The following is a 56,246-nucleotide window of genomic DNA, read 5'->3' on the forward strand; positions in this document are numbered from 1 at the left end:
CAACCGCCTTAAAATGCCCTAGATTTTCGGCAATTAAAATAAAGGCAACCGGCGCAATCAGCACAATGGCACTCATGTTAAAGCTTGGGCTATGAAACGTGGGTAGCCCAAACCAAGCGGCATTACTTACGCCACTAAAATCAATCGGCGCGCCAAGTCCAAGCACGTTGGTCATCACAAAATAAACCATATAGGACAAAATTAAGCCCACCAGTAGCAACAACCGGCGCAGCATACCACGGGTAAAGACCGCCACACCACTAATCAAAAGCACGGTCAGCACCGCCATCCAAGCATCAAATTGATTTGCCGAAACGCCTTGAATGGTTACAGGAGCAAGATTTAACCCGATAATCATCACGATAGCGCCCGTCACAATCGGCGGCATCAAGCGCTCAATCCAGCCCGTTCCGGTTTTCATGACCAACAGCCCAACAGCCGCGTAAATCAGTCCGCAAACCATAATCCCGCCAAGCGCGATATTTAAATTGGCGTTAAATCTCGAGCCTGCATAAGCCGTTGCCGCAATTACCGGACCAATAAAGGCAAAGCTTGATCCCAAGTAACTTGGCATGCGACCGCCGGTAATCATAAAAAACATCACCGTGCAAAACCCTGACATCAAAATTGCCAAATTAGGGTCAAACCCCATCAACAGCGGCGCAAGAACCGTTGAGCCAAACATCGCAAAGGTGTGCTGAAAGCCAAGCAACACGCTTTTGCTTGGCGGCAAATACTCATTAATGCCAACCGGATTTTTATCCAAGTCACCAAAAAAAGGCCGCCAAGTCGGAAACCAGCGGCCATTGTCAAAATCAGGATTGTGGTTTGTTAGCGCTTGCGGGGCAAGGTCTTGCGCCACTGGGTCAGCATTTGAGGAAGATTGGGGGGGCGTCATAATAAAATCCTATGCAAGTTGGGGTTAACGCGATTATCACCCTGCTGCCAATACTTACAGGATGTTACACAGGCATCAACGCTGAGCATCTTAACGGAAATTATCCGCAAACTAAAGCGTTTCTTCTTAAGTCAAGTTGACTGCCAAAGTCAAATTTGCGTCGTCAACTGACTTTGAAAAAACAATCCGCTCGGAAAAAATAAATCGCTACTTTGGCATAGGTTTAATTGGTCGTATCGTTTATACTTTCTATAATTACTAAAAGTTTAGTCTTAACTAACTTATAATTTAACTCATAGTTATGACCGTTTAAGCAGCATTTTATCTTGGTACAATTCGGCGTTATAATAGCGCTATGATATTGATTTTTAGGACAAAATAATGATTAGTGTTTTTGATTTATTTAAAATTGGCATTGGACCCTCAAGCTCGCATACGGTAGGCCCTATGGTTGCGGCAAATTTATTTTTACAAGCGCTTAGCGAGCAGGCAAAACTTGATGACGTTAACCACATTGAAATTGAGCTGTTCGGCTCCCTTGCCGCCACCGGAAAAGGTCACGCCACCGACACGGCTATTTTGCTTGGGCTATTAGGTCACAAGCCTGCCACCATTGACACGCAGTTGACCGAGCATTATTTAGCGCCGATTTTTGCTGACCATCGCCTTAATTTAGCCGGCAAGCACGATATTGATTTTAATGCCGACAACGACATTCATTGGTATGGCGATACCGTAATGCCGTATCACCCAAACGCCTTGACGCTGCATGCTCGTTTTAATGACGGCTCAAGCTATCAGCAAACCTATTATTCAGTTGGCGGTGGTTTTGTCATTAATGAAAGTGACGCGACCACGCCTGAAGAAGACCACGCCGCGCCAACGATTGCCTCCATCCCCTACCCATTTAACACCGGTGCTGAACTGCTTGAACAATGCCAAAAACACCAACTGAACATCAGCGAATTGGTGCTTGCCAATGAGTGCCATTACCGCGATGAAAAAGACGTTTTGGACTATTTGGATTCCATTTGGCAGGCCATGCAAGATTGCGTTCGCCGTGGCTGTGAAAATGATGGCACGCTGCCCGGTGGTCTTGAGGTCAAACGCCGCGCTCAAGGGTTATACTTACAGCTTTGCGCTGAAAAAGAGCAACATCTGAATAAAAACGACAAGCTTGCGGCGATGGATTGGGTCGATTTGTACGCCTTAGCCGTCAATGAAGAAAATGCCAACGGCGGCAACGTGGTCACCGCCCCAACCAACGGCGCGGCAGGGATTATTCCGGCGGTGATGCATTATTACCGCGACTTTTTACCGGCTTATAGTCTTGAGGGCGCTCGTAAGTTTTTGTTAAATGCCACCGCCATTGGCAGCTTAATTAAAGAAAATGCCTCGATTTCTGGCGCTGAAGTTGGCTGTCAAGGTGAGGTTGGTTCAGCTTGTGCGATGGCGGCATCGGCACTGGCTGAAATCATGAATGGTGACGCGGCAAAATGTTTGAATGCCGCTGAAATTGGCATTGAGCATAATCTTGGCTTAACTTGTGACCCTGTTGGCGGCTTGGTTCAAGTGCCGTGTATCGAGCGCAACGCCATGGGCGCGGTCAAAGCCATCAACGCCGCCCGCCTTGCCTGCCGCGGCAATGGTCAGCATTTTGTCTCCTTTGATAAAGTCGTTGAAACCATGAAAAAAACTGGCGAGGACATGAACGACAAATATAAAGAAACCTCGCGCGGCGGTCTGGCAGTCTTTGCCGACAATCGCATTTTGACGGCAAATCAAGGCGTTTCAGTGAAATACAGTCAATGTTAGCGCTATTATTATTTACCCCTTAATTTTTGCAAAAAAAAGACCTTTAACTCAGTTAAAGGTCTTTTTTTCAATCATTTAAATGCTTAAAAACAGATTATTCAGCCGTTTTGGAAATCACTTTGTTTAATAACCAAACGGGTTTTACCACTCCTGAAACAGGGTCAGCAACCGCTTCTTGACGAACGTCTAACACATAACGGTAGTTTGGCTCATAAGTAAAGCCTTGAATGTCGCCATTTAACGTATTGAAGTTTTTTTGATGGGTTTGGCGGTACTGCAAACATTCAGATTCAATCATTCTGCCGTTTTTGTCCGTAAACTCACAAATGGCTTTTCGCGGCGCAATCTCAACGTTAAAGCTTGGGATATTCACCACCTTGACGCTCACCGGTTTACCATCGACAACCATAGCACGTTCATCGTTCAAATTCATGGTCGAACAGCCTGCTAGGGTCAAGGTTGCTGCTAAGGCTGCCATCACTAATGTTTTCATTATTTTATCCTTATATTATTATCGTTACGCTCAAAAAGCGCTTATTGATGTTTTTTTATACTTTTTATGATGTTAAAAAGCGGTAGCCAGTGCAAGACTGCGAAAGGCTAACCGTGAGTTAGGACAATTTTGCTGCCTACTCACTTATTACCTCATTTTGCCGTGGTACGATAATTAGTATAAGGGTCGAAAATGACTGGGCTCTATAACTGCTTTGTAACGTAACGTCAAGGTTTGCAACCTAAAGCCCAATCATGTTATAAACAATTTTGGCTTAACATTTAGCTTAACGTTAGTTAACTGCGATAATCAGCATTAATTTTGACGTAATCGTAAGACAAATCACAAGTATAAACCGTATCTGACGCCTCCCCGCGACCCAAATCAATGTGAATGGTGATTTCAGGTCGGCTCATGACGAGGTCGCCTTGGCTCTCAGAATAGTCGGAAGCAAGACCACCATTTTGACAAATCATCACCTCATCCAAGCAGACATTGACCTGTTCGGTATCCAAATCCTCAAGCCCTGCATAACCAACCGCCGCCAAAATCCGACCCCAATTGGCGTCACTGGCAAAAAAAGCCGTTTTTACCAGTGGTGAATGCGCCACCGAATACGCCACATCGCAGCACTCTTGCGAGGTTTTGCCACCCGTAACTTTCACGGTGATAAACTTGGTTGCGCCCTCGCCATCACGGACGATTAATTGCGCCAATCTTAAAAATACCGATTGCAAGGCATCAAATAGCGCGTTGAAGTGCGGATGGTCTTGACTGTCAATCGTTCCTGAAGCACTTTTCACCGCTTTGGTGGCGATGAGCACGCAGCAATCATTGGTTGAGGTGTCGCCATCAACGGTGATGCGGTTAAAGGTTTGCTCATTAATGGCGGTGAGCATGGCTTGAAGCGTTTCAGGGGCAATATCGGCGTCCGTGGCAACGAAGCCAAGCATCGTTGCCATATTGGGGCGAATCATTCCTGAGCCTTTAGAAATGCCGGAAATATGATACGTGGTGCCGTCAATTTCAACTTGCCCGCTTGCAGCTTTGGGAATGGTGTCGGTGGTTCGGATACCGTTTGCCGCTGCAAGCCAGCCATCCGTGCTTAGGCTTGCAAGCGCCTTATCCAAACCATTGACAATCGCTTCACTGTTGAGCGGCTCACCAATCACCCCCGTTGAAAATGGCAAAATAGCCGCGCTAGTCACGCCTGCTTTTTGTGCTAAAGCCTGACAAACCGCTTCGGCGCGAGCAAGACCGTCAGCGCCTGTTCCGGCGTTGGCATTTCCCGTATTAATCACCAAATAGCGCGGCGCTGCCTTTGCAATATGCTCACGTAAAAGACGAACCGGTGCGGCGCAAAAGGCATTTTTGGTGGTAACCGCTGCCGTTGAGCTGCCTTCTGCAATCTCAATAACGACCAAATCATCACGATTTTGGTAGCGAACCCCTGCCGCTGTGGTGCTTAATTTTACGCCATCGATGGCAAACATGGTTTTGGGAGTTGAAATATCACCGACCGCCATAAACATTCCTTCCTTAAAATAAAAAAATTAGAAAATTAGAAAGTTAAAGTTAAAGTTATTGATAAAAACGAGTGGTTAAAACTTAGTTGCTAAACGCCTATTTGCTAAAGTCAAAAGCTGACCAAATCGGCGCGTGGTCGGACGGCTTTTCCATTGCCCGCAGCGGATAGCTGATACCAGCGTCAATACATTTATCACTTAAATCATCACTGCATAAAATATGGTCAATTCGCAATCCGCGCTTTGGGTCATCATTAAAACCGCGACTGCGATAATCAAACCAACTAAAATAATCGCTACTGTTTGGATAATGCAAACGGTAGGTGTCGGTAAGCTGCCTTGACAGCAAATCTGCGTACCACTCGCGCTCCTCCGGCAAAAATGAGCATTTATTATTTTTAAGCCAACGCTTGGCATTCACCTCACCGATGCCCACATCAATATCTTCAGGAGCCACGTTCATATCGCCCATCACCACAAGCGAGCGCCCCTCATTTTTAAGCTCATCAATATAACGCATCAAATCGGCATAATAAGCGCGCTTCATCGGAAACTTGATGGGGTGCTCCAAGCTTTCACCTTGCGGAAAATAGCCGTTTAATACGTCGATTTCGCGGTTTTGCAGCTCATATCTTGCATGGATAAAGCGCTTTTGGGCGTCATCGCCCTCCCAAGGAAAGCCTTTTTGCACAAAAATAGGCGCAGTTTTTGACAAGAGCGCCACCCCATAGTGCGCTTTTTGACCAAAATATTCCACATGATAACCAAGACCTGCGACATCGGCTAGCGGAAACTGCTCATCATGAACCTTGGTTTCTTGAAGCCCTATCACATCAGGGTCGATGATGTCGCGAACCGCCTCAAGCTGATGCTGGCGCGCGCGAATACCGTTAATATTAAAACTCATAAATCGGGTCATGAAACATCCTATTTTAAAGTGCTGTATTGCTGTTGACAGGTCGCGGTGATTAATTTTAGCCCGCGCTGTATTTTTGTGCTAAGTTAATTTATCTTAATCCGCAGCATGATTTAATTTTACCCCATCAACCTTATTTTAAGAGAAACCAACCGATGAGCAACGCAACTTCTGCCCCTGTTTTTGCTACAGAATATCAAATTTATATCAACCATACTGACGCCGGTGGCATCGTTTATCATGCCAACCATTTGGTGTTTTTTGAAAACTGCCGCCGCGATTATTTGACCAAAATTGGGCTAAACACCTATTTTTTAACCAGTGAAGAGGGCAATTTACAACACTTTGTCGTCAGCCAAATCGACATCAAATATCAAAAAGCCATTTTACTTGATGAGCGGATAACGGTTCAAATTGACCACATCGACATTAAACCTGCAAGCTTAATTTTTCATCAAAGCATTCATCGAAAAGAGGCTAAAAAAGGCGCATCAACGTTATTAAGCCGCGCCAAAATCGTTATTGCTTGCGTTGAAAATCAAGCCAACACAGACGCAAATTCTGCAAGCGGCAATATTCGCCCCATTCGCGTACCAAAAGTGCTTCATGATACCATTCAAAACACGCTCAATCAGCACTGATTTAATTATTAAATGCCCATCAAGCAAAAAGCCTGAGCGAAATTGTCGTCAGGCTTAGTAGGCAAAATCAATGAAAACACTGAGCAGTTAGCTGATTCTATTCACGATATTGAGCGGTAAGCGCTTCATAATTTGACCCACAAGCGACCATGGCAGACTTGGAACGCAAGCTTCATCAACTTCAGCTTCAATAGCCGCAACAATGGCATTGGTTCCGGTTTCAGCATCCACCTGAAACGGTAGCGGTTTGGCATTGGTATTGATTTCGGTTCGGATGTAACCTGGATAAATGGTGGAGACTTTAATCGGCAAGTCATTTAAAAGCATATCAGCGCGAATACCCTCTGCTAAGTACGCAAGTCCGGCTTTCGTTGCCCCGTAAGTGGTCATGTGTTTAGGAAGACCGCGCATTGCTGACATGCTTGAAATCACCACCAATTGCCCTGCATTTTTGGCGCGAAAATGTTGCATTGCCGCCTCGCATTGAGCAAGGGCGCCAATGAAGTTCACCTCAGCGGTCTTGCGGTTGGTTTCAAAGCGACCTTTGCCAATTTGGCGACTCTCGCCAATTCCGGCATTGACAATCACTTTATCGATTTGCCCAAACTTATCGGCAAACTCTTTAAACACCCGAAACACCGCATTGTAGTCGCTGACATCAAGCGCCAAATATTCAATTTTAATATCAGGAAACTGCGCTAACAGCTCAGCTTTTAGCTGCTCAAGCCGGTCAGTTCGGCGCGCACAAATCGCCAAATTATAACCAAGCTTAGCAAAAACTCGTGCCATGCCCTCACCGATTCCTGAGCTGGCACCAGTAATCAATACCGTCTTGCCGCGACCTACTTTGGCAATTTCCAGCCCCTTTAGGTAGCGCTCCGGCAAAATGGCGCCAAAAGCTTGCTCGCGACCATGCTGCGCGGTATGGGTCAGCTTACGGAGTAATTTTTGTTGCATAGCAGTTCTTTTTCATCCTCAACTTTATTATCTTTAATCTGATGCGCTGACAACAGCAGCATAAAAAAGTATAGTTTTATCTAAGATTGCTAGACTATTGTAAATACGCTTGCTTGTAAATACTGATATTGTTTCAAGATACTTTAAGGAAAAATAAAAAGCGTCGACCGTTGCGCCAACGCTTTAAAACCATAAAAAATGAACCATGGTTTATCATTAATCAGTAAAAAATCCTATTTTAGCAAGCGCTGAGCACTCTCAATTTTACCCATCAATTCAGGAATTTTATCAATCGCAATATTAATTCCCGCTTCCGCAGCTTGCGCTAGTCCTAATTTTTCAGCAAGCGTGGGCTTTTGCCGTGATTGCAGCGCATAAACCTCATGCTCTGCCATTCGCTCTAAGATATAGCTGTCGGACGTTTGTAGCCGGTCAACCAAATTTAAATGCAGCGCGTCCTCACCGTACCAATGCTCGCCGGTGGCTACTTTGTCCAAATCAAGCATGTTGCGATAACGATTGACAAAGTCTTTAAATAACAAGTGCGTTTGCTCAAGTTCTTCTTGGTATTTGGCGCGGTCTTTATCATCATTTTCGCCAAACACAGTCACCGTCCGCTTATAGTCGCCTGCGGTGAACATTTCATAATCAACATCATGATTTTTAAGCCATTTATGAAAGTTTGGTAGCTGAGATACCACCCCAATTGAACCAATGACCGCAAACGGCGCGGCGATAATGGTATCGGCAACGCAGGCCATCATGTAGCCGCCGCTTGCTGCCACCTTATCCACGCAAACGGTCAGTTTTAGTCCGGCATCTTTAAGCCTTGCCAATTGCGCCGCTGCCAAGCCGTAGCTGTGAACCAAGCCGCCGGAGGACTCAAGGCGAACGATAACCTCATCGCCCTTATTTGCCGTACTAATTAAGGTGCTGATTTCATCTCGCAAATGCTTAACGGCTGTGGCTTTCATATCGCCATCAAAATCCAACACAAAGACTTGCTGATTGCTGTCTTCTTTTTTGGCTTTATTCGTCAGTTTTTGCTTCAAGCTTGATTTGGCTTTTTTGCTAAGCTGCTTTTCTTGTTGTTTTTCCTGTTGCTTTTTAAAAAGCTTGAGGGCTTTTTTGCCTTGAGTAGCTTCAACTAAGTGCTCTTGGCGCTGATTTTGGACTTTGTTGAGATGGGTAACTTTAAGCTCAACCGGATTTTTAGGGGCAGGTGACAACATTGATTTATCCTTATCATAACTGGTGAGATTTTTTCAAAAAATTTTACTTAAAAAATTAATGGCAAATAATATGCTTCTGCGAGCGCAAGATTGCAAGTAAGATTTGGTGATTAATTGTGGCAAAACTCATCGCTGCCTAAGTTTTGCTTATCTACCCATGATTATCCGTACAATTTGCCAGCGATTGAGCTTGAGAGTTGTATAACAGGGGCACATTAGGCATAATACGCGTTTAGATTTATTTTTATCGCTATGGCAGCGGGGCTGCGATGTTGGCATATTTTGGTAAGATTTTATCAAAATGGGTCAATTGGCGACTTTTGAATTGGGCTTAAAACTGGAACACAAACGATGACGCAAAGCAATCAGACACCAAAAGATTTGATAACCACAAGTGAAAACCGCGATGAATACTGCGGCGCGGTGAATGAGCGCTTGCTTGATAAAACCATAACTATCGTCGGCTGGGTGCATCGTCGTCGCGACCACGGCGGCGTGATTTTCTTAGATTTGCGCGACCGTGCGGGAATTTTGCAGGTCGTTGTTGACCCTGATACCCCTGAAGCCTTTGCCACTGCTGATGCGGCGCGCCCTGAATACGTGCTAAAAATTACCGGTCGTGTCCGCCGTCGCTACGAAGGCACTGAAAACCCAAATATGGTCAGCGGTCAGGTTGAGCTTTTGGGCAAACAAATTGAAGTGCTTGCTAAATCTGAAACGCCGCCGTTCCCGCTCAATGATGACAATACTACCGCGTCTGAAGATTTGCGTTTAAAGTATCGCTATCTTGATATGCGCCGCCCGCAGATGCAAGACCGCATGGTCTTTCGCGCTCGCGCAACCTCAGCCATTCGCCGTTATTTAGATGACCATGGCTTTTTGGACGTTGAAACGCCTATTTTGACCCGAGCCACCCCTGAAGGCGCTCGCGATTATTTAGTACCGTCACGAACGCGTCCGGGTAACTTCTTTGCCCTGCCACAATCACCGCAGCTCTTTAAACAGCTATTGATGGTGTCAGGATTTGACCGTTATTACCAAATCGCTAAATGCTTCCGCGATGAAGACTTACGCGCTGACCGTCAGCCTGAATTTACCCAAGTTGATATCGAAACTTCTTTTTTAACCGAAGAAGAAATCATGAGCCTTAACGAAGGCTTAATTAAGCATTTATTTAAAACCATGCTTGATGTTGATTTGCCAGATTTTCCGCGATTGACTTACGCGGAAGCCATGCGCGATTACGCGTCAGACAAGCCCGATTTACGAATTCCATTAAAACTGGTCGATGTGGCTGATTTAATGAAAGACGTTGACTTTAAAGTCTTTTCAGGTCCTGCCAACGACCCAAAAGGTCGCGTTGCTGCCCTTCGCGTTCCTAATGGTGGCACGCTTAGCCGAAAGCAAATCGATGAATATACCAAGTTTGTTGGTATTTATGGCGCTCGCGGCTTGGCGTATATTAAAGTTAATGATGTCAGCAAAATTAATAACGGCGTTGACCAAGACTCAGGACTTCAGTCGCCTATTATCAAAAATATGACCGATGAGGTTCTTGCCAATCTTATTGAACGTACAGGTGCTGAAAATGGTGATATCATTTTCTTCGGCGCGGACAAAGCTCGCGTGGTCAATGACGCCATGGGCGCGCTGCGTCAAAAAATCGGTCTTGATTTAGAGCTTGAAACTTGCACTTGGGCGCCACTTTGGGTCACCGATTTCCCAATGTTTGAAGAAACGGACGATGGCAAATGGACGTCCATGCACCATCCATTTACCAAGCCAAAAGGCTCAGTCAGTGAGCTTAAAGACAGCCCAGAAACAGCGCTATCTATCGCTTATGATATGGTACTTAACGGAACTGAAGTTGGCGGTGGTAGCCTTCGTATTAATACCCTTGAGATGCAGCAAGCTGTCTTTGAAGCGCTTGGTATTGATGAAACTGAGGCCAAAGATAAATTCAGCTTCTTACTTGATGCGCTAAAATTTGGTGCGCCGCCGCATGGTGGCTTGGCATTTGGCTTAGACCGCTTAATTATGCTGATGGTTGGCGCAAGCTCAATCCGTGATGTGATTGCTTTCCCGAAAACCAAAACTGCCGATTGTCCATTAACCCAAGCGCCTGCTGAGGTGGATAACAAGCAGCTTCGAGAGCTTGGCATTCGCGTTCGTGAAAAAGCCCAACCCGAATAAGGCTAAATAAAAAGCTAGATAAAAGGTTAAATAAATCAGTATTATGTGGTTTTTTGCAGTAACAACTAGGGTTTGTGACGCCTCATGAACCCTTATCAGATTTTTAAATTTGTGCCATTGTCTGTGCTTCAGATTTTGGCACGGTTGGTTGCTTGGCTGATGCTTTTTTTACCAAACTTAAGCATCACGCGAACCATCACCACCAATTTGGCGTTAATCGCGCCAAATCTTGACCACGCTAAAAAACAGCAACTCATCAAAGAAATCATCCAAAACCAATGCTTAAGCACGGTTGAATCGGTAAAAAGTTGGGCAATGCCGCCGGATTGGAGCATTGCTCAAATTAACGACGTTCATAATATCGAGATTTTGCAACAAGGTCTTGCCAACCCAAATGGTATGCTTGCCATTGTCCCGCACCTTGGCACGTGGGAAATCATGAACGCTTGGCTGAACCAATTTGGCGCGCCAACCATCATGTATAAGCCCGTTAAAGGCAAAGTGACCAATGACTTTGTGCTTCAAGGTCGGCAGCGCTTAAACGCCACATTGGTACCAACGGATGCTACAGGCGTTAAAGCCATTTTTAAAACGCTCAAACAAGGCGGCTTTAGTATTATCTTGCCTGACCATGTCCCTGAACCCTCAGGCGGCGTTGTCGTACCTTTTTTTGGTATTGAGACCCTCACAAGCACCCTTGCTTCAAAGCTTGCCAGCAAAACGCGCTGCGCGTTGGTTGGTTTATCTTGTATTCGCCGCGATGACAATAAAGGCTTTGATATTTTTTGCTATCAACTTGATGACCCAAAGCTTTATGATAGAAAAGCGGACATCTCAAGCGCCGCACTCAACGCTGAAATGGAGAAAATGATTAACGCTTATTTTAGCCATTATATGTGGGGCTATCGCCGGTTTAAACATATCCCCAATCTTGGCAATCCTTATATCGCTTCCTCTGATGCGTTAACCGCTTTCCTTCAAACAAAACCCTAAATTTTTTGGCAAAAGCTTCATTACGGTAACGATACTCCTAACATTTAAGCAGCTTTATTCGTGGGTAAATCATGCTAAAATAATGCCGTTTTTAGCGATTTTGAGAGTATGATGCCTGTGCCCAACCCATTATCTAATGAGACCCAAAACATAGCTGGTAATCAGCGCTATATCATCTGTATGAAATGGGGCACTAAGTATGGGTCGGAGTTTGTTAACCGGCTATATAATATGGTTCGTCGCCATTTGACCTTAGAGTTTCAAATGGTCTGCCTCACCGATGATGACACCGATATCCATCCCGATGTTAAATGCTTTCCAATCCCTGAACTTAATCTGCCTGCCAATCTTCCTGAACGCGGCTGGAAAAAGCTGACCACGTTTAAGCCTGAATTGTACGGCTTAAAAGGCATGGCGCTATTTTTAGATATTGATATTGTTATCGTTGATAATATTGACGGCTTTTTTACTTATCAAGCCGCTCATGATGACAGCGTGGTGATTATCCGTGATTGGAAAAAGCCGTGGCGAATGATTGGTAACAGCTCAGTGTATCGCTTTAAAGTTGGAATGAACACTTATCCTGACTTACTTGCCAATTTTGAGCGCAATTTTGAAACCATTCGCCAAGAAGTCCGCCACGAGCAGGCTTATTTGTCCAACTATCTACGCGAGCATCACCACCTTGAATATTGGGATAAATCGTGGTGCGTCAGCTTTAAATATCAATGTATGGCACCGCCGCTGCTTAACTTTGTTCGCGCCCCCACCTTGCCTGATGGCGCAAAAATCGTTATTTTTCATGGTGAGATTAACCCACCTGACGCCATCACAGGCGGCGGCGGTAAATGGTATCGGCGGGTTTTACCAAGTCCTTGGCTTATCGATCACTGGAACTAAATCTTACTGTTATTATTGGAGCCCGCTTTGGCAATCCCTCGTTTTGCTGAATTTATAATTGATGATAACGTCATTCAAATCAATGCCTTTGATTCGGCGAGCGACTCTGAAAGCCTGAACCAATTACCAGTCAATATCATAGCTTCCGGACCTTCTATAGCAGATATTGGCTTTGCAAGCGAGCAGCTTGCTATGCCCACGATATTTGTTAACGGCAGCATCAGCTTGCAAGGTCAGTATAATTTTTGCAATATTGCCGGCTACGTCATCAGCGATGCCCGCTTTATTAGCCATCAGCAAGATATTTTAACGCAGTATTATCACGGTCAGCCGCTTTATGCTACGGCTGCGGTTTTTGAATCTATCGCCGCGCTTTATCCTCAGCTTATGCTAAGGTATCATAAGGCAATGCGGCTCTTATTTCCGGTTGATAGACCTTGGGGCGTAAAAGCCAATCAGACCTTATTTCAAAAACTCAATTTTAAAAATACTTGGCTTAATCGCAAAAAGCCGCTAATTTCATTTGCTAGCGATCCAAATTTTGTTATTGATACCAATCATAAACCTGCACCAATTGGCGTATCACTCGACGTCACTCACGGCTTTGTAGAAGCAGGAACGGTTGCTTATATCGCAGCCCAACTTGCTTTTAGTAAAAAGGTAGGGGCAATGCATTTATTCGGAATTGATTTATTAAATAGCGCCCTACCAAGATTTTATGAAAATGCACAAAATCAAGCACCTTCTAAACTCGATAAAGCCATTTTTGAGCGCATCGTGCCCTCATTTAATTTGTTAACCGAAGTTTATCAGCAGCACGGCGTTGCCGTTATTAACCACTCCCCCATCTCCAAAGATTTATTCACGTCGTTGAAGTCTAAGCCTTTAAAATGACTTTGAAAATCTCAGTTTTAACTATGATCGCCGTACTAAAGCTGATAAAATCGCCCCACTTAATGCTATAACTTGGCTTAAATCATCACGTTAAAGTCATAATCATTAAGTTTGGGTAAGTTTAGCCATAGGCGATCAAGAGGTACTATAGTCAGTTCACTTTAAAAGAGTTATGGTTTGGATGAATGTCATAAAACAGCTTTGATAAGTCATTTTCTATCCAACCTTGTCTTAAGAATTTTACTTGAGCCCACTTGTTTTCGATAAGATTTAAGTCAGGACTGTAAGGCGGCAGCCAAAGGATACGATGACCATGACGGTTGAGCAGTTTGGCAATGCGACGGTTTTTGTGAAAGGAGGCGTTATCCATAACAATCACACATTTGGTTTTAAGGCTTGGAATCAGTTTGTACTTGCACCAGTCATAAATCACCCGCCAATTGACGTTCTTTTCAATGAATTCTAGCGCAAACAAGGCCTTTTGATATAAAGCTCCGATGACGTTGGTACGTTTTTTGCCTTGCCAATTGTCGCTGTCGATACAGGGCTTACCTATCGGTGCATAACCATATGGTCTTATCGTTTCATGCTCAAAGCCACTTTCGTCCATATAAACGATGGGAAAGCCTTGCTGTTTGAAGCACTGAAGCTTGGCTTCAAACTCAGCTCTTTTCATCGGGCAAGCGTTTGGGTGTTCTAAGGTCTTTTTTTTTGCTGATTCCCAAGCGCTTTAATGCCTCACAAATCCCTGAGGCACTGCAGTTCAAGCGGGCAGCACGTTCGTAATGATAGCTGTCGGGATAGTCTTCAACGTCTTTACGCAACGCATCATCGGGTATCTTTCGCGCGGTGACATTGCGAGTGGTTTTACTGTGAAGCCGCTTCTTCCACTTTTGAATGGTGGTCGGGCTGATGTCATAAAATACGGCAGCTTCAGCAAAGGTCATGCCTTTATCTAAGCTTTTAAGCACTTGTTTGCGAAAGTCTAAGGAATAGGTCATGATTCATTGAGGTGTTAGTTAAGATGTTTTATTTTATAACATTTTTAGGGTGATTTGGCTATATCATGACAACATCGCATGCCGATTTTCAACATATCAACGATACCGACCGCTTTTTGGTGTGCTGCTTTTATACCCAAAGTTATTTGGATCATGCTAAAGCATTAAAACAAACGTTAGATGACTTTAAGATCAGCTATTATTTTAAAGAAGTGAAAGATGCGGGATACTGGGAAGCCAATACTCGAATTAAGCCGCACTTTATTTTAGAATGTTTGCAAGAATTTCCAAATAAAAGCATTTTATATTTAGATGCTGATGCGCGAGTCAAAAAGCCGCTCGACTACTTTAATCATATTACAGCTGATGTTGCATTTTATAATACCAAAGGCATGCCTGAGATGTCACATGATTATCTCGCCAGTACGCTATTTTTTAATAACACCGAAGCCACCAAACAATTGGTTGAGCAATGGATTCGTGAACAAGAACACGGCAAGCGTACTCAGGTCGATCAAGACAGTCTTGATGCCGCGATGCAAAAGCTTGAATCAGCGTTAACTGTTGCGCCGCTAAGCGCGGGATACATCAAGATTTTTGATAAAGATTATCAAGGTGATATTTATATTGAGCAGTATCAAGCCAGCCGCAGTCAAACTAAGCTGCGCCGTAAGCTTATTCGACGGCGAAATAAAGTATTCGCAATAGTTTTCATTCTATTACTTTTAACTGCCACTTTATCTATCATTATTAAATAAAAAACTTGCCTAGACAACAAGAGCTATCGTATGAATAAATTTCATTTTTTTATTAGTAAATATATAATTTTTCATATATATCTATATATTTAGTAAGAATCTAAAAAAGCTAAATTTATTGAAAGTAGATATTTCTTACTCTTAAAGACCGTATAGCTCGAATTGTTTCTTTCTTTATTTTATCCAGAATATTGTCTTTCTTGTTTTCAAGTTTTTCATTATGATAGATTGAACTAGGAAGATTTGTATTATTAGGATTTAGAATAGAGTCTTGAATAACAATGGCGGGTTGTAATTGAAAAACAGGTAATTGCTTTTTATGTTTGACTTGGTTAAACATCAATATATCTACAGGATCAATGTTTTCGATGGCTTTTAAATAATTGATCATGTAACGACATCCTTGGTTTGATAGAATATATCCTCCAGTACCTAAATTTTTTCCTAGAAGCTTGTAAATTTTTCGATTTATGCCTTCTATTCTCATTGATCTAATGCTAAACTCTGCTTTTCTGTGAAACTTTTCCAATTTTAAAATATCTTTGCCTTTTAGCCATTCGTTATTATTTAAGAGGTAATCAGCATTTTTTCCTAAAAATATATCGTCCTCAAAAACTCCTATGTAGTCTAGATTATTGTCTATTGCTCTTTGCCATAAGCTTAAATGACTCAAAAGACATGCTAGTTCTTGATTACTTAACTGTTCAGTTCTTTTCTTCTCTATAGAAAAGATATTTAGTATACTATCATTATCTATAGGCTCAATAGCATTGAAAAATTCAAAATCAACCTTGTTTTTAGCAAACTCATTCTCTATATGATTTCTTCTATCATTGGCAGATCGCAAACTGATGACATAATTTTTAATCATAAAATCTCCCCTCATCAACACTTATTATTACACACTGTTCTATGCTATATCACCTGAGCCTATAATAAGCTATTTCACCAATATAGTCATAGTAAAAATCATTAATATATAGGCTAAACAGATAGGATAAGAGGTATGTATCTAATGCCTATTTTGAAAAAAAGTGCAAACACCTTATTATATAGTAAATCTTGGAGACTCTCTTCATTATTACTGATTTACTTCCTCATTTGGTCCATCGCCCCTGCCTTTCTTGCCAGCAGCCCTCCTATTGACGTGGCTGAGGGCATCAATTGGGGCAGTGAATGGCAGCTTGGCTATTATAAGCACCCGCCCTTCTCCTCTTGGGTATTATTTAGCTTTTATCAACTCTTTGGTCATGTTGGGCCTTATCTGTTAAGCCAGCTTTATGTCATTTTGACACTAGTTTTGGTTTATCGGCTTGGTCGCAAAGCTCTATCACAAGACTTGGCTTTTTTAGGCAGCATTCTGACGCTAGCGGTGCTGTATTACAGTTATCCGAGTTTGGAATTTAACCATAACGTGGCGCAATTTCCGATTTGGGCGGGGCTGTACTTAACCTTTTATAATTCGGTGACACGCGGTAAGCCGAGCGATTGGTTGCTGTTTGGGGTTATCGGCGGTCTTGGGATGCTCACCAAGTATCCGGTGATTTTTTTGCTTATTCCCATGGCGATTTATTTGGTGTTACCAAAACAATGGTCACTACTCAAAAAGCCCTATCCTTGGCTTGCAGCTGTCATAATGTTGGCGGTATTTGCGCCGCATTTGTATTGGCTGATCACTCATGACTGGTTGCCGCTCAGCTACGCCGGTGGTCGCTCTGAGGAAGCGGATGCGATGTCGGGTATCTTGGGTGGTCATTTAAGCTGGCTTCGCTTTGTCGGTGCGCAAATCACGGCTCACATTCCGCTTATTATCATGCTCCTGCTGTCTTATAAGTCGCTTTTGAAATTTAAAGACTATAAAAAACAGTGGTCAAAAGAGCTGGCGCTGATTTGGTATCTTTGGGCAGCGCCGCTTGGGGTATTAATTGTATTAAGTCTTGTTTTTGGCTTGGGACTTCGCGATATGTGGGGCAGTCCGATGTGGTCGCTGTCGGGGCTACTTGCGGTATCATTTATCGCCCCAAGCGCGCAGGCAATGGCGTTAAAAAAGCTGCCGCGAGCGCTATTGGTTTGGCTTGCCTTAGTCACCGTATTGATGCTGGTTTATGTGGGCGTTGGCGATAAGCTGCGTCACCAACCCTCACGGATGCAGTGGCCCGAGCAAGCCATTGCCGAGCAAGCAAACGCCACTTGGCAATCCATAAGCAGTTGCCCAATGGATAGCGTTTCAGGTGACCGTTGGCTTGGATCACTTGTGGCGATGAACACAGGGTTTCCATCGCAAATGATTTCAGGACCTGCCGCTCATTCACCATGGATGACTTCCCAACGCCTGCAAAATCATGGTACGCTTGTCATTTGGCAAAACGGCGATGAGGTTGAATTGCCCTTACTGCAAGAATTATCCGTCATTGACAATGCCGATTTTGAAAACAGTTTTGATAACAAGTTGCTTAATACTTCATCCAATCAGCTCATTAAAAAGCAAGGTCAATGGCAAATTGCTTGGCGCGACCCAAAAGCCAAGTCGCCGCTGATTATTGATTGGGTCGCTTTTGTGCCAAGCCGCTGTTTAAAATAAATTGTTAACGATGAACTGCCTTTTCTTTGAATTTTTTGGGTTACGAGTTTTTTCATGATTGAGTCGCCGCCTTATTTGTCGCTTATCATGCCCGCTTATAATGATGCTCAGGCGCTAAAGCTGTTTTTGCCGCAAGTTTTTGAATTTACTCAAAATCTAAGCTTGCCTGCCGATTATAAAACGCCGTCAAGCTTTAAAAGCTGTGAGATTATCATCGTTGATGATGGTAGCCATGATGATTTGGTTGGGGTTGTTGAACAAGCCATTGCCAAGCTTCCGGATAATACGGCGCTCAAATTGCTGCGATTGTCGCGAAATTTTGGTAAAGAGCCGGCTTTAAGCGCCGGAATTGATGCCGCAACCGGCGACATCGTTGCGATGATTGATGCCGATGGTCAGCACCCTTTGCCGGTACTTGGGCAAATGCTGGCTATGATTGAAAACACCGATGTCGATATGGTCGCCGGAATCCAAGCCGACCGCCCAAGCGAAAGTAAGCTTACGCGCGCCTTTAAAAGCGGCTTTTATCATTTTATCCAAGATGGTCAGCGCTACGAGATTCGCCCTAATGCCGGTGACTTTCGGGTGATGAATCAAAAGGTGGTCAAGGCGCTGCGGGCGCTTCCTGAGCGGCAGCGCTTTATGAAAGGGCTTTATGCTTGGGTGGGATTTAATACGGTTTACTTGCCATTTACCGCTGACAATCGTGATACCGGCGAAAGTAAGTTCAACTACGGCAGTTTGTTTGAATTGGCGCTGGTTGGCATTACCTCGTTTTCGCAAAAGCCGTTGCGGCTGATTTCACGAATCGGATTTTTGGTGTCGCTATTGGCGTTTTTATACGGTCTATTTATCGTTGTCGATACGCTATTGTTTGGCAGTGACGTTGCCGGTTGGGCGACGGTGGCAGCAGGGATTATGTTTTCAACCGGAATTCAGCTGGTTTGCTTGGGGGTAATTGGTGAATACATCGGCAGGCTGTATGAGGAGGTCAAGCAGCGACCGCTTTATTTGGTGACGGAAACCATCAGCAGCGGTGACCCTTTAACCAAGGTTGACCGACCACCTCCGCAACCGCTTGATATTTCTAGCCCTCAATGATGAAATCTTTGTCCATTAAAGCGCCAAACCAAGCCCTTTGGTTTTTAATCGTTGGGGCAGTCGCCGCAGGAGTGCACTTTGTCGCGCTGATTGCTTTGGTCAGCCTATTAAAGATAACCCCTGCCTTGGCAAACGTTGGCGCTTTTTTTATCGCGTTTAGCATAAGCTTTTTGGGGCACTTTCATTTCACCTTTAAGCCAACCACTGCCGTACTTGACAGCCAAACAAATAACGGCAACAATACGACAAGCAAAGGCGCTTGCTGCCTTTATCCCGATATTTTACGCCGCGCCCCTTGCAGCACAATTAACAATAATAATCAACGGCATCACCTAAGCGATTGTACTTTTTTACGATATCAAGGCGTCATTGCCAAGCCTTCATTGTCGACTAAAAAACCCTCGCCACTTCACGCTTTGCTAAAGTGGTTTGCCAGTTCAGCATTGGGGTTTTTGGTCAATCAGGCGCTATTTGTGACCTTGCTTTATGGCTTTGGGACGCGCTACTACCCGCTGATTTGGTTGGTGGTCACAGGCATCATTACGGTAATGACCTTTACTTTAGGTAAACTTTGGGCCTTTAACCATGACTAACCCTACAAATCTTCAAGAAAAAAAAGACTCAGGTCGCGCTATTATTATCAATGTCGATGATTTAGGACTATCCCCTGCGGTGACTCAAGCGGTACTGCGCTTAGCCGGTCGCGGTCTTATCGGCTCAACAAGCTTTATGGCAGGGGGCAGCGTATCAGCCGATGAGGTGCAATCGCTTCGTGAGGTGAAAGTCGATATCGGGCTGCATTTAGATTTTACTGGCATTTTTCCAACACCGCTTAAGCGTCCGCTTCCGGCGTTTATGACTGCAAGCTATGCCAGACAACTTAACAAAGCGGCTGTCAGTGAGGCGATCAAACAGCAATTCGATGTTTTTGAGGATACCTTTAGCCGCCCGCCCGTATTTGTTGACGGTCATCAGCACGTTCATCAACTGCCTATGATTCGTCAGTGTTTAATTGACGAAATCACGTCACGCTATAATGCTGACAATCTACCAAGCGCTCGGATCACAACCCCGCTAATCCGAGATACCAAATCGCAAATCATCTACCGCTTAGGCGGCAAAGCTTGGCAGCAACTTTGCGCTCAGCATCACGTCAAGACCAATGACTATTTTGCCGGAGTTTACGATTTTAACGCAGAGCGCCATGAGTTAAAAGCACTTTGGCAGACGTGGTTAAGCGCCGCCCCAACGACCAATTATTTGGCAGCAGGGCTTCATATGTGTCAGCCTGAACTTGAGCCGCTTGGCACTTACGCGCAATATGGCAGCACCACCCCTGCCATTCATTCTGTACCGCTAAGACTGCCGCGAAATGTGGTAACGACACTCATTATGTGCCATCCAGCAGTTCCTGATAATAGCTGGAATGACGAAATTAAAGCGGCTCGCGAGCGCGAATTTGCTTGGCTGATGAGCTATGAGTTTGAACACTTGTTAGAAGATTTCCAAGTCCGCCTAGTAAAATGGTCAGAAATCGCCGCTTAAAAATTTAGCCTTGATACAAAGCATTTAAAAAACAAAAAGCCCTGCGTCATGCAAGGCTTTTTTTAATTTTTAATCAACAAAATATCAAATTAAGACTTTTTGTCATCGCTCTTGTTTGAGTCATCAGAACCATTACGGGCTTCTTTAATCATTTTTGACCCTGACTCCATCAAGTCAGCGGCTTTGTCGATAGCTGCGCCCACCAGTTTTTTTGCTTTATCGGTAACATCTTCAGTTAGTGACTCATCATCGCCGTTTTTGTCGCCAGCGCTGTCTTTATTATTGCTTTTGTCATCTGATTTATCGTCTTTTGATGCGTTGTCTTTTTTGTTTTTATCGTCCGATTGGTTATCAGAACTGCTTTTGCTGTCTGACTTATCTTTGGTATCGGCGTTGTTGTTACTGCTGCTGTTTTTATCGTCTTTTTTATCGGACTTATCAGAAGTTTTATCTTGTTTATTTTTATCTTGGTTGTTTTTATCTTGATTGTTATGAGCGTTGGTTTGCGCGCCCGTGGTGCTGTCGTTTTTTTTCTTGTCGTCATCGTTATTTTGGGTGTTGTTATTCTGACTCATGATATTACCTCTTATGTTGTTATTGTGGGTTGAGTGCCCATTAAGAATAAAAGGTAATGGCAAAGCTGTCTGTATATGCTGCGTTTCAATAGGTAATGATCTTTATCTTTTATTTATTGCAGTTAAAAACGTCATTTAAATAAACAATTAAAAAACGACCACAATTATCTTATGGTCGTCTTTTAGATATACTTTTTAAGCAAAAAACAATTGCGTCCAATTATTTTTGCTGGGGTTCAAATTTTAGCTGTTGTTATTATTGTTGTTGTTGTCATTTTTGTGGCTTTGGCGACCCGCTTCTCTCGCCTCTTCTGAGGTGAACTCATGAGCCGTGCCTTTTTCATGAGCCGCTTTACCGCCTTCGCTTGCGATTTCGCGCTGTTTGTCTGGATCCATGCTTGCAAAACCGCGGTTTGAGGTATCGCCGTGGTTGCCGCCTTGATTATTTGAGTTACCACCACCGTGATTACCACCTTGGTTGTTACCGTGGTTGCCGCCTTGGTTGTTATTTGATTGATTAGTCATGTTATACCTACCTTAGTTTATTTTGATTGTTCCATCATAAGTTTATTTAGATATATCACGTTGTTAATAAGAATCAGTTTCAAAGCTAATTAACAACGATTCTCATACTAATGCAGATTTAGGTAATTGTAAGTAAAAAAACATGAGTAATCAGTAAGTTATGAGGCTTTCAGGTTATTTTATACCCCTTAAAGGTAAACTAATATCGAAAAGTATAACTATGTTCAGCAACTAAAGAAGCCAAGACAATGCTTGGCTTTTTTAGCTATATCAAACAGTGTGATAACGCGCAGTCAATTTAGTCAATAAAGCTGAGCCAATGCATATATTTGTCATTGCGACCATGAACCACGTCAAAATAAAGGCTTTGCAGCTGCTCGGTCAGCTCGCCGCGACCACCATTGCCAATCACGCGGTCATCATATTCGCGGATTGGGGTAACTTCAGCAGCCGTTCCAGTCATAAAAATTTCATCAGCCAAGTAAAACTCATCGCGGGTGATTCGGCGCTCAACGACTTTAATGCCCAAATCATTGGCAAATTCGATGATGGTTCGGCGGGTGATGCCATCAAGCGCGCCGCCTGCCAAATCTGGGGTGTGCAATTCGCCATTTTTTACCAAAAATAAGTTTTCACCAGAGCCTTGGCAAACGTAGCCTTGTGGGTCCATCAAGATGGCTTCATCATAACCGTGGCGGGTGACTTCTTGGTTTGCCATGATGGATACTGGATAGTTGCTTGACGCTTTGGCTTTACACATGGTGACGTTGGGCAAGTGGTGAGTATAAGACGAGGTTTTAACGCGGATGCCGTTTTTGATGCCCTCTTCGCCAAGGTACGCGCCCCAATGCCAAGCGGCAACCATGGCGTTGATGCTGTTGCCACGTGACGATAAACCAAGCTTTTCAGCGCCAACCCAAATAAGCGGACGGATATAAGCTTCGGCAAGACCATTTTGTTTCACGATTTCTTTTTGCGCGTCTTCAAGCTCTTCGGCGTTAAAAGGCACGTCCATTTGAAAAATCTTGGCAGATCCCAAAAGGCGCTCAGTGTGCTCTTTTAAGCGAAAAATGGCAGTTCGGTTATCCGCCGTTTGATACGCGCGAACGCCTTCAAACACCGCCATGCCATAGTGCAAGCTGTGGGTTAAAACGTGGATTTTGGCGTCGGGCTGGTCGATGATGTCGCCATTCATCCAAAGCTTGCCTTGTTGAGTTGCCATGTTCATGGTGTTGTCCTTATTTAAGCATTACGATAGATTGCGATTGAGCTTAGGCTCAATTCGTGGGTTGATTATAGCACTGAGTTTTCAAAAAATTGCATTCTTTTAGTTTTAAGGCATAAGGCTTTTATTTATGCAAAAAAGTGATTCAAATATCCATGTTAAATTTTTACGGATTATTCATGCTGCAAACACCCATCAAGTGCTGCCATTGGTCTTGAACGAGCGCTCGGGTTTCCGCCCAGTTTGCTTCATCAACCAACAGCGACTGCTCGGAGAGCGCCAGCTGATGAATGGCGGCGCGAAGCCGTAAATAAGCATCGGTTAAGTCTTGGCAAACCTGTTTCGACCAAATATTAAGCAGCGCCACTTCCTCAAAAATGCGAACGTTATCGCTCCATTTGGTCAAGCTTAAATGTTCATGGCTGTAAGCCAGCACGGCAAATTGCGCTAAAAATTCAATATCAACGATGCCGCCAGCGTCCTGTTTTAGCTGAAACTTGCCGGCAACTTGCGCGGTTATCGGCGTTCCTAAATGCGTTTGCATTTTAAGGCGCATGTGGGTGACGTTACTGCGGACGTCATCAAGCGTTCTTGGCAGCGCAAGAACGCGGCGGCGAATGTCACAAAAGCGCGCGGTCACCCGTCTGTCACCGCAAATGGCGCGGGCGCGAACCAAGGCTTGATGCTCCCAAGACCATGCTTTTTCTAATTGATAGGTTTCAAACGCATGGCAAGACACCACCATCATTCCGGCGTTTCCTGATGGTCTAAGACGCATATCAACTTCATAAGCGCGGCCGTCACGGGTTTGGGTGTTCAAATAGGTCATCAGTTTTTGGGCAAGGCGGGCGGCAAACTTCATTCCGCTAACTGAGGTTTCTCCTGTGGTCAAGCCTTGCTCTTTGATTTTGTGCAAAAATACCAAGTCCAAATCGGACGAGTACGACATTTCAAGACCGCCAAGCTTACCATAACCGATAATGGCAAATCCGCAATCCGCTTCGGTAACTGGGTCGCCGTCTTGACCAATCGGATAGCCGTAACGCTTAACCAATTCGCTAAAGGCGCGCTCAAGAGTAGCCTCAAGGACGACCTCAGCAATATAAGTTAAGGAATCCGACACTTTCATAATCGGTCGCTCGGCAAGAACGTCACTTGCAGCAACCGCTAAAACTTGATTTTTTTTAAACAACCGCAACACGCTGAGTAATTCTTCTTCATCATTTGGCTCAACCCGAAGCAATTGTTGGCGTAAAATGTTGCGAAGTTCAATCTTATCTGGCAGATGCCGATAGCGCTGCTGCAAAAAGGTATCAAGCAGCACCGGATAGCGCGCCAGCTCATTGGCAATCCAAGGGCTTGCTGAAAGCATCGGAATCAGCGCTTTGGTGGCGTTGGGGTTTTCAGCAATCATCACCAAATAAATCGAGCGGCGACAAATGGCTTCCAACAAGTTAATCAGCCTTGGCAGCGCGGTATTGACCAAACTAGGCTCAGGCTGGGATAACAGCGCGTGAACAATCACCGGATATGCGGCATCAAGGCGCGATTTTGCCTCGCTGCTTAAGCTTTTTACCATTTTTGATTGTAAAAACTGCTCAAGACGCTCGCGGTTATCTTGCGTTAAAATATCATTAAGCTTCTCGGGCTGCTCCTTTTTATCGTTCAAACTGACCATTTCATCATCAGGAAGCTTGCGTTCGGTGACCATTTTATTAAATGGCACGCTGACGTTGTGGCGATGCTCATCAAGTCGGTTCAGCAGCGCCTGCCAGTTCTCAAAGCCAAGCGTGATGGCTAAATTATGCTGCCATTTATCATCTTGCGGCAAGCGCTGTGATTGTTGGTCGTTAATTGCTTGAATGGCGTGCTCAAGCCGCCGTAAAAACCGATAAGCGGCGGCAAGCTGCTTAAACGTTGCAGTATCTAAATAATCAAGCTCATTAAGCGCCGCCATCGCTTCAAGGCAAGCTTTGACTTGCAGCTGCGGATGCCGACCGCCATAAATCAGCTGAAATGCCTGAACGATAAACTCAATATCGCGAATACCGCCGGCGCCAAGCTTGATATTATCCAAGTCCTCACGCTGAAGCACTTGGTTTTGAATTAAAGATTTCATCTCACGAAGCGCAGAAAACGCGCTGTAATCCACATAATAACGAAACACAAACGGCTTAATCAGTGCTTGTAATTCCTCACAAAATTTCGGCTCAACTTGACCGACCACGCGAGCTTTAAGCCAAGCAAAACGCTCCCAAGCTCGACCATGATTGCAAAAGTATTTTTGCAGCGCTGCCAGATGAATTGCTAAATCACTGCCCTCACCCCAAGGTCTGAGGCGCATATCCACCCGAAATACAAAGCCATCCGCGGTACAACTATCAAGCAGCTTAATAATCCCTTGACCCCAACGGGTCATAAAACGTTTGTTATCAATACTTCTTGTGCCAAACGCTTTATCACCATCAGTGTCACCGCGACCTTGATGAACCAAAATTAAATCAATATCGCTGGATAAATTGAGCTCATGAGCGCCAAGCTTTCCCATGGCAATGACGGCAAGCTCATCAAGAACGCGCTTGCCTTTATCGTTAATAAAATAAGGCTTGCCGTACTGCTTAACGAGCGCCTGATAGGTATAAGTTTTTGCAAAAATAACGCAGCCATCCGCAAAGTCGGACAGCTCATCGGTTAACTGCTCAAGGCTGATATTGCCAAGCGCATCCTGCCAAATCCAGCGCATCATGAGAAGCTTTCGCAACTGCCGAAGCCCTTTCATGACCCCTGATTCATCTAGCTGCTGATAATTGTCATCTAAGGTATAATCTTGAATTAAATCATCAATTTGCTGACGCGTTAACGTTTGACTTAGCGGATAACTGCGTAAAAATGTCTGGCAAGATACCGTTTTTGATTCCCAAATCTGTTGCGCAAATTCACTGGCGGTATAAAGGACGTTGATTTCGTGCTCACTTGGCTGACCGCCGAGCGTTAAGGCTTGGGTATTTGTAATTTTGTTATTTTCCATTCAGTTTTTCCAAACGTTGGGTTTGTTTGATGCAAATCACTATATCATGAGCCGCGCGCTTTTCGGTAATCGCCATTGATGCTATGATAAGCTGATTTTATGGATTTAGGTTTGATTATGACCACCGCCCCGCTGCTGCTTATCACCCATGACCCAAGCCATCCGCTAGCAATGATGGCATTTCGTTTTGCCAAAGCGTATCTTGAAAGCCATATCAGCCAAAAAAACGACAATGAAGAAGGTAGCAGTCAAGACACGGCTAACGAAAATGATGCTAAGCTTGCCGTCTTTTTTTATGGCAATGCAGCGCAAACGGCAAATCGCTTGCGTTGGCAATCGGCAGAAATAACTGACATGACCAAGCTTTGGCAATCTCTTGTTGAAGAGTACCACCTTGAACTTCCCGTTTGCGTCAGTACCGCGCTTAGCCGCGGCATTAGCGATAGCGATAACAGCCGCCGCCATGAGTTAATCGGTGATAATTTGGCAGCGGGTTTTAGCTTGGTCGGTCTTGGCGAGCTTGCCACCTTAATGAGCTCGCGCCGCTTGCTTCAGTTTTAATCTGCCAATTTACTAAGGATTTTTTAATAAGGATGACGATGAGCATTTTAATCAAACTGCGAACCCCAACTGAGCTTGCAAGCTATGAGGGCTGCGCGCTTGCGATGACGCTTGCCACCTTTGGTCATCCGGTTCAACTGTATCTTGATGCTGCCGTTTTTAACATTTTGATGAATCCAAAATCACGGCTTTTTGGCATGGTTCAGTCGCTTGAGCTGTACGATATGCCCAAAGCTTGGCTGCCGGCGGACGTGTTTAGCGGTTGGGTTTTGGGGATGCTTCCGCAAGATTTGGCGGCGCAATTGACCCTTGAGCCTGAAGTCATCAATGGCAACGACTTTTCGCAAATTTTAACGTTTTAACCGCTTAATATTTTCATTAAAAATCAAAATCAAAGCTTAGGACAATCATGGCGACGTTATACCAAATTTACAGCCCAATGGACACGCTCAGACGCCACGTTATTGAGATGAAAGCAACTTGGCAAGACGGCGACCACATTTTATTGCTTGGCGATACGGCTACCTTTATCGATTGGTTTGGCGAGTATTTATCGGACGTTGATATTCGCGGCGTGAGCGCCATTTATGCGCTAAAAGATGACATCGACGCGCTTCCTGAAGCCATCAAAAGCCAAATCGATATTGCAAGATTTACCGCGCTATTGACCGATAGCGATTGGGTTTCACTTTGTACGAAAAACACCGACATTGATAAAGTGGTGACCATTGCTTTATGAGTGCGTTAACTATTGAACTCGACAGCGACGGTCATTTACGTGACCACACGCTTTGGTCGCCAGCAGTTGCCCAAAACCTTGCAGATAATTTAGAAATTACCCTGACCGATGAGCATTTGGCAATCTTGCAACAAGTCCGCGCGTTTTTTGTTAAATTTCATCACCCGCCTGCCACGCGCCCACTGATTAAATGGCTTTTGCAAACCATGCCGGATGCCAATATCAGCAATCAAAAGTTGCAGCAATTATTTAACACCGGTTTGGTTGCCCGTCACGTGAACCGCTTGGCAGGGCTGCCAAAACCGCCAAACTGTTTATAGGGCGCTTTTTTTATTGCAAGCTATTTTGGGTCGTAAGGCGTCAATACCTCATAGCCAGTGCTGCGACCCTCATCGCCAACAAAGCCTTGCTGCCGCCAAACTTCATATAAGCAAATCGCCACGCTATTGGACAAATTTAAGCTTCGAGACTCCGGCAGCATCGGCAACCTCAGCCAATTTTTCGCGCCAATATCCGCTCGAATGTCATCAGCAAGACCCGCCGTTTCAGAGCCAAACACCAACGCGATATTGGCACGGCTTTCATCTTGACCTTTAAAATCAAACTCATAAAATGGCAAGCTTTGTTTAGTAGTCAGTGCAACAATCGTTTGGCAGCCAGTGGCTTGCAGCGCTTGTTTTGCCGCGACCCAATCCTCGTGAATTTGCAAATCAGCAAACTCATGATAATCAAGCCCTGCCCGCCGCAGTTTTTTGTCGTCCAAATCAAAGCCCAGCGGTTTGACCAAATGCAATACCGCACCAGTGTTGGCGCAAAGCCTGATGATATTTCCTGAGTTGCTTGGCATTTTTGGCGCAACAAGGACAAGATGAATGCTCATAAGCGGTGACTCCTTAAGTTTTATGGTAACGGTGAAAGCGTTTTTTGCTTAAAGTTATCAAAAGTTACAGTTTTTGAGCAATAATTACATTTTGATACTAGGAGGCGTTTTTAACTTTCACTATGATGTCTGTAACGGCTCATAAAGATAACAGGTCGAATAAAAGCAACACCACTAAAAGCCATGCAAAATTTTGACGCTCTTTTAATGTTTTTATCGTCTCAAATTGCCGTTTATTTCAACTTCCATTATTGACTCCACTTTTTTGAGGGTTTTACTATGAAAAAAGTCATCATTGCATCATTAGCCGCTATGTTTGTATTGACCGGTTGTAACACGTTTAAAGGTCTTGGCAAAGACGTTTCAAGCGCTGGTCAAGCAGTAACTGGAACGGCTCAAGAAGTTCAGAACAAAATCTAAATTTAGCAATTTTTGTTAAATTTGATAAAAGACTTGCCAAGTTGGTAAGTCTTTTTTTGTGCGCTATAAAAACTCGCGTAAAATCTGATTTAAGTATCTTGCCCCAAGTTCAGTTGTTTTTAGCATGGTTGGGTCAGGGATAATCAAACCTTTAGCCACCAAACGCTCAACAATGTTAGAAATACTGCCAAAACTCAGCCCCGTTCGGGCGCTAAACATCGACCACAGCGTCCCGCTATCAAGCCGTAACACATTAAGCATAAACTCGCTTGCCAGCTCCTCTTGAGCAATAGCTTCAAAACCGACCATTTTTGGCGCGCTGCCGGTTTTAGTAAAGCTGACATAATCTTTAGGAAGCCTTGATTTGCTAAATCGGTAAATGCCGCTTGGGGTGCTGATTTTACCATGAGCGCCTGCGCCAATCGCCAAATAGTCGCCAAATTGCCAATAGTTGATATTGTGACAACAAGGTTTATCATCGCGACCTGCCCAAGCCGAAACTTCATAATTTTGGTAGCCCAAACTTAAAAGGCGGTTACGACCTAAATCTTCAATGTCTGCAAGCTCGTCCTCATCCGGCAAAATCGGCTGATTGCGGTAAAATACGGTGTTTGGCTCGACGGTCAGCTGATACCATGACAAATGGGTTGCGCCAGCATCATGCGCGGTTTGGATGTCAAAAAGGGCTTGAGTTGCACTTTGGTTTGGCAAGCCATGCATCAAATCGACGTTGACGCGACGAAATCCAGCTTTCCGAGCCGCTTTTATGGCGGAGAGGGCATGATTAGCCTGATGAATACGCCCTAAATCACTTAATTTGTTATCATCAAAACTTTGAACCCCAATGGATAAGCGGTTGATACCAACGTCCAAATACTCGCTAAATGGCGCGTGCTCAAGCGTTCCGGGGTTGGCTTCCATGGTGACTTCAATGTCAGGGCTCAAGTCAAAGCACGCTTGCAACCCTAAAAACAAACGCTGATATTGCGCGATAGGCAGTAATGAGGGCGTGCCGCCGCCAATAAAAATGGACGTTATTTGCCGGTTTTGCGTCAAAGGCTGCTGCGATTTGGCATCCAAAAGCAGCGCATCGACGTAGTTATCAAACATATTAGCGCTCATATTATTGGGCATTTCATGCGAGTTAAAATCGCAATATGGGCATTTTTTAACACACCATGGAATATGAATATAAAGCGCAAGCGGAATGCTGGCAATATCAAGGTTCGATGAGTTTTCTTTATCATTGAACAAAAAAGTTTGCGCAGCGCTTAGGTCAAAATCAGTCATAGTTAGATGAACAGCTTTATTTAATCATAAAAAATTAGCGCTAGGATAACGAGTTTGCCTTTAAATTAAAAGCGGCGCACTCATAAAAGTAGGATGGTTGTAAAAAGAATTAACAAAACGAATTAGCAAAATCGCTTGGCAATAAATAACAGGAGTTGGCGTGAATTATTGGCTGATAAAATCTAACCCAAAATGCTTTAGTATTAATGACTTACAACATATGGGAACGGACATGTGGGATGGCGTTCGCAATTACCGCGCCCGCAATTTTATGCGCGATGAGATGAAAGTTGGCGATAAAGTGATGTTTTATCATTCAAGCGCCAAGCCTTCAGGGGTTGCCGGCATTATGACGGTGAGCCGCGAAGGTTACCCCGACCCGACGCAGTTTCACCCTGAGCACCGCCATTACGACCCCAAAGCCACTGAGGATAAGCCGCGCTGGTTTATGATTGAGGTTGAGTTTGAAAAGGCGTTTCGGGACGTTGTTCCGCTTGAGGATTTAAAAACCCTGCCGGAGCTTGAGGATTCGTTACTGCTACGCAAAGGCTGCGAGCAGTTGACGGTGATGCCGTTAACTGCCATGCACTGGAATGCGATTTTGAACCTTGCCGAAGATTTGGGCGTGTTAGAAAACGACAGATAGCGTTTGATAGCGCTTGATAATAACACTTGATAGTGACTTGGCTGGTCAAAATATTGACATGCTTTGCTGACTTCATTACCATCATAACGTTGATAACCTGTCTGATTCATCATTGAGCGGACAGGTTATTTTGTTTTTGGCGTTTAAAATTTTGGTAATGAGCTAATTTTAAACGCATCACTGACTTACTTTAAGTTGTCACGATTATGACTGGGTTTACGTTTACAAATTTTAAAGGCTATAGCTTGCGCTTAGGCGTCTTGGTGTTGCCGATTTTAATCACTCAATTTTGCCAAGCGGCGCTTGGGGTAGTTGATGCGATTATGGCAGGCCGCGTATCTGCTCTTGACTTGGCAGCGGTGTCCATTGGTTCGGGGATTTGGCTGCCGCTATTTTTACTGGCAACCGGAACGCTGATTGCCACCACGCCTTTAATTGGCGAAGCGGTCGGTCAAAACAATCATGACCACGTGCCGCACATCACTCAGCAGTCGCTTTGGACGGCCGCGGTTATTGGCATTTTGGGATTTATGATTGTCAATATCATGCCAAATGTCTTGGGATTGATGGGCGTTCCTGAAAATATCCAACCCAAAGCGGCGCAGTACCTTCATGGCGTTGCCTTTGGTTTTCCGGCAATTGCCGTTTATGCGGTGCTTCGCAGCTATTGCGAGGCGCTTGGGCGACCTGAGCCTGTGACCATCATTAGCATTATCGGCTTGCTTGCCAATATTCCACTCAACTATATTTTTATTCACGGGCTTTATGGTATGCCAGAGCTTGGCGGCGCAGGCTGCGGAGTGGCAACGGCATTGACCCTTTGGATTAACGTGTTATTGCTCGCCACTTATACGGCGTTTTCAAAGCGGCAGCAATTTGCCAGTACCCGCTTTTTTTACAGCTTTGCGCGCCCAAATCGCGAGCAAATCAGCAAATTATTAAAGCTTGGCATTCCGATTGGCGTTTCTATTTTTTTTGAAGCGAGCCTGTTTAGCCTTGCCTCACTGGTGATTAGCCCACTTGGGGAGCTTGCTGTTGCCTCGCATCAAGTGGCACTTGCGGTGACCTCGCAGCTATTTATGGTGCCAATGTCGGTGGCAATGGCGCTGACCATTATGGTGTCTAACCGCTTTGGTGAAAAAAACCTTACCGCGCTGCGCCATGTCCAAAAAACAGGGCTGATTTGGACGATTGTTATCGCCATTATTTGTATGGTTGGGGTTTGGCTGTTCAGGCCTCAGCTTGCGGCTGCCTTTACCGACAACCCTGAAGTTCAAGCCCAAGCCATGTACTTGCTTATTTTTGCGCTTGGTTATCAGCTTTTTGATGGCTGGCAGGTCAACATTGCAGGAATTTTGCGCGGGATGCAGGACACCACCGTGCCGATGTGGCTAACCTTATTTTGTTATTGGTTAGTGGCGTTGCCGCTTGGTATTTATTTGGTACGCTTTACCGATGTTGGCGCGCAAGGGTTTTGGATGGCACTGGTCACCGGATTATTTTTAGCTGCCATTTTGCTTACTTTGCGGCTGCGCTATCAACAAAAGCGCCTGAATCTTGCTTGGGAAAAATCGGTTTAAGGATACCTTTTTAAAAAAGCGGCGAAAACTCGTGGCTTTTTTAGCTTTCACTGTCGTTAAACACTTTTCTGAAAATGAAAAAAAGCAAAAATCTTGCGATGGTGATGCCAAATTGTGCAAAAATGTGTAAAATTTCCAGTTAACAACTGTACATCGATTGCTCATTGCTATTAATATAGGTATGATTAGCAATCGCATCATCACTATTTTGCTATACCGTTATTTACTCTTAGAATAAGGCTTAAGACCATTATGGATATCGAAAAAATCCGCACCCTCATCGCACTTATGGAAGAAAACGAGCTGGTCAATCTAGAAGTCAGCTCAGAAGATGAGCATATCAGCTTAACGCGCCATTATGAAGCCCCTGCTCCTGCGATTATGGCAGCGCCTACAGCAGCGGCAGTTGCTGCCCCAACAGCAGCCGAGACCAAATCAAGTGCAAAAGCGGGTAGCGTTGAGACTTCGCCAATGGTTGGCGTATTTTATGCCGCCCCAAGCCCAAATGACCCTCCTTTTGTTAAAGTCGGTCAAAAAGTTCAAGCCGGTGATACTTTAGCCATCATCGAAGCCATGAAAATTATGAACCATTTAGAAGCCACCCAAAGCGGTATCATTGACGAAATTTTAGTCAGTAATGGCGAAGTGGTTCAGTTTGGTCAGCCGGTCATTCGCTATAAAGCTTAATATTTGTTGATTTACTTTATATGTTGATGCGGAAAACGAAATTCAGGCGAAATTAATTTTCGCCTCATTTTTCTAGCTTCGCTTACCAAGGATGACCCCATGATAAAAAAACTGCTCATCGCCAACCGCGGCGAGATTGCCCTTCGCATTGTCCGCGCCTGTAAAGCGCTTGGCATTGAGACGGTCGGCGTTTATTCCACCGCTGACGAAAACCTCATGCATCTGCGTTTTGTGGATGAAGCCATTTGTATTGGCAACCCAAACGCCAACCAAAGCTATCTTAATATCAACACCATCTTAACCGCCGCTGAGATTACCGGCGCAGACGCCATTCACCCCGGCTACGGTTTTTTATCTGAAAATGCTGAATTTGCTGAGCAGGTTGAAGAGGCAGGATTGACCTTTGTAGGCCCAAACGCTGACCACATCCGTTTGATGGGAAATAAGGTCTCCGCCATTAACGCGATGAAAAAAGCCGGCGTTCCAACTGTTCCCGGTTCTGTTGGCACAGTGAACTTACATAACGCTGAAGAACAAGCCAAAAATATCGGTTTTCCGCTATTGATTAAAGCGGCAGCCGGTGGCGGCGGTCGCGGCATGCGCGTGGTTGAGCGCTTTGATGAGCTGATTGGTCAAGTTCAAGCGGCAAAACAAGAAGCCGAGCTTTGGTTTGGTGACGATACCGTTTATATGGAGCGCTACCTACAAAACCCGCGCCACGTTGAAGTTCAGGTGCTCGGCGATGGTAACGGTAACGCGATTCATTTATATGACCGCGACTGCTCACTTCAGCGCCGCCATCAAAAGGTACTCGAAGAAGCCCCTGCTCCTGGCATTCCTGACGATGTCCGTGAACCCATCTTGCAAGCTTGCGTTCGAGCTTGTGAATTGGTGAAATATCGCGGCGCCGGAACGTTTGAGTTTTTATTTGAAAATGATGAGTTTTTCTTTATTGAAATGAACACCCGCGTTCAGGTTGAGCATCCGGTCACCGAGATGATTACCGGAATCGATATCGTCGTTGAACAGCTTAAAATTGCGTCAGGTTACGGCTTATCATATCACCAAAGCGAGATTGAAATTCAAGGTCATGCCATTGAGTGCCGGATTAACGCTGAAGATGCGGTAACCTTTAGACCCTCGCCCGGCAAGGTCACTCAGCTTTATAGCCCAAGTGGTGCAGGCGTTCGCTTTGATTCGCATCTGTATCCAAATTACGTGATTCCCACCTATTATGACTCTTTGATTGGCAAGCTCATTTGCCACGGTCAGACGCGCCGGCAAGCCATTGCAAAAACCTTGCACGCCCTTGATGAGTTGATTATCGCTGGTATTAATACCAACATTCCGCTACACCGCGATATTATTTTAGCGGATGATAACTTTGTCAATGAAGCGCAAAACATTCATTATCTTGAAAATGAGCTGCTTCGGAAAAAGCAAGAAGAGCTAAAAAAAGCTGAAGCGGTTTAGTCGTTAGTTATTTAAATTAAAAACCACCTAAAAAAGGTGGTTTTTTTGGCAAACTTTTTAATTAACTAAGTTAAATAAAACCAAATCATCTTGGTAAAATCCGGTGAAAACTCATAAAACACTCTGCCCCCTGCTCGTCTGCACACCACTGCATTTTATCACCCTCATGCTGCAAAAACGCCACGAATGCTTCCCCTGATTGGTCAACTTGGCTTCCTGAACAATCTTTTTCATTGTTATCATAAACCGTTCTAATGGCAATGATGGGCAGACCTTCATCACGATGAGTCACTAAATAATGACCATACGTCCATTCTTTACCGCTGACTGTCCAAACTTCATTGTCAGGAGCAAAATTATAAAGCTCGCGGCATTGGTTATTGGCAGTGATTTTTGGCGGTGCTTTTAAATCTTGAGCTTGATTGTCTTTAGAAAGCTTTGCAAATTTATCTTGAGCCTTTTTTTGGGCGTCTTCCAAATCCACTTCCCATTGACCGGCAATGGCAGGACTAATGTGGGTGGTGATGTTCGTTTGGCTGGTCGGGACATTTGCCGCAGGAAGAGAGGATAAAATAGAAGCGAGGGTAAATGATGCTAAAGAGAGCGATTCCATAATCAGCCTTTTTATAACTTTTATTGAAAACTGTTTGTTTTTTTAAATTTATCAATGATGACTCTTAGCCTAAAGTTTTAAGCGGCAAAACTCAAGTAATATTATGCTATCACGAGTCAAGCCGCTATTGGCTGTATTGCTTATTAGCAAACATCCCTAAACGCAACAACGCCATGATGACGACTCACCATGACGTTAAGTTTCTAACCAAGGTTTTATTCAGATTAAGCAGCGGTTGATTGCGGTGCTTGGGCAAGCGCGGACAAGGCGCCTTTGAGCATGGCAGAAACGGTGCTGCTACAAGTGCCAATCCCTGAATAAATGTCACCGTCGATATTTAGCTGAATATAAGCGGCGGCATTGGCATTGGTTTTATTATCACGGTTGTTGTCATCATCGATGCCATTGCCGCTGTTATGCTGCGGGTTGATGGCATGCTCTGAATAGTTGACTACCTGAATGGCTTTGCCGGTTTGCTTGGCAAGACCATCGATGAACGAGGACAATGGACCGTTTCCAGTACCGTTAATGCTGATGGTGTCCTCATTCATTTTTACTTGACCATCAAAATTCACCTCGCCGCCTTTGTTGGTCACGCTATAATCGAGCAATTCAAACTGACCTTGCTGTAAATAGGTGTCTTCAAAGGTTTTTAAGATTTCATCGTTTTGCAGCTCGCGAGCGGCGGTTTCAGCTTGCTGCTGAACGACTTGGCTAAAGTCAATTTGCATCCAGCGCGGTAAATTAAAGCCATAGTTGCGCTGCAAGATATAAGCCACGCCGCCTTTGCCCGATTGGCTGTTAATGCGAACCACGTCTTGATAGCTGCGACCAATGTGGGCAGGGTCAATCGGTAAGTACGCCACATCCCAAAGGTTTTCGGTCGCCGCTTTATTTTTTTCATTGTAATCAAGCGACTTTTTAATGGCATCTTGGTGCGAGCCACTAAAGGCGGTAAAGACCAAATCGCCGACATACGGGTGGCGCGGATGCAGCGGTAAGTTGTTGCACTCGCTGACCACTTGCACGATTTCGCTCATGTTACTAAAATCAAGCTCAGGGTCGATGCCTTGGCTAAATAAGTTCATCGCCATGACCATAACGTCCATGTTGCCGGTGCGCTCGCCGTTGCCCAAAAGCGTGCCCTCAATGCGGTCTGCGCCGGCAAGAACACCCAATTCAGCGGCGGCAATGGCGCAGCCGCGGTCGTTATGGGTATGCAGGCTAACGATGATGTGTTGACGATTTTTTAAATGGCGACAAAAATACTCAACTTGGTCGGCAAAGACGTTTGGCATCGAGGCTTCAACGGTTGCCGGCAAGTTAATAATCACCCCTTGACCATTTTGCGGCTGCCAAATGTCACAAACCGCGTCGCAAACTTCAACGGCATAATCGGTTTCGGTTTGGCTAAAGCTTTCTGGTGAATACTGAAAAATCCACTCGGTTTCAGGGTATTTTGCCGCGTATTCTTTTAATAAGTTCGCTCCAGTAATCGCAATGTCTTTGATTTCATCACGGTTTTTCGCGTAAACCTTTTCACGCTGAATCTTACTGGTTGAGTTATAAACGTGGACAATCGCGCGGCGAGCCCCTTTTAAGGATTCAAAGGTTCGGGCGATTAAATGCTCGCGAGCTTGAACCAACACTTGCAAGGTCACATCTTCTGGAACGTGATTTTCTTCAATCAATTTGCGGGTAAAGTCAAACTCGACCTGCGCCGCTGAGGGGAAGCCAATTTCGATTTCTTTAAATCCTACATCAACCAGCGTTTTAAAAAAGCGCATTTTTTGCTCAATGGTCATCGGGTCAATCAGCGCTTGGTTGCCATCACGAAGGTCAACGCTTGCCCAAATTGGTGCTTTTTCAATGACTTTGCTTGGCCAAGTGCGGTCGGTAAGGCTTGGCGCAAAGGCAAACGGGCGGTATTTGCGGTAATCAAAAGCGGCGTGTTTTGGGGTGACTTTTTGCGTGGCAGGTTGAGCTTGCGACATAATCAATCCTTAGTGAGGTTTAATACAAAGGTTAGCATCTTTAATGTCATTATAATAGCAAAGAAGCTGAGGGGAAAATCAGCTTTTTAACGTATTTTTTAGTATAATTTTAATTATTTCCCCTATAATAACTATTAAAGATAGCTTTTTTCACTACTAAGATGTATTTTTATGCCAAATAACCTTAACAAAGCCAATATTGACCTTGATACTACCGACAAGCGCTTACTAAAGCTGCTGCAAAATGACGCTCGAATGAGCATCACCGAGCTTGCTGAGCGCGTGAATTTATCCGCAACGCCTTGTGCGCGGCGGCTGAAACGCTTGGAGGATAGCGGCATCATCACCGGTTATCAAACGCAAACGGATGCTGAAAAATTGGGCTACCCATTAGCTGTTTTTATCGCCATCAGTATGGACAGGCACACCGCCGAGCGTTTTTCGCAATTTGAGCAAAAAATCCAAAGCTTTGATGAGGTGGTCAGCTGTAGCATTGTGACGGGGCGAACCGAGGATTATCTAATTAAAGTCCGCGTCCGTGATATGGCGCATTATGAGGAATTTTTACTGCATCGATTGAACCGTATCGAGGGCGTGGCGCAAGTTCATACCAGCTTTGAGCTTCGAGAAGTGTTTAGCCGAAGCGTGGTTTAAGCAGTTATGGGTTTAGTTTGCCGATAAAACCAAATCACCAGTAGTAAGCTAATAACAAGACAGGCAGCAGCAACCATTAGCCCTAAATTAAAATTGTCGCTGTTGCCGGCAAGCCAAACGGTAATTAAAGGTCCTAAAAATTGACCAACGCTATAAGCAAGGGTGGCAACGCCCATAAGTAAATTGGAATATAAAGGATTGATATTTTTAATCAATACCAGCGTCATCGATACAATGCCGGCAAAGGTCAATCCTAAAATAACCGCGTTGCCGTAAAGCCCAAAGGTCGCCGGAAAAATGATGGGAAATAGCATGCCGACTGCTTGCAACAGCGTTAGCCCAATGAGGGTTTGGGTTTCGCCAATTCGCTTGGCAAGCGCGCCCCAAAGCGGGTTTGACAGCATGGCAAAAATGCCAACAATGAGCCAAATCATCAGTCCTACTGAGGTTTGCTCCGGTAAGCGGTGGGTTGCCATCACCGGTAAAAACGTCGCTGAGGTAATATAGCCAAAGCCTTCTAAGGCATAGCTTAAGCAAAGCAGCGCGACCATTTTGCCGTGACCGGAAATTGCCTCAAACAGCGCGCGCTTAAAATTAACGTAGGTATTATAAATAGATAATTTGGTGGTAGCTTTTGGCAACACTTGCGGTCGAATGGCAATTAGCAGTAGCATTACCGGCAAGCTAATCAGGCTAGCCATAAGCCAAATCGTATCAAAGTGATACTCAAGCGACAATAGCGTCCAAGTCAGCACCGCCGAGGCGCTAATCCCCGCGCCGATTCCGGCGTAATGAATACTTGAGAGCACCGAGCGCCGCGGCGCACTTAAATAGCCAAGCACCAAGCTTGAGCTTAAAATCATGGCAACGCCGCTTGCCACCCCTGCAATCGCCCGAATCAAATACCAAGCCCACAACGCCAAATTTGGTGTCGCAAGTAAACTTGTGGTGATAATGCTTATCAGCGCCCAAAATATTAAGGACGGCCACGTCAAGCGCTGCGGCACAAACATGGCAATCAATGCCCCAAAAAAGTAGCCGATATAATTGACTGACGCAAGCGCGCCTGCGGTTTGGGTGCTTAATTCAAGCTGAGTGATAATGTCAGGCAAGGTTGCGGTAAATAAAAACCGCCCAAACCCCATCACCACCGCCATGGCATAAAGGCCAATAAAGGCAATGGCAACTTCATTAGTAATTTTTAAACGGCTAAAAGTTGGGGTCGTCATAACGTTCTAGGCAATCGCAAACCGGTAGCCAGTTGCGCTCACAATCCTTGTGATTAAGGTCAAACCAAAAAACTGTTTTAAGATACCAGTTTTGGCAACTCGTCATCTTGAGCTAAAACTTGAATTCGATTGTCGCTAAACATATCCATATCAGGGGCAAGCACCTGCAAAAAGCGGTCAAAATAGAGCATTTGCTTGGCAAGCAGCGCAAAATCGCGCGGAAAATGAATACCATGACGCTTGCCGACTTCAACAATTTCAAGCATCATTTTATTTAATTCATCGGCTTGCTCTTTGGTGTTAAATGGCTTGCCGCTAGTAAAGACTTTTTCTTCAGCAGCAACCGTTTGCATCATTTTGGCAACGTCATTTGCTAGCGCGTCAACATCGACACTATCTTTATCATAGGTCATTTCCATATCAACCATCGCTTGCGCCATCGCTCGGTAGTCGCTATCTTGCAGCGCTTGCATCATCGCAAGGCAGGCGCGCCAGCTTTCCGCTTTTAGCGTTCCGACAATGCCAAAATCCAAAAAGCCGATTCGACCATCGTTCAGTAGCATCAAATTGCCCGCGTGCAAATCGGCATGGAAGCTATTGCAAAGCATCAAGCTTGCAAACCACGTGTTGAGCGTGTCCGCCATCACTTGTGCAGGGTCGCTACAATATTGGCGCATCGCGGCTTCATCAATCATCGAGACGCCATGCAGTCGGCTCATGGTCAATACACGCTCGGTGGTTAGCCGCTCGATGACTTTTGGGGCAACCACGCGGCTGTTGTTTGAAACGGTTAAAAACTGCTGAAAATCGCGGATGTTTTGCGCCTCAGCAATAAAGTCGGTTTCGGCAAGCATTCGCAAACGAATCTCATCAATAATCGGCGCAAGACTTGCAAAGCGCATTGAGGGCATGAGTTTTTCTAACACTTTGGTGGTCAAATGCAGCACGCCCAAATCCGTTTGCATGATGGTTTTCACATCCGGTTTTTGAACTTTAAGCACCACCTCATCACCGTTTGGCAACTTAGCGGCATGGACTTGAGCAATCGACGCTGAGGCAAGCGGCGTTTCCTCAATGGATAAAAACAGCCCATCAAGCGTTTTACCGTCCGCTTCCAATTCTTCTTGAAGCACTTTTTTGATATAGCTGAACGGCAGCGGCGTGGTTTGGTCTAAGCAGTCTTGAAACGCCATCACGTATTGGCGCGGAAACAGCGACGGCGTACTGGCAATAAACTGACCGATTTTGATATAGGTCGTGCCAAGCTGCTCAAAGGTTTCTTTTAGCAGCATGGCATCCGGCTTTTCGCCTTGAGCAACCCGAAGCAGCGACAATCCGGTCACACTTGCGGTTTGGCGGACGCGATTGGCAACATTGAGCGTATGCTTGAATAAATGCGGTCGATGCAGTTTCATAATTGTTATGCTCTAGGTTATTTTAAATCGGTTTTCAAAAAGGACTTTTAGCTGCCATTAGCGCTGACAAGCTGAACAATTCAAATCTTTTTTATAGCCCATCACTCGCTGCTGCATTCGCAAACCATCCCATAATAGCAGCTTATTGGCAAGCGGATTGTTACCCAGCCCCAAATATTGCAGCGCTAAGTTGGCTTGCAAATTTCCCATAATGGCGGTGGTGCTGGCAAGGACACCAGAATTGGCGCAAGTTCGGTCGTCGTCACTGATACTATCACCAAAAATGCACTGATAGCAGCCATTATTTTGGCTCGGCTCAAACAGTGCCAATTGACCTTGAAAGCCAATGGCAGAGGCGCTTAGCAGTGGCAATTGATAACGAATGCTTAAGCGATTGCTCATATCACGGGTGGCAAAATTGTCGCTACAATCAAGCAGCAAATCAGGCATTTTGCTGCTAAATCGAGTTAAAATCTCAATGGCGTTATCATCGGTTAAGCGCTCGGTACTGCCATGAGCGTTAATTAACGGATTAATGTCGTTAAGCATTTTGGCGGCGGTGAATGCTTTTGATTTTCCAATATCTTTTGGCAAAAACAGCGTTTGCCGCTGCAAATTGCTCATTTCAATCTCGTCATCATCAATCAAATGAACAAAGCCAACGCCCGCCCGAACCAAGGTTTCCGACGCCGGACAGCCAAGACCACCTGCGCCAATAAGCACCACTCGCGCCGATTTTAACTTGATTTGAGCATCAATATCCCAGCCCGACAGCAGCACTTGCCGCGAGTAGCGTAGCAGCTCATCATCGCTTAGCTGATTAAGTTTTTCATTATCCGTCATGAGCGTCCCCTATCCCTGACCCGCGTTTTGCCAAACACCAAGCGTTACCCGATCGTTTTGCCCAAAATCTTGCAGCGTGGTTATGGCGGCAAATCCGCGATTTTCAAACAACCTGCGGACGCTTGACCCTTGATCAAAACCATGCTCAATCGCTAATAAACCATTATTTTGCAAAAAATTCGGCGCACTTTGAACGATAGTTTCAATATCGGCTAGACCTTGATTTTTTGCCGTCAGCGCGGTGATTGGCTCGGCGGTTAACTCTGTTAAATGGCTGTCCATCTCATCGATATAAGGCGGATTTGACACAATCACATCAAAGCGCGAATTTTTATCGTTATTAAATGCCGTAAACCAAGAGCTTTGAATAAAATTAATGCAAGCATCATTTAACTTAGCGTTTTTTTCAGCAATGATAAGCGCGTCTTTTGAAATATCCACCGCCGTGACTTGCCAATTTTGCAGAGATTTTTCAGCAGCAAGGCTAATGGCAATACAGCCCGACCCTGTTCCTAAATCAAGCAGCTTTGGCAAATAGCTTGGCTCATGATTGTGCTTAGCCCAATTTTTTTCAATCCAGTTGAGCACCGTTTCTACCAAAACTTCAGTATCTGGTCTTGGGATAAGCGTATGCTCGTTAACTAAAAATTCATGCCGCCAAAATGCTTGCTTTCCCGTTAAATAAGCAAGCGGCGTGCCGTTTTGCATCTTTTTAATTCCGGAATAAAACTGCGAAAGTTCTTCAGAATTCAGCTCGTAATCATTTTCCGTAATCAGCGCCGTTGCCGATTTGCCCGTGACAAACAGCAGCCAATCGGTAATCCAAAACTTAGGCAAGTTTTGATGAGCCGCGCCCTCAATAATGGCTTGGGCTTCCTGTTTAATCTGCCGAATACTGGTCATAACTGCCCTTTTTACCCTTTATTCAGCAGCTCGCGGCGGCTCGTTGGTGTCGGTAAGTAACGGATTGGCTTGGGTTAAATCGTCATCATCGTCATTGCCGCCGATAACAATATATTTATCCGCCAAATAAATCAGCGCCAAAATCGGCAAGCCAATAGCAAAGGTAAAGGCAAAAAAGAACGGATAGCCCATATTATCAACGATTGTCCCTGAATAGCCGCCAAGAACTTTGGGGAACAAAGTCATAAGCGAGGAAAAAATCGCATATTGAACAGCGGTAAAGCGAATCGAGGTCAAAGCCGATAAAAACGCTATAAATACCGCGCTGGCAAGCCCTGCCGCTAAGTTATCGGCAATCACCGCCAAATAAAGATAGCTTAAGCTTGCTGGATGATAGGTCAAAAGGATAAATAGCAAGTTGGTCGCGCAAGCTAAAACTGCGCCAACCATCATCGCTTGCATCATGCGCATTTTTTGCGCCAAAATACCACCCAAAAAGCCGCCAGCAATGACCATAATTACGCCAACCAATTTTACAGCATTGGCAATATCGGTTTTGCTAAAGCCCATATCTTGATAAAAGACGTTGGAAATCACGCCTGCCACAATGTCCGAGACGCGGTACAAGCCAATAAGCGCGAGCAGCAACAGTGCTTTTTTACCATAGCGGCGGAAAAAATCGGCAATCGGCTCAATCCAAGTGCTATAAGCGACCTGTTTTTGCACCAAACCAACTTTAACCAAAGCCACGCCAATCATCAGCGCTGCTGCTAAACTGACCATCAAATGAATCGTTTCAAATAAAAAGCCTAATAAAACGCTTTCGGTTTCAGGAAGCAGCGCACCAAAATTGGCAAAAACCATCAAAAAACCAATGACCGACAGCGCAAAAACCGCGACCAAGCGACTGTAATCAGAGGTTTGCCGCGTTTCGCGAACTTGATTGGAAACTGGCTCACGAATAAGCAAGGTCGTCACCACGCCCACGCCCATCACCGCTGCCATAATAAAGTAGGTATTGCGCCAAGCTTCATAGCTGTAAGCGGCTTCGGTTGAGCCAAAAAAGTCTGCCAAATATAGCGCCCCTGCTCCTGCCACAATCATTCCAAGGCGATACCCTGCTGTGTACATTGCCGACAGCACCGATTGCAGACTCGTTGGCGCAAGCTCAATTCGGTAAGCATCGACCACGATATCTTGCGTTGCCGAGGAAAACCCAAGCAGCACCGCGCCAATTGCCATCAGCGTTAAATTGTCACTACTGATCGGATTGACGCTTGCCATCATACAAATGGCTAGGATAATCAGCACTTGCGACACCAAAATCCAACTGCGCCTGCGACCTAACAGCTTATTTAAAATGGGAAACGGTACGGCGTCCACTAAGGGTGCCCAAATAAACTTAAAGGAGTAACCAAGCGCCGCCCAACTAAACATGGTGACCACGCTGCGGTCAACGCCCGCCTCGCGAAGCCAAAGCGATAGGCTTGAAAAAATCAGCAAAATTGGGATTCCGGCGGCAAAACCAAGCAAGAGCATAATAATCGCGCGCCGGTCAAGATAGGCTTTTGCCGCGCTGCCCCAAGATTTTTTCTTAGAAGCAGAAGGAACAGGATTTACAGCAGTCATAACATATCACCAAACCATCAAAACTAAAGCCGCTCCCTGCTTTTGGCAAACCATCCTGATGCCAGTTATCGCGAGCCGACCGCAAAATGCAATTATGGTACTTGAGATTATCTGGCTTGACTAGCGGTCTTGATTATTTTTTTCTGACTTCCCTTGACTGCCCCTCAATATCATTCCCTAACCTTGCTTAGTGTAAGTTTTCGTGATTTGAGCTATCAGAATTATTAAAAACTTAATGTAGTCTTTGATTTAATCAACATACTTTTAAAAAAAATTTGCTAAACTTATTATTTGCCGTGAAATAAAAAATATGAATAAGTTATTTTAAAAATTTATAATGAAACCAAGGTAATCACATGCTCTATCCCATCGCCATCCGTAATCAAGACCAGCAGTTTATAGGTATTTTGCCTGATCTGCCTGATTTAACCATTTTTGCTGACAATATTGCCGAGGTTATCAGTCAAGCGCGATTTACTGTTATGACTCATTTATTAGCGCTTTATGCTCAAGGTAAGCCGCTGCCAAATGGCAGTGACATTAGCGACCACTTATCTCCCTCGAATCGACCAAACCCTTTTGCCGGAGTTACTTGGGCGATTATCAGTATTGATGCTGCGCGCATTGAGGGAACCACGGTGAAACTATCGATTGACCTGCCAGAGCCGCTATTAACTCGCGCCCGCCATTATCTTGCTAATCAATCCCAAATGGAATGCCCTTTACCTACTCACTCCCAAAACCTTAATGAGCTGATTACTAAAGCCCTACAAGCTTATTTACCGTCCTACCAAAACTCATAGCCCAAGTTGAGACTCGTAGCAAAATTGCAATCGCTATTGCCTGTTAGTAGAACCAGCCTATTATTATTTTATATTCCAAAATAGTATAAATTGATACCTATCTATTATATACAAGAATAATAGATTTGCTTTAAACTACCTTTTTGCTGCCACCAACGGCAAGAGAGCTCAGTAAAGCGCCAAATGGCAGCAGACCGTTTAGGTTTGATGGACTTGTAGCATTTATTTTTTAGCGTATTAGGATAATTTATGGCAATTGATATGGTGGTCAATCAGCGGCATCTACAAATTCAGCTCAAGCAGCTAGAAACAGTTTGGCATACCGTGGTTAATGGCTACAATTTAAGCCAAGCGGCGCTCGTCCTGCACACCAGCCAATCAAGCCTATCTAAGCACATTGCAGCACTTGAAAATCAGCTTAAAACCGAAGTATTTGTCCGCCAAGGCAAACGCTTAACTGGATTGACTGAAATGGGAATGGCACTTATGCCGCACATTGAGTCCATTTTTGCGGAAATCCGCACCATTGAAAATCTCAGCCTTGATTTTAACAATCCCAATACCGGAACGTTGACGATTGCCACCACACACACGCAAGCGCGCTATGTGTTGCCCGAAGTGGTGAAAATCTTTAAAGAGCGCTTTCCAAAGGTAAACCTTATCTTGCAGCAAGCCGACCCTGAAACCATTGCCCAAATGGTCATCCGTGGTCAAGCGGACATTGGTATTGCCACCGAAGCGCTACTGCATAACAGCTATTTGCGCTGCTATCGCTACTACGACTGGACGCATCGGGTCATTGTTCCAAGTGACCACGAGTTGGCAGGGCTTGAGGATATTGATTTGCCAACGCTTGCCAGCTACCCGATTGTCACCTATCACGGCGGCTTTACTGGTCGCGGCGCGATTGACAAGACCTTTAGCGAAGCAGGACTTGAGCCGGATATTGTATTAGCTGCCCTTGATGCTGACGTGATTAGCACCTATGTGGATGCAGGACTTGGCATTGGTATCATTGCCGAGATGGCATTTGACCCCAATCATTATCAAAATTTAACTGCCATTCCAGTCAGTCATTTTGGGCGCTTTACCAGTTGGATGGCGGTTCGTGATGATGCTGAAATCCGCCAATACGGTCGCGCGTTTATGGAACTCTGCCAACAGCAATTTGATAAAAAATAACGTCTTTTTAATGCCAAATTTAATGCAAATGACGGTGCAGTCGCCGTTTTTTGTTATCGATATTAACAATTGCCTTTATTTCTAAGAAGGTCGCCGCATTATAGTGATTACGGTTTTTTAACCGATAATAAATAACTAGTGAGGTGACCTATGTCTGAGGACAATCCCAATTCTACCATTCCTATTTCATTTTTAGATTTAGCGCCCGTGCCACAAGGCAAATCAACGGCTGAGGGTATTTTTCAAACGGTGGCGATGGCAAAATGCGCTGAAGCCGTTGGCTTAAATCGCTATTGGATGGCAGAGCATCACAATATGCCAGGGATTGCCAGTGCGGCAACTGCCGTGTTGCTGTCGCATATTGGCAGTCAAACCAAAAGTATTCGCATCGGCTCAGGCGGGGTCATGCTGCCAAATCACGCGCCACTGACCATTGCCGAGCAGTTCGGAACGCTGCAAGCGCTTTATGGCGACCGCATTGATTTGGGACTTGGTCGCGCCCCTGGCACGGATGGCGCAACTTTTCGTGCTTTGCGGCGGCAAATGAACGACGCCGAGCGCTTTCCGCAAGATGTTCAAGAATTACTGTTTTTTTTGAGTAATGACACTGGCTCAAGTCCCGTTCAAGCGATTCCGGGGGCAGGGTCAAACGTGCCGATTTGGATTTTGGGGTCGTCATTGTTTGGCGCAACGCTTGCCGCCCATTTAGGGCTGCCTTACGCGTTTGCCTCGCATTTTGCGCCGCAAATGATGAGCCAAGCTATTGCAGCTTACCGCGATAACTTTCAGCCATCGAGCTATTTGCAAGCACCTTATGTCATGCTTGCAGCAAATTTGCTGCTTGCCAATGATGATGAAACCGCAAAGTATCACTTTACGTCAGCTCAGCAAAGCTTTGTACGACTGCGCCGAGGTGAGCGCGGTCAGATGCCAAAACCTGTCCGTGATATGAGCGAAATTTGGAGTCCAAGCGAAAAAATGATGGTGGATAAATCCTTATCGGTAGCATTTGTTGGTGCGCCTGAAACCGTTCAGCCAAAGCTTGCTGACTTTATCGCTCGCTACCGTCCTGATGAACTCATCGTTACTGCCAACGTCTTTGACCAAGAGGCAAGGCTTACGTCACTAAAACTCATACCAAAGTTAAATTTGTTTACTTTACAAAGATAAAGCGCGATTGCATACTTAATAGTAAGCTTTTATTGATAAACTTTATTGGAGTGCTTACTATGGAACCTGCCCCTGTCATTGGCTCAACGATTTTTATGTATATCGCTGGCTTTGTGCTGCTGCTTATTATCGGTGGTTATTTAACCTATCGCATCAGCCCAAGCCGCAAAAAACGCTTGGAAGAAAAACGCAATATCAGTGACCGCGATACCGACAGCCGCGTTTAATATCAGCTTGATAACCGCCGCCAATGCAACATTGACGGCGTTAATTACTCTTTAAAATAAATTAAAAAAATAATAACTGCATTATTTTAACAATAACAATTTTTTATCTAAAAAGCTTAAAGAAAAAGGTCACCAAGCTATAACTTGATGACCTTTTTCTTTTATAAGTGGTTTTCTGAATCTAAAGCTTCAAACAAACACCATGCCATCTGTCGTTTCATGAGCCTTAATATCAACTTGATAAACGTCGCTAAGCGATTGGCAAGTCATCACCTCGCTAGGCGTACCTTGAGCCACCACGCGGCCTTGGCTTAATAGCACGACTTCATCGGTGTAACGGTGGGCGTGGGTCAAGTCATGCAATACGACCAAAATGCTTTTTTGGCGCAGGCGAACCAAATCATGAAGATAGCGCAGTAAAAAACGCTGATGGCGGATGTCTAAATGGTTGGTTGGCTCATCAAACATCAAAATTTCGGTATCTTGCATCAGCGCGCGAACGATGGCAAGGCGCTGCTTTTCACCGCCCGATAAGCTTTGAACGCGTGAATCAAGCAAGCTTACTAACTCAAACTCTTGCAGCAAGTGCTTAGCGCGCTTGACGTGGTCTTTGTTTGGGCGCTGATACCAAGCTAGATTTGGTGACACGCCAAGCAGGGCATAATCAAGGACGGTCAGCGGTAATTCAAAGCGCTCATGCTGACCAACCCAAGCGATTTTGCCCGCTTGTAGTGCTTCATTTATCGGCTTCCCTTGAACGCTGATATCCCCTTGGGTGCTCAGCCCCAAGCTTGAATGCTGACCTAAAATGCTGTGCAGCAGCGTGCTTTTTCCTGCGCCATTAGGACCAATAAACGCCACCAGTTTTTGCTTGGGCAAGCAAAGCTTTTCAACATCAAGCAGCAGCTTTTGACCTGATTGAATCCGGATATTATTAAGCGTTAACAGCGCGTCATTTGCTATCATAGTCATTACCAAATCCTTGTTTCATGTCAAATTAGCGGCGTGAGCTTTTAACAAACAGCCAAATAAAAAAAGGACCGCCCAAAAGCGCCAAGACAATGCCAACCGGAACATCAACCGGATAAGCCACATGCCGTGCCATACCATCGATCACCAAAAGTAGCATTGCCCCAAGCCAGCCCGACCAAATCATAAGGCGCATCCGACCGCCACCAAATAAAATCGCTAGCAGGTTTGGCACCATCATGCCAATAAAACCAATCACGCCAGCAAGCGATACTGCTGCTCCGGTCAACAATGCCGAGGCAATCACCACCAAGCAGCGCGTTGCCCCCACTTGAATGCCAAGCGATTTGGCCGCCGTTTCGCCAAGCATCAAGCCATCAAGCTTTCGACCAAGCGGCAATAAAATAGCTAACCCAAGCAGCATGGAAATGATGGAATATCGCAGCGGCACAAACCCCGCCTCCGCCATACTTCCCGACAGCCAGTTGGTTGCTGAGCGCAGCACCATATCATCGGACATGAATAAAATCAGACTGACCACCGCCGCACAAAAGGCGCTAATAACAAAGCCCAAAATCAGCAGCCCCATTTGACCGCCGCCCAAAAACCGATGACACGCCAAAATAAACAAGCAAACCAGCACACTTCCGGTAAAAGCAGCAAGCGGAACGCCAATACCGCCAATGCCAAAAGCAAGTACCAAGACAACGCCAAGCGCCGCGCCACCTGAGGTGCCAATCAAGCTTGGGTCAGCAAGTGGGTTTTCAAACAGTGCTTGCAATGCGGCGCCGCTAACCGACAGTGCCATGCCAACAAGCAGCGCCGTTGCCACGCGGGGATAACGCAGCTGCCAAATGGTCTCATCCAAATGCAGCGGATTTGACCATTCCCCAAAACCAATACCAAGCCCAAGCCAAATCAGCAGCAAGGACGCAAGCGCCGCGATGACGTAATAAATGCTGCTTTTGTATTTTTTACGGCTGACAGGAAGTGCTGCCGAAAGCGTGTTTGCTGAATTTGCCATAACCAAACCGATTGCATCAAAAATGAAATTTAAAAATTATAAGATTAAAAACGGTTGTTTATTGTCCGGCAGCATTGAGCTTTTTAAGCACCTGCGGGGAGTTTAATCCATAGCGTAAAAAGCTGTCCGCCGGCCAAAATTGAACGCTGGCTTTACTTGCGGCAATTTCAGGGCGCTTGCTAAATCCGGCAACACCACCAACCACCTTTTGGTTGTGGTCAGCAATGATGATAACGTCAGGCTTAGCAGCAAGCCAACCCTCGCGTGACATCGGCTTCAACCCCGACACATTCGCTGCATTGATGCCCCCTGCTCGGCGGATAAGCTCATCACCGACCGTCCCTTTTCCGGCAACGATGCGACCGTCATAACTTAATACATAACGCTTTTTGGTGGCTTTCATCGGCTGCATTTGTTTTAGCCACGAGGCGGCAAGCTGATTGCTTTGCGGCTTTTTGCCGACATAGCTGCCGATGGTTTGAATACTATTGGCAAAAGTTTTTACATCTTCCTTGGGCGCAACGTTGACGGCTTTTACTTTTAAACCGTTTAAGCGCTGATAAATGCTTGCCGGCTGAACCATGTAGCTACCAAGCGCCAAATCTGGCTTCACCGCAAGGACGGACTCAGCCGTTAAATTGCGGTGCATTCCCACCGCTTTTACGTTTTTTAAGGCAGGATTGTTGTTGGTGGCGTCTTTACCGACCAGTTTGTTGGTTGCGCCAAGAGCAACGACCACGTCCGCCACATCAGGGCTCATCGCAACGATGCGGTCATAAGCTTGCGCGGATAAGGTTGGCGCGGCAATTAAACTTGCAACAACAGCGGCAGGAATAACTTTTGAAACCGTAGCTTTTGATAAATTGATAGAAAAAAAAGAGTTGGCGCGAGTCACAATAACGCTCCTTGTTGGTCACACAGTGTTGCCCAAACCGCGGTCTTAAACTTTGTAAGCCATGAAACCGCAGCTTTGGGCAATTTTAAAACGATAAATTTACTTCTTTATTTTGTCTTAACTTAACACTTACGCATTTGCCGCTTTTGGCAGCTCGCTACTTTCGGCAGCGTGATTGATAGCAAACTTAGCAACCAAATCTTGAGTAATGTCCTGCCAAGCTTCAAGCTCAGGATTGCCTTCCATGCGCTGACCAAACACGCTAAAAATGCTCACGCCTTTATCATCAAAGCCTTCAATACAAGTTACAATGCCGTCAACCGTTGGACGCTTCACGCACCAAACTTGAGCTAGCGCTTTATCTTTTAAATGCAGGGTAAAGTTATTGTGGTTTTTATCTAAAATATTGAACCAATCGCCCATGCGTTTGAGCGTTTTTACCGTTCCGGTTTGGATTTGTACCAAGCCACTGTTGCCAACAAAAGTCATGATTGGGCATTCAATATCACGCGCTTGTTCAAACATCGCCTCAACCGCTGCCGTTTCAAGCTTAAAAGTCATGCCCTCAGGCGCTTGCGAGTAGCTGCTTGCGCGGTCAACTTTTAACTTTTGCAATAAACCATGAAACTCATGAACGTCCTTCATCGCAAGCCAATTATTTTGCAATTCCGACTGCTCGGCGTCATCAAGAGTTTTAAGCTGCCAATCTTTTGGCGCATCAGCAACGTCAAGCTCGATGCTGTCTGCATCTACCGATTTTGCTTGCTCAGCAATCATCTCTTGCCAACGCGAAATAGCATCATCGCTTAGCTCACGAAGATAAACCTTGTCAATTGCCGCACCCGACTCATTAAAAAATTGAATGCTGTATGACGGCTTATCTCGGCTTAAGTCGGTAACGGCAAGCATGTGCTTCCAGCGCCACATAAAAAAGCGCAAATCCAAACCGCCAACGTTCAAGGCGATGCCCATTTTGTCACCAAGCTTAAGGTTATGATAGGCGGCAGTTTTTTCATGAACCGCCAAATCGTTACGAACGATGCTTTCAACCTCGCCAAAATCTTTAAACTGCTTTAATACCGACTTGCAGTCACTACCGATATATTGGCTGAACGGCGCAGCAAGGAGCAATTCAAGCTCGCTGACGCCAAGCGCTTTTGCGCCTTCGGTCGGAAATAGCATGGGGCTACTTGCTTTTTGGTCTTGATAGCGTTGCCAAAGGGCGGTGTCTTTTTGAGAGATAACAACAGATTTGGTCATGGCGGGCTCCTTTTTAGATGAAATATCAAATCAAGGATGATTATGCCGAACTTTTTTTTATTTGTAAACGAGAATAATTATAATTTAATACTTGATAACTATTCTTATTTATATTAGCATAGCGCTACTTTGTTTCTGATTCATTACTACTCGTAACGCAATTGAGCTGCCATTTTAGAAACCTCTAAGCCGCTCAGCGCATGATTTTTTTATGGCTTTCATGATGACTTCTTTATTTTCTACCGCCACCCCTGATTTACCTCGCCGAGCTTTGAGCGTCGCCATCATGACGGCTGTTGCTATCGCTGCGATTCCTGCGCAAGCCGACACGATGCATAGCCATAGCTTAGCGCCAAGCACCAAACTTGATACGGTCGTTGTTACGGCAACCAAATCAAGCAAAACACTCAATGACGCCCCCGTTGCCGTTCAGGTTTTGGACAAAAAAACCCTTGATGACAATCAAGCGCATACGTTAAAGGACGCGCTCAAGCTGCTTCCAAACGTTTATTTACGCCAAATTCACGGCAAAACGGGTTATGAAGTGGTGATGCAAGGCTTTAGCGGTGACCAAGTTTTGGTGCTGATTGATGGTCTGCCCATTACCGCAAGTACTGGCTCAACGGTCAATCTTAATCAGTACTTGAACATGGATATTGAGCAAATTGAGATTGTCCAAGGCGCCGCGTCCGCGCAGTTTGGTAGCGCAGCCATGGGCGGCGTGATTAACATCATCACCAAACCGGTTGATAGCCTGCGCGCTCATGTCACCGCCGAGCTTGCGAGCAATGGCAAGCAAAACCCATCGGGAAAAAGTATTGATGCCAACAAGCGCTTTGTTGAGGCAGGGATTGAGGGGGCGCTAGATAAAGGCGACCAACTTCGCAGCAGACTTTCTGCCTCCTACCTAGATGATAAAGGCTTAAGCCTTGATACAGATGGTTGGTCACGCTTAAAAGACGCCAGTAAACAGGCGCAAGTGACCGCTCGCCTTGATTTTACGCCTAGTAATATGGCAACCAAAAACACCCAAGGTGCGCTACTCAATAACTCAAAATATTGGGCGGAAGCCACGCATTATAAAGAAGATGACACCAGCCGCTTTAGCCTTTATGTGCCGCCGCTGCACTTACCGCAGCAGCGCGAGGAAGCCATCACCAAAAACCGCTTTACCGTTGGTGGTCGCTCGGATATTCATTTATCCGCAAATTCCGAGCCATATCAACTCTTGATTCAAGGATTATTTGAAGATTATAAAAGTCAGTCAGATACTTTTTCAGACAATGAGCTGACCTCTGCTCGCGATACCGACATCACCACCGCCCTTGCGCAAGCTCAGCTTGATTTGCCTGAACTTAAATTATCCGATAAGCACACCCATTTGCTGCAATTTGGCGTTCAAGGTCAAAAAGACACCTTAACCCAAACCAAAAATCAAGTCAGCGAGCTGGTCCGCGATGAGGTCAGCCGAACCGTTGGCGAGGTTTACGCGCAAGATGATTGGCTCATTGGCAACAATCTTGAGGTGTTAACCGGCGTTCGCTACCAAAACGATGAGGACTTTGGCGACCATTTTGCTCCCAAAGTTGCCTTAAAATACAATCTGATGGACAACCAAGGTCGCGACCATGTGCTGCGAGCAAGCATTGGCACAGGCTACCGCGTTCCCAATTTAAAAGAGCGCTATTACGTCTTTGACCACAGCAATTTGGGCTATAAAGTGATGGGAAATCCAAACTTGCAGCCGGAAACCTCAACCAGCTTTCAAGTGGGCTATCAAAGCCAATTAACAGACAAATTAAGCCTGAATGCCAATGGCTTTTATAACGATATTAAAGACTTAATTCAAACCGATGACAGCAATGCTTTGATTGAAAATGGCATCTCAATTTTTCAATATACCAACGTCGATAGCGCTTACACCTACGGCGGCGATGTCGGGATTGATTGGCAGGCGTTAGACAATGCTAAAGTTCAAGCCAGTTATGCTTATTTAAAGACTCACAATAAAAGCGCCGACAGTGAGTTGACCTATCGCCCTAACCACAAAGCCATGATTGCCGTTGATTATCAAATTAATGATAAATTGCAATTTATTCCACAATTGACGTATGAGTCAAAGCAGTTAATTAGCACAGAAAATCAGTCCTACTCGCCTGCCTTTTGGAATTTGGACAGTAAGCTGAATTATCAAGCCAATGATAAATTAAGTATTTATGGCGCGATTAATAATATTTTTGACACTCAGCGCGATATCAAAGACCCAAGCGACTTTAGGCCTATTGACAACCGCGAGTGGCTCGTTGGCGCAAGCTACCGTTGGTAAGCCAAACTTGATTATAAAAATTTATAACTGCTCAACCCGCACTGTTTTTTAGCCTTTTGACTTTTAGGAGATAACTATGATTGATGCAAAAACTAAAACTTTATCCAAGACTTTAACCCTAATCATGGGCTCAGCTTTACTGGCAAGCTTGTCCGGCTGTGGTGGTGATGGCAGCAGTGATAATGGCGGCACAACCATTACCCCGCCAAGTACAACCTCGCTATTTACTCAGTCGGCTACTTGGAAAATCACCAACCTTACCAAAGGCGCGACCACCTGTTTTGATTTTGACGCTCAAAAAGAAAGCGACTGTACAGGAAACACTTGGGACGTTAAATTTGAAAACCAAGAGCGCGGCGTCAAGCTTTGGTCAAATAGCGGCGCGTCCGGCGCCGGAAAAGGCGGCGTGTTTGGGCTGATGGATTGGAGCGAGCTGAAAGACTATAAAAACGCCACCCTCGACCCTGCAAGTAATAGCGACATCAGCTTTCTTTATAATGAAGATAAAAACGGTGGCATCTTTAACCAAAGCCCATGGTACGCTTACAGCTTAAACGACGACCATAAGCTTTATCCGAACAACCGCGTTTATCTCATCACCACGGACAATACCAGCGCGGAGGCTGCAAGCTCAGTACAAATGCCGATTTATGCCATTCAGATTACCAATTACTATAATAAAAAAGCCGAGGGCGGATTTCCAGAACTGCGCTGGATCGACACTGCCATGCCAAACAATGTCAACACTCAGCAAATTGACGCCTCAAGCCCGACCGACTGGACATATTTTAACTTACAATCGGGCAAAGTCGTTGATAAATCAGGCGTTTGGCATATGGCCTTTAAACGCGACAGCATTATCTTAAACGGTGGCAGCTCAGGAACAGGTAAAGTCGGCGCTTATTTAGCCGAAGCTTCAAAAGCTTACTACGATGATAAAGGCGAGCCTATTAAAGCCAAATTTATGGCGGACAATAAAACTGAAAGTCTAATAGCCTTACAAAATATTCAAGATTTCCAAAAGCCTGGAAGTGCGACCGGATGGGTCACGGATAAAACAGGGTCAAGCTTAAGCCCTGCTGCGACCGGCAACTATCCAAAACTAGATTATGGCTTGTTCAGCTATGACGGCGCCAATCATCAAATGGTCGCTAATCCTGGTAAAGGCGCGCTCATCCGCTCAGCTGAGGGCAACAGCTTTGCCAGAATGCGTTTAACAAAAATCAATTATCCTGATGCCACCTCGACTGCGGCAACCTCTTGGGACTTTGAATTTGATATTCAACCTGCAAGCGCCACTGCGGCAAAATAACTCACGCATGGAATTAAAAAAACCGCTCATCCGTGGGCGGTTTTTTTGCAGAAGATGGGCTACATTAACCCCATTGCCCGAAGTACCGCCGCACCAATTGCCATACCAAACATGCCAACCACCGTGGTAAACGCCAAAATATTTGCTGCCAAGACATCATTGCCGCCCATCGCTTTTGCCATCACATAGCTTGCGGCAGCGGTCGGTGCCGCCATCATCAAAAACAGCACCCCCATATGAATCCCTTGAAGCCCAAATAAAAGCCCTACGGCAATGGCAATGAGCGGCGCAATCACAATCCGACCAATACTTGCCTGCATCGACAACCCCGAGGGCGCAAGCATCGTGCGCCAATCAATACTGGCTCCGGCACAAATCAGCGCCAAAGGCAAGGTGACCGACGCCAACAAATCGCCGGTTTTATGAATCACACTGGGAACGGGGGGCAAATTTAGCGCTTTATAAGCAAAAGCCACCACGAGCGCAATCATCAACGGATTGGTAATAAGCTTGTTAAGAATCAGTTTTGATTTGGTCAGCCACGTGTCCTCAGCCGTTTTAAACACTCGGCTAAGCGCAATTACCGCCAAAACATTAAATAAAATGGTCACCAGTCCCATATACACCGCGCCAATGCTCAAACCCTCTTCACCATAAGCATTAGCAACGGTGGCAAGACCAATAATCGCCATATTACTGCGAAACACGCCTTGAACAAAAACGCCTTGGTCGGTGGGATTTTTGATAACCCTACGCGCGTAAACTTCCGAACCAAAAAACAAAATAAAGGTGACGACGCCCCCTGCCGCAATCAGCTGAACTTGCTTGCCATAATCGACCTGACTGTCCACCACGCTAAAAAACAGCAAACATGGCAGGCAGTAGTTAAATACAAAATTGGAAGCTTGGTCAACAAACGGCTTACTTGCGGCGCCGCGGCGCTGCATAAAAAAACCCAACCCCATTAACATAAGGTTGGGCAAGATAATCGCAACCGCAAAAACAATAGCATCAATCATAATCAGGTCAACGGCAAGAACGTTTTTTAAGGCTTATTTTTAAAGACTTAAAAACGCAAAATAGCTAAAATTGAAAAAATGGCAAACGCTAGAATATCATAGCGCCTGCTATCTTTACTATTTTTTTACCCATTTGCCCTCATCATTTTTATGATAAACCTTTTCAACCGCTGCCCAAGCGGTAGCAAACTGCTTAGATTCGTCATCATATTCTTTGGCGGCGCTGTTAAATGCCGCGCGAAAAATCTCTTGACCGTGCTTTGGCAAATGGTCTTTTACTTTATCAGGCAGGTCGGATAAGTTGTCGTAAGGCATAATTAGTTTCCTTGTTTATTTTAAGCTTAAGAGTTACAGCAAGCTTTTATCTTGACAAACTTATCCCCTATCGAGCGTTACACTTGGTAGTGAAACCGTTAACAAGGTTAACTGCCAAGCAGCGCCTTTGCCTTTTTTTGCTTTTTAATGGTCATCGCAAGCAGCTGAATGGCAGCAGGAGTCACACCGCTGATTCGGCTGGCTTGAGCAAGGCTTACCGGTCGGACTTTGGTAAGCTTTTGCACCACTTCATTAGACAGCCCTGAGACGGCGGCAAAATCAAAATTGTCCGGAATGGCGGTATTTTCCAAGCGCTTCATCTGAGCAATGTCTTCTTGCTGACGGTCGATGTAGCCTGCGTATTTGACCGAAATCTCAATTTGCTCGCCGA

At 45.1% G+C, this 56,246-nt stretch carries 56 protein-coding genes (2 of these 56 running past the window's edge); 27 read left to right on the forward strand and 29 right to left on the reverse strand.

The window, feature by feature from the left end; genetic code table 11:
* Positions 1 to 901, reverse strand: partial view of a solute carrier family 23 protein gene (locus ACZ5XY_RS00395; RefSeq protein ID WP_464743645.1) — the 5' portion only. The gene continues 488 nt to the left of window position 1, outside the view; only the first 901 of its 1,389 coding nucleotides appear in the window; its start codon is at positions 899 to 901; its stop codon lies off the left edge, out of view.
* 378 nt (positions 902 to 1,279) lie between these two features.
* Here ACZ5XY_RS00395 and ACZ5XY_RS00400 point away from each other — a divergent pair, with 378 nt between their 5' ends.
* Positions 1,280 to 2,713, forward strand: coding sequence for an L-serine ammonia-lyase (locus tag ACZ5XY_RS00400; RefSeq protein ID WP_464741927.1), 1,434 nt, complete (start codon positions 1,280 to 1,282; stop codon positions 2,711 to 2,713).
* 94 nt (positions 2,714 to 2,807) lie between these two features.
* Here the strand turns inward: ACZ5XY_RS00400 and ACZ5XY_RS00405 are convergent, their stop codons facing one another.
* The 3 genes from ACZ5XY_RS00405 to xthA all read right to left on the reverse strand — a co-directional run bounded on the left by ACZ5XY_RS00405 (position 2,808) and on the right by xthA (position 5,651).
* Positions 2,808 to 3,206 (reverse strand): DUF4377 domain-containing protein, encoded by a 399-nt coding sequence (locus tag ACZ5XY_RS00405; RefSeq protein ID WP_464741929.1) that lies wholly within the window; start codon positions 3,204 to 3,206, stop codon positions 2,808 to 2,810.
* A 296-nt stretch (positions 3,207 to 3,502) separates the two neighbouring features.
* A complete protein-coding gene (gene argJ, locus ACZ5XY_RS00410; RefSeq protein WP_464741931.1) occupies positions 3,503 to 4,732 on the reverse strand; it encodes a bifunctional glutamate N-acetyltransferase/amino-acid acetyltransferase ArgJ in 1,230 nt (409 codons plus the stop codon).
* 97 nt (positions 4,733 to 4,829) lie between these two features.
* Positions 4,830 to 5,651: an exodeoxyribonuclease III gene (gene xthA, locus ACZ5XY_RS00415; RefSeq protein ID WP_464741933.1), complete on the reverse strand. Its 822-nt coding sequence runs from the start codon at positions 5,649 to 5,651 to the stop codon at positions 4,830 to 4,832.
* A 152-nt stretch (positions 5,652 to 5,803) separates the two neighbouring features.
* On the opposite strand from xthA, the gene ACZ5XY_RS00420 reads away from it, so the two are divergent.
* Positions 5,804 to 6,289, forward strand: a complete 486-nt coding sequence (locus ACZ5XY_RS00420; RefSeq protein ID WP_464741935.1) for a thioesterase family protein — start codon at positions 5,804 to 5,806, stop codon at positions 6,287 to 6,289.
* Between the two features lie 87 nt (positions 6,290 to 6,376).
* Here the strand turns inward: ACZ5XY_RS00420 and ACZ5XY_RS00425 are convergent, their stop codons facing one another.
* Positions 6,377 to 7,078, reverse strand: coding sequence for an SDR family oxidoreductase (locus ACZ5XY_RS00425; RefSeq protein WP_464743647.1), 702 nt, complete (start codon positions 7,076 to 7,078; stop codon positions 6,377 to 6,379).
* Positions 7,079 to 7,479: 401 nt separating this feature from the next.
* Positions 7,480 to 8,478: a protease SohB gene (gene sohB, locus ACZ5XY_RS00430; RefSeq protein ID WP_464741937.1), complete on the reverse strand. Its 999-nt coding sequence runs from the start codon at positions 8,476 to 8,478 to the stop codon at positions 7,480 to 7,482.
* Between the two features lie 351 nt (positions 8,479 to 8,829).
* Here sohB and aspS point away from each other — a divergent pair, with 351 nt between their 5' ends.
* The 4 genes from aspS to ACZ5XY_RS00450 all read left to right on the forward strand — a co-directional run bounded on the left by aspS (position 8,830) and on the right by ACZ5XY_RS00450 (position 13,458).
* Complete coding sequence (aspS, locus tag ACZ5XY_RS00435) at positions 8,830 to 10,671, forward strand: aspartate--tRNA ligase (RefSeq protein WP_464741939.1); 1,842 nt, start codon at positions 8,830 to 8,832, stop codon at positions 10,669 to 10,671.
* 84 nt (positions 10,672 to 10,755) lie between these two features.
* A complete protein-coding gene (locus ACZ5XY_RS00440) occupies positions 10,756 to 11,664 on the forward strand; it encodes a lysophospholipid acyltransferase family protein (protein ID WP_464741941.1) in 909 nt (302 codons plus the stop codon).
* Positions 11,665 to 11,775: 111 nt separating this feature from the next.
* On the forward strand, positions 11,776 to 12,564 hold the full coding sequence (locus ACZ5XY_RS00445; RefSeq protein ID WP_464743649.1) for a glycosyltransferase: 789 nt from the start codon (positions 11,776 to 11,778) through the stop codon (positions 12,562 to 12,564).
* A gap of 27 nt (positions 12,565 to 12,591) precedes the next feature.
* Positions 12,592 to 13,458, forward strand: a complete 867-nt coding sequence (locus tag ACZ5XY_RS00450) for a hypothetical protein (protein ID WP_464741943.1) — start codon at positions 12,592 to 12,594, stop codon at positions 13,456 to 13,458.
* Positions 13,459 to 13,609: 151 nt separating this feature from the next.
* On the opposite strand, the gene ACZ5XY_RS00455 is transcribed toward ACZ5XY_RS00450, so the two are convergent.
* Positions 13,610 to 14,134 (reverse strand): IS630 family transposase, encoded by a 525-nt coding sequence (locus ACZ5XY_RS00455; RefSeq protein ID WP_464741094.1) that lies wholly within the window; start codon positions 14,132 to 14,134, stop codon positions 13,610 to 13,612.
* Complete coding sequence (locus ACZ5XY_RS00460; RefSeq protein ID WP_464741096.1) at positions 14,121 to 14,459, reverse strand: IS630 transposase-related protein; 339 nt, start codon at positions 14,457 to 14,459, stop codon at positions 14,121 to 14,123. The genes ACZ5XY_RS00455 and ACZ5XY_RS00460 overlap by 14 nt, the downstream gene beginning before the upstream one ends.
* 65 nt (positions 14,460 to 14,524) lie before the next feature.
* Here ACZ5XY_RS00460 and ACZ5XY_RS00465 point away from each other — a divergent pair, with 65 nt between their 5' ends.
* On the forward strand, positions 14,525 to 15,217 hold the full coding sequence (locus tag ACZ5XY_RS00465) for a putative nucleotide-diphospho-sugar transferase (RefSeq protein ID WP_464741945.1): 693 nt from the start codon (positions 14,525 to 14,527) through the stop codon (positions 15,215 to 15,217).
* Between the two features lie 115 nt (positions 15,218 to 15,332).
* Here ACZ5XY_RS00465 and ACZ5XY_RS00470 read toward each other — a convergent pair whose 3' ends face one another.
* Positions 15,333 to 16,088, reverse strand: coding sequence for a glycosyltransferase family 25 protein (locus ACZ5XY_RS00470; RefSeq protein WP_464741947.1), 756 nt, complete (start codon positions 16,086 to 16,088; stop codon positions 15,333 to 15,335).
* Positions 16,089 to 16,232: 144 nt separating this feature from the next.
* On the opposite strand from ACZ5XY_RS00470, the gene ACZ5XY_RS00475 reads away from it, so the two are divergent.
* The 4 genes from ACZ5XY_RS00475 to ACZ5XY_RS00490 are packed head-to-tail and all read left to right on the forward strand — an operon-like array spanning position 16,233 to position 20,444.
* Positions 16,233 to 17,798 carry a glycosyltransferase family 39 protein gene (locus ACZ5XY_RS00475; RefSeq protein WP_464741949.1) on the forward strand — a complete coding sequence of 522 codons (1,566 nt, stop codon included), beginning with the start codon at positions 16,233 to 16,235 and terminating at the stop codon, positions 17,796 to 17,798.
* A gap of 54 nt (positions 17,799 to 17,852) precedes the next feature.
* Positions 17,853 to 18,899 (forward strand): glycosyltransferase family 2 protein, encoded by a 1,047-nt coding sequence (locus ACZ5XY_RS00480; RefSeq protein ID WP_464741951.1) that lies wholly within the window; start codon positions 17,853 to 17,855, stop codon positions 18,897 to 18,899.
* Positions 18,896 to 19,492: a GtrA family protein gene (locus ACZ5XY_RS00485; RefSeq protein ID WP_464741953.1), complete on the forward strand. Its 597-nt coding sequence runs from the start codon at positions 18,896 to 18,898 to the stop codon at positions 19,490 to 19,492. Before ACZ5XY_RS00480 ends, ACZ5XY_RS00485 begins: the two co-directional genes overlap by 4 nt.
* On the forward strand, positions 19,485 to 20,444 hold the full coding sequence (locus ACZ5XY_RS00490) for a ChbG/HpnK family deacetylase (protein ID WP_464741955.1): 960 nt from the start codon (positions 19,485 to 19,487) through the stop codon (positions 20,442 to 20,444). Before ACZ5XY_RS00485 ends, ACZ5XY_RS00490 begins: the two co-directional genes overlap by 8 nt.
* Before the next feature lie 89 nt (positions 20,445 to 20,533).
* On the opposite strand, the gene ACZ5XY_RS00495 is transcribed toward ACZ5XY_RS00490, so the two are convergent.
* The 4 genes from ACZ5XY_RS00495 to glnE form a co-directional block, all read right to left on the reverse strand.
* Positions 20,534 to 21,019 carry a hypothetical protein gene (locus tag ACZ5XY_RS00495; protein ID WP_464741957.1) on the reverse strand — a complete coding sequence of 162 codons (486 nt, stop codon included), beginning with the start codon at positions 21,017 to 21,019 and terminating at the stop codon, positions 20,534 to 20,536.
* 243 nt (positions 21,020 to 21,262) lie between these two features.
* Positions 21,263 to 21,544 (reverse strand): KGG domain-containing protein, encoded by a 282-nt coding sequence (locus ACZ5XY_RS00500; RefSeq protein WP_464741959.1) that lies wholly within the window; start codon positions 21,542 to 21,544, stop codon positions 21,263 to 21,265.
* 298 nt (positions 21,545 to 21,842) lie between these two features.
* Positions 21,843 to 22,772 (reverse strand): branched-chain amino acid transaminase, encoded by a 930-nt coding sequence (locus tag ACZ5XY_RS00505; protein WP_464741961.1) that lies wholly within the window; start codon positions 22,770 to 22,772, stop codon positions 21,843 to 21,845.
* A 163-nt stretch (positions 22,773 to 22,935) separates the two neighbouring features.
* Positions 22,936 to 25,797: a bifunctional [glutamate--ammonia ligase]-adenylyl-L-tyrosine phosphorylase/[glutamate--ammonia-ligase] adenylyltransferase gene (glnE, locus tag ACZ5XY_RS00510; RefSeq protein ID WP_464741963.1), complete on the reverse strand. Its 2,862-nt coding sequence runs from the start codon at positions 25,795 to 25,797 to the stop codon at positions 22,936 to 22,938.
* Positions 25,798 to 25,914: 117 nt separating this feature from the next.
* Here glnE and ACZ5XY_RS00515 point away from each other — a divergent pair, with 117 nt between their 5' ends.
* Genes ACZ5XY_RS00515 through ACZ5XY_RS00530 form a run of 4 tightly spaced genes read left to right on the forward strand, consistent with a single transcriptional unit; the run spans position 25,915 to position 27,417 of the window.
* Positions 25,915 to 26,358 carry a DsrE family protein gene (locus ACZ5XY_RS00515; protein WP_464741965.1) on the forward strand — a complete coding sequence of 148 codons (444 nt, stop codon included), beginning with the start codon at positions 25,915 to 25,917 and terminating at the stop codon, positions 26,356 to 26,358.
* Positions 26,359 to 26,396: 38 nt separating this feature from the next.
* Positions 26,397 to 26,720 carry a hypothetical protein gene (locus ACZ5XY_RS00520; protein ID WP_201532572.1) on the forward strand — a complete coding sequence of 108 codons (324 nt, stop codon included), beginning with the start codon at positions 26,397 to 26,399 and terminating at the stop codon, positions 26,718 to 26,720.
* A gap of 47 nt (positions 26,721 to 26,767) precedes the next feature.
* Complete coding sequence (locus ACZ5XY_RS00525; protein WP_464741967.1) at positions 26,768 to 27,097, forward strand: hypothetical protein; 330 nt, start codon at positions 26,768 to 26,770, stop codon at positions 27,095 to 27,097.
* A complete protein-coding gene (locus tag ACZ5XY_RS00530) occupies positions 27,094 to 27,417 on the forward strand; it encodes a TusE/DsrC/DsvC family sulfur relay protein (protein ID WP_464741969.1) in 324 nt (107 codons plus the stop codon). The genes ACZ5XY_RS00525 and ACZ5XY_RS00530 overlap by 4 nt, the downstream gene beginning before the upstream one ends.
* Positions 27,418 to 27,437: 20 nt before the next feature.
* Here ACZ5XY_RS00530 and ACZ5XY_RS00535 read toward each other — a convergent pair whose 3' ends face one another.
* On the reverse strand, positions 27,438 to 27,977 hold the full coding sequence (locus ACZ5XY_RS00535; protein WP_464741971.1) for a tRNA (cytidine(34)-2'-O)-methyltransferase: 540 nt from the start codon (positions 27,975 to 27,977) through the stop codon (positions 27,438 to 27,440).
* 279 nt (positions 27,978 to 28,256) lie between these two features.
* Between ACZ5XY_RS00535 and ACZ5XY_RS00540 the strand changes: the two genes are divergently transcribed.
* The gene (locus ACZ5XY_RS00540; RefSeq protein ID WP_169391581.1) at positions 28,257 to 28,397 is read left to right on the forward strand and encodes an entericidin A/B family lipoprotein; all 141 of its coding nucleotides are present in this window, start codon (positions 28,257 to 28,259) and stop codon (positions 28,395 to 28,397) included.
* Between the two features lie 63 nt (positions 28,398 to 28,460).
* Here the strand turns inward: ACZ5XY_RS00540 and hemW are convergent, their stop codons facing one another.
* Positions 28,461 to 29,687: a radical SAM family heme chaperone HemW gene (gene hemW, locus ACZ5XY_RS00545; RefSeq protein WP_464741973.1), complete on the reverse strand. Its 1,227-nt coding sequence runs from the start codon at positions 29,685 to 29,687 to the stop codon at positions 28,461 to 28,463.
* Between the two features lie 160 nt (positions 29,688 to 29,847).
* On the opposite strand from hemW, the gene ACZ5XY_RS00550 reads away from it, so the two are divergent.
* The 4 genes from ACZ5XY_RS00550 (at position 29,848) to accC (ending at position 34,073) form a co-directional block, all read left to right on the forward strand.
* Complete coding sequence (locus ACZ5XY_RS00550) at positions 29,848 to 30,333, forward strand: EVE domain-containing protein (RefSeq protein ID WP_464741975.1); 486 nt, start codon at positions 29,848 to 29,850, stop codon at positions 30,331 to 30,333.
* Positions 30,334 to 30,539: 206 nt separating this feature from the next.
* Positions 30,540 to 31,913 carry an MATE family efflux transporter gene (locus ACZ5XY_RS00555; RefSeq protein ID WP_464741977.1) on the forward strand — a complete coding sequence of 458 codons (1,374 nt, stop codon included), beginning with the start codon at positions 30,540 to 30,542 and terminating at the stop codon, positions 31,911 to 31,913.
* Positions 31,914 to 32,165: 252 nt separating this feature from the next.
* On the forward strand, positions 32,166 to 32,600 hold the full coding sequence (gene accB, locus ACZ5XY_RS00560; protein ID WP_464741979.1) for an acetyl-CoA carboxylase biotin carboxyl carrier protein: 435 nt from the start codon (positions 32,166 to 32,168) through the stop codon (positions 32,598 to 32,600).
* 99 nt (positions 32,601 to 32,699) lie between these two features.
* Positions 32,700 to 34,073: an acetyl-CoA carboxylase biotin carboxylase subunit gene (gene accC, locus ACZ5XY_RS00565; RefSeq protein ID WP_464741981.1), complete on the forward strand. Its 1,374-nt coding sequence runs from the start codon at positions 32,700 to 32,702 to the stop codon at positions 34,071 to 34,073.
* Between the two features lie 85 nt (positions 34,074 to 34,158).
* Here the strand turns inward: accC and ACZ5XY_RS00570 are convergent, their stop codons facing one another.
* Entirely contained in the window at positions 34,159 to 34,686 is a 528-nt protein-coding gene (locus ACZ5XY_RS00570; protein ID WP_464741983.1) for a hypothetical protein, read from the reverse strand.
* A 224-nt stretch (positions 34,687 to 34,910) separates the two neighbouring features.
* The gene (leuA, locus tag ACZ5XY_RS00575) at positions 34,911 to 36,680 is read right to left on the reverse strand and encodes a 2-isopropylmalate synthase (protein ID WP_464741985.1); all 1,770 of its coding nucleotides are present in this window, start codon (positions 36,678 to 36,680) and stop codon (positions 34,911 to 34,913) included.
* 171 nt (positions 36,681 to 36,851) lie between these two features.
* Here leuA and ACZ5XY_RS00580 point away from each other — a divergent pair, with 171 nt between their 5' ends.
* Positions 36,852 to 37,334, forward strand: coding sequence for an Lrp/AsnC family transcriptional regulator (locus ACZ5XY_RS00580; RefSeq protein ID WP_464741987.1), 483 nt, complete (start codon positions 36,852 to 36,854; stop codon positions 37,332 to 37,334).
* Here the strand turns inward: ACZ5XY_RS00580 and ACZ5XY_RS00585 are convergent.
* The 5 genes from ACZ5XY_RS00585 to ACZ5XY_RS00605 form a co-directional block, all read right to left on the reverse strand.
* Positions 37,331 to 38,563, reverse strand: coding sequence for a YbfB/YjiJ family MFS transporter (locus tag ACZ5XY_RS00585; protein WP_464741989.1), 1,233 nt, complete (start codon positions 38,561 to 38,563; stop codon positions 37,331 to 37,333). The genes ACZ5XY_RS00580 and ACZ5XY_RS00585 overlap by 4 nt on opposite strands.
* Positions 38,564 to 38,640: 77 nt before the next feature.
* Positions 38,641 to 39,978, reverse strand: coding sequence for an ABC1 kinase family protein (locus ACZ5XY_RS00590; protein ID WP_464741991.1), 1,338 nt, complete (start codon positions 39,976 to 39,978; stop codon positions 38,641 to 38,643).
* 57 nt (positions 39,979 to 40,035) lie between these two features.
* Complete coding sequence (locus ACZ5XY_RS00595; RefSeq protein ID WP_464741992.1) at positions 40,036 to 40,821, reverse strand: HesA/MoeB/ThiF family protein; 786 nt, start codon at positions 40,819 to 40,821, stop codon at positions 40,036 to 40,038.
* Between the two features lie 9 nt (positions 40,822 to 40,830).
* A complete protein-coding gene (gene prmC, locus ACZ5XY_RS00600; protein ID WP_464741994.1) occupies positions 40,831 to 41,724 on the reverse strand; it encodes a peptide chain release factor N(5)-glutamine methyltransferase in 894 nt (297 codons plus the stop codon).
* Positions 41,725 to 41,742: 18 nt separating this feature from the next.
* Entirely contained in the window at positions 41,743 to 43,353 is a 1,611-nt protein-coding gene (locus ACZ5XY_RS00605) for an AmpG family muropeptide MFS transporter (protein WP_464741996.1), read from the reverse strand.
* Between the two features lie 356 nt (positions 43,354 to 43,709).
* Between ACZ5XY_RS00605 and ACZ5XY_RS00610 the strand changes: the two genes are divergently transcribed.
* The 4 genes from ACZ5XY_RS00610 (at position 43,710) to ACZ5XY_RS00625 (ending at position 46,735) form a co-directional block, all read left to right on the forward strand.
* Entirely contained in the window at positions 43,710 to 44,156 is a 447-nt protein-coding gene (locus tag ACZ5XY_RS00610; RefSeq protein ID WP_464741998.1) for a type II toxin-antitoxin system HicB family antitoxin, read from the forward strand.
* A 249-nt stretch (positions 44,157 to 44,405) separates the two neighbouring features.
* Positions 44,406 to 45,338 (forward strand): LysR substrate-binding domain-containing protein, encoded by a 933-nt coding sequence (locus ACZ5XY_RS00615; protein ID WP_464742000.1) that lies wholly within the window; start codon positions 44,406 to 44,408, stop codon positions 45,336 to 45,338.
* A gap of 150 nt (positions 45,339 to 45,488) precedes the next feature.
* Entirely contained in the window at positions 45,489 to 46,508 is a 1,020-nt protein-coding gene (locus ACZ5XY_RS00620; protein ID WP_464742002.1) for an LLM class flavin-dependent oxidoreductase, read from the forward strand.
* Between the two features lie 59 nt (positions 46,509 to 46,567).
* Positions 46,568 to 46,735 (forward strand): hypothetical protein, encoded by a 168-nt coding sequence (locus ACZ5XY_RS00625; protein ID WP_464742004.1) that lies wholly within the window; start codon positions 46,568 to 46,570, stop codon positions 46,733 to 46,735.
* Positions 46,736 to 46,924: 189 nt separating this feature from the next.
* On the opposite strand, the gene ACZ5XY_RS00630 is transcribed toward ACZ5XY_RS00625, so the two are convergent.
* The 4 genes from ACZ5XY_RS00630 to ACZ5XY_RS00645 form a co-directional block, all read right to left on the reverse strand.
* Positions 46,925 to 47,707: an ABC transporter ATP-binding protein gene (locus ACZ5XY_RS00630; protein ID WP_464742006.1), complete on the reverse strand. Its 783-nt coding sequence runs from the start codon at positions 47,705 to 47,707 to the stop codon at positions 46,925 to 46,927.
* A 25-nt stretch (positions 47,708 to 47,732) separates the two neighbouring features.
* Positions 47,733 to 48,728: a FecCD family ABC transporter permease gene (locus tag ACZ5XY_RS00635; RefSeq protein ID WP_464742008.1), complete on the reverse strand. Its 996-nt coding sequence runs from the start codon at positions 48,726 to 48,728 to the stop codon at positions 47,733 to 47,735.
* Between the two features lie 58 nt (positions 48,729 to 48,786).
* The gene (locus tag ACZ5XY_RS00640; protein ID WP_464742010.1) at positions 48,787 to 49,623 is read right to left on the reverse strand and encodes a heme/hemin ABC transporter substrate-binding protein; all 837 of its coding nucleotides are present in this window, start codon (positions 49,621 to 49,623) and stop codon (positions 48,787 to 48,789) included.
* A 129-nt stretch (positions 49,624 to 49,752) separates the two neighbouring features.
* Positions 49,753 to 50,883 (reverse strand): ChuX/HutX family heme-like substrate-binding protein, encoded by a 1,131-nt coding sequence (locus tag ACZ5XY_RS00645; protein WP_464742012.1) that lies wholly within the window; start codon positions 50,881 to 50,883, stop codon positions 49,753 to 49,755.
* Positions 50,884 to 51,103: 220 nt separating this feature from the next.
* Between ACZ5XY_RS00645 and ACZ5XY_RS00650 the strand changes: the two genes are divergently transcribed.
* Together ACZ5XY_RS00650 and ACZ5XY_RS00655 are read left to right on the forward strand one after the other, a co-directional pair.
* The gene (locus ACZ5XY_RS00650; protein ID WP_464742014.1) at positions 51,104 to 53,209 is read left to right on the forward strand and encodes a TonB-dependent receptor plug domain-containing protein; all 2,106 of its coding nucleotides are present in this window, start codon (positions 51,104 to 51,106) and stop codon (positions 53,207 to 53,209) included.
* Between the two features lie 76 nt (positions 53,210 to 53,285).
* Positions 53,286 to 54,521 (forward strand): HmuY family protein, encoded by a 1,236-nt coding sequence (locus ACZ5XY_RS00655; protein WP_464742016.1) that lies wholly within the window; start codon positions 53,286 to 53,288, stop codon positions 54,519 to 54,521.
* A gap of 59 nt (positions 54,522 to 54,580) precedes the next feature.
* Here ACZ5XY_RS00655 and ACZ5XY_RS00660 read toward each other — a convergent pair whose 3' ends face one another.
* From ACZ5XY_RS00660 to mnmG, 3 genes are all read right to left on the reverse strand, one after another.
* A complete protein-coding gene (locus ACZ5XY_RS00660) occupies positions 54,581 to 55,540 on the reverse strand; it encodes an AEC family transporter (RefSeq protein ID WP_464742018.1) in 960 nt (319 codons plus the stop codon).
* A 117-nt stretch (positions 55,541 to 55,657) separates the two neighbouring features.
* Positions 55,658 to 55,855 carry a ChaB family protein gene (locus ACZ5XY_RS00665; RefSeq protein ID WP_464742020.1) on the reverse strand — a complete coding sequence of 66 codons (198 nt, stop codon included), beginning with the start codon at positions 55,853 to 55,855 and terminating at the stop codon, positions 55,658 to 55,660.
* A gap of 107 nt (positions 55,856 to 55,962) precedes the next feature.
* A protein-coding gene (gene mnmG / locus ACZ5XY_RS00670; RefSeq protein ID WP_464742022.1) for a tRNA uridine-5-carboxymethylaminomethyl(34) synthesis enzyme MnmG crosses the window boundary here: on the reverse strand, positions 55,963 to 56,246 show its final stretch. Its footprint extends 1,612 nt past the window's final position; 284 of the gene's 1,896 nt are visible here — the last part of the coding sequence; its start codon lies beyond the right edge, outside the window — the gene reads right to left on this strand; the stop codon is at positions 55,963 to 55,965.

This window comes from Psychrobacter sp. GTC18467 (genome assembly GCF_055397455.1).

Bases quoted from the DNA above. Each gene is read 5' to 3' on its own strand.
- ACZ5XY_RS00400 (WP_464741927.1), top strand. From the start codon at position 1,280: ATGATTAGTGTTTTTGATTTATTTAAAATTGGCATTGGACCCTCAAGC.
- ACZ5XY_RS00405 (WP_464741929.1), bottom strand. From the start codon at position 3,206: ATGAAAACATTAGTGATGGCAGCCTTAGCAGCAACCTTGACCCTAGCA.
- argJ (WP_464741931.1), bottom strand. From the start codon at position 4,732: ATGGCGGTCGGTGATATTTCAACTCCCAAAACCATGTTTGCCATCGAT.
- xthA (WP_464741933.1), bottom strand. From the start codon at position 5,651: ATGACCCGATTTATGAGTTTTAATATTAACGGTATTCGCGCGCGCCAG.
- ACZ5XY_RS00420 (WP_464741935.1), top strand. From the start codon at position 5,804: ATGAGCAACGCAACTTCTGCCCCTGTTTTTGCTACAGAATATCAAATT.
- ACZ5XY_RS00425 (WP_464743647.1), bottom strand. From the start codon at position 7,078: ATGGCACGAGTTTTTGCTAAGCTTGGTTATAATTTGGCGATTTGTGCG.
- sohB (WP_464741937.1), bottom strand. From the start codon at position 8,478: ATGTTGTCACCTGCCCCTAAAAATCCGGTTGAGCTTAAAGTTACCCAT.
- aspS (WP_464741939.1), top strand. From the start codon at position 8,830: ATGACGCAAAGCAATCAGACACCAAAAGATTTGATAACCACAAGTGAA.
- ACZ5XY_RS00440 (WP_464741941.1), top strand. From the start codon at position 10,756: ATGAACCCTTATCAGATTTTTAAATTTGTGCCATTGTCTGTGCTTCAG.
- ACZ5XY_RS00445 (WP_464743649.1), top strand. From the start codon at position 11,776: ATGCCTGTGCCCAACCCATTATCTAATGAGACCCAAAACATAGCTGGT.
- ACZ5XY_RS00455 (WP_464741094.1), bottom strand. From the start codon at position 14,134: ATGAAAAGAGCTGAGTTTGAAGCCAAGCTTCAGTGCTTCAAACAGCAA.
- ACZ5XY_RS00460 (WP_464741096.1), bottom strand. From the start codon at position 14,459: ATGACCTATTCCTTAGACTTTCGCAAACAAGTGCTTAAAAGCTTAGAT.
- ACZ5XY_RS00465 (WP_464741945.1), top strand. From the start codon at position 14,525: ATGACAACATCGCATGCCGATTTTCAACATATCAACGATACCGACCGC.
- ACZ5XY_RS00470 (WP_464741947.1), bottom strand. From the start codon at position 16,088: ATGATTAAAAATTATGTCATCAGTTTGCGATCTGCCAATGATAGAAGA.
- ACZ5XY_RS00475 (WP_464741949.1), top strand. From the start codon at position 16,233: ATGCCTATTTTGAAAAAAAGTGCAAACACCTTATTATATAGTAAATCT.
- ACZ5XY_RS00480 (WP_464741951.1), top strand. From the start codon at position 17,853: ATGATTGAGTCGCCGCCTTATTTGTCGCTTATCATGCCCGCTTATAAT.
- ACZ5XY_RS00485 (WP_464741953.1), top strand. From the start codon at position 18,896: ATGATGAAATCTTTGTCCATTAAAGCGCCAAACCAAGCCCTTTGGTTT.
- ACZ5XY_RS00490 (WP_464741955.1), top strand. From the start codon at position 19,485: ATGACTAACCCTACAAATCTTCAAGAAAAAAAAGACTCAGGTCGCGCT.
- ACZ5XY_RS00495 (WP_464741957.1), bottom strand. From the start codon at position 21,019: ATGAGTCAGAATAACAACACCCAAAATAACGATGACGACAAGAAAAAA.
- ACZ5XY_RS00500 (WP_464741959.1), bottom strand. From the start codon at position 21,544: ATGACTAATCAATCAAATAACAACCAAGGCGGCAACCACGGTAACAAC.
- ACZ5XY_RS00505 (WP_464741961.1), bottom strand. From the start codon at position 22,772: ATGAACATGGCAACTCAACAAGGCAAGCTTTGGATGAATGGCGACATC.
- glnE (WP_464741963.1), bottom strand. From the start codon at position 25,797: ATGGAAAATAACAAAATTACAAATACCCAAGCCTTAACGCTCGGCGGT.
- ACZ5XY_RS00515 (WP_464741965.1), top strand. From the start codon at position 25,915: ATGACCACCGCCCCGCTGCTGCTTATCACCCATGACCCAAGCCATCCG.
- ACZ5XY_RS00520 (WP_201532572.1), top strand. From the start codon at position 26,397: ATGAGCATTTTAATCAAACTGCGAACCCCAACTGAGCTTGCAAGCTAT.
- ACZ5XY_RS00525 (WP_464741967.1), top strand. From the start codon at position 26,768: ATGGCGACGTTATACCAAATTTACAGCCCAATGGACACGCTCAGACGC.
- ACZ5XY_RS00530 (WP_464741969.1), top strand. From the start codon at position 27,094: ATGAGTGCGTTAACTATTGAACTCGACAGCGACGGTCATTTACGTGAC.
- ACZ5XY_RS00535 (WP_464741971.1), bottom strand. From the start codon at position 27,977: ATGAGCATTCATCTTGTCCTTGTTGCGCCAAAAATGCCAAGCAACTCA.
- ACZ5XY_RS00540 (WP_169391581.1), top strand. From the start codon at position 28,257: ATGAAAAAAGTCATCATTGCATCATTAGCCGCTATGTTTGTATTGACC.
- hemW (WP_464741973.1), bottom strand. From the start codon at position 29,687: ATGACTGATTTTGACCTAAGCGCTGCGCAAACTTTTTTGTTCAATGAT.
- ACZ5XY_RS00555 (WP_464741977.1), top strand. From the start codon at position 30,540: ATGACTGGGTTTACGTTTACAAATTTTAAAGGCTATAGCTTGCGCTTA.
- accB (WP_464741979.1), top strand. From the start codon at position 32,166: ATGGATATCGAAAAAATCCGCACCCTCATCGCACTTATGGAAGAAAAC.
- accC (WP_464741981.1), top strand. From the start codon at position 32,700: ATGATAAAAAAACTGCTCATCGCCAACCGCGGCGAGATTGCCCTTCGC.
- ACZ5XY_RS00570 (WP_464741983.1), bottom strand. From the start codon at position 34,686: ATGGAATCGCTCTCTTTAGCATCATTTACCCTCGCTTCTATTTTATCC.
- leuA (WP_464741985.1), bottom strand. From the start codon at position 36,680: ATGTCGCAAGCTCAACCTGCCACGCAAAAAGTCACCCCAAAACACGCC.
- ACZ5XY_RS00580 (WP_464741987.1), top strand. From the start codon at position 36,852: ATGCCAAATAACCTTAACAAAGCCAATATTGACCTTGATACTACCGAC.
- ACZ5XY_RS00585 (WP_464741989.1), bottom strand. From the start codon at position 38,563: ATGACGACCCCAACTTTTAGCCGTTTAAAAATTACTAATGAAGTTGCC.
- ACZ5XY_RS00590 (WP_464741991.1), bottom strand. From the start codon at position 39,978: ATGAAACTGCATCGACCGCATTTATTCAAGCATACGCTCAATGTTGCC.
- ACZ5XY_RS00595 (WP_464741992.1), bottom strand. From the start codon at position 40,821: ATGACGGATAATGAAAAACTTAATCAGCTAAGCGATGATGAGCTGCTA.
- prmC (WP_464741994.1), bottom strand. From the start codon at position 41,724: ATGACCAGTATTCGGCAGATTAAACAGGAAGCCCAAGCCATTATTGAG.
- ACZ5XY_RS00605 (WP_464741996.1), bottom strand. From the start codon at position 43,353: ATGACTGCTGTAAATCCTGTTCCTTCTGCTTCTAAGAAAAAATCTTGG.
- ACZ5XY_RS00610 (WP_464741998.1), top strand. From the start codon at position 43,710: ATGCTCTATCCCATCGCCATCCGTAATCAAGACCAGCAGTTTATAGGT.
- ACZ5XY_RS00615 (WP_464742000.1), top strand. From the start codon at position 44,406: ATGGCAATTGATATGGTGGTCAATCAGCGGCATCTACAAATTCAGCTC.
- ACZ5XY_RS00620 (WP_464742002.1), top strand. From the start codon at position 45,489: ATGTCTGAGGACAATCCCAATTCTACCATTCCTATTTCATTTTTAGAT.
- ACZ5XY_RS00625 (WP_464742004.1), top strand. From the start codon at position 46,568: ATGGAACCTGCCCCTGTCATTGGCTCAACGATTTTTATGTATATCGCT.
- ACZ5XY_RS00630 (WP_464742006.1), bottom strand. From the start codon at position 47,707: ATGACTATGATAGCAAATGACGCGCTGTTAACGCTTAATAATATCCGG.
- ACZ5XY_RS00635 (WP_464742008.1), bottom strand. From the start codon at position 48,728: ATGGCAAATTCAGCAAACACGCTTTCGGCAGCACTTCCTGTCAGCCGT.
- ACZ5XY_RS00645 (WP_464742012.1), bottom strand. From the start codon at position 50,883: ATGACCAAATCTGTTGTTATCTCTCAAAAAGACACCGCCCTTTGGCAA.
- ACZ5XY_RS00650 (WP_464742014.1), top strand. From the start codon at position 51,104: ATGATGACTTCTTTATTTTCTACCGCCACCCCTGATTTACCTCGCCGA.
- ACZ5XY_RS00655 (WP_464742016.1), top strand. From the start codon at position 53,286: ATGATTGATGCAAAAACTAAAACTTTATCCAAGACTTTAACCCTAATC.
- ACZ5XY_RS00660 (WP_464742018.1), bottom strand. From the start codon at position 55,540: ATGATTGATGCTATTGTTTTTGCGGTTGCGATTATCTTGCCCAACCTT.
- ACZ5XY_RS00665 (WP_464742020.1), bottom strand. From the start codon at position 55,855: ATGCCTTACGACAACTTATCCGACCTGCCTGATAAAGTAAAAGACCAT.